We start from the raw sequence: 57339 nt of genomic DNA, 5'->3' as shown, positions 1-57339 counted from the left end.
AGATTTAATTCAATTAACTTTATCAGGAAATAAAGAAGCGTATAGCGAGTTGCATGATGTAACGATTCAAGAAGTATATAAGACAGCACATTTTTTACTAGACGATAAAACAGATGTAGATGATGTCGTTCAAGAAATATACATACAACTATATGAATCGCTTCGTAAGTATGATAGCGAGAAGCCATTTCGTCCTTGGCTAATTGGACTCGCGATTAAACAAATTCACTCTTATAGAAGAAAGAGGTGGATGCGACTACGAATTGTAAAAAAAGCAGAAGAGCAAAGAAAACCAGTACAAATTAATTTTTCTAACGATGTTGTAAGTAAAATATCAAACCAAAAACTAATCGAACTCATTCATAAATTACCGTATAAATTGAAACAAGTTATTATCTTAAGATATTTACACGATTATTCACAAGAAGAAGTAGCACAAATATTACATATTCCAATTGGTACTGTGAAATCTAGAATTCACGCGGCATTAAAAAAACTACGTCAAAAAGAGCAAGTAGAAGAAATATTTTTAGGAGAGGTAGGGAATGTGAAATGAGTTTAGACTGTAGAGTTAGGGAAACTATACAAGAAGAAGCAAAGGGTATTGTTGCCCCGCCGGAGTTAAAAGAAAAAGTAATCGTGCAAATAACAATGAATCGCGGGGGGAGTAAAAGGAAGAAGCACCTTATTGCAGGAGTGCTTGCAGCAGCTCTTTTAATCCCGACGACTGGTTTTGCGTATCAATCTATTATGGCGGATGGTATATACGGATCTTTTGAGAATTTAAAAAAACATGCCGGAGCAATGACGTTAGAAGCGTATATACGTTTTAATGCAAAATTATCAGAAGCGAAAGATGAAATGGGTGCGAAAGAATATGAAGAGTTTACAAAAGAACTAAAGAAATTAACAAATGCAAAGCTTGCGTACGGAGATTCGAACGGTAATATTGATTATGATCAATTATCACCAGCTAAAAAAGAGGAATTGAAAAAGGTAGTAATGGAGCTTCATCCGTATTTTGATAAATTAAATGGCCATAAATCTAGTAAAGAAGTACTAACTCCTGAAGAATATGAACAATATATGGAGGCATTAATGTCACATCAAACTGTGTTAGTAAAAACGAAATCGAGTGGCGGGATAACAGTAGAAGAAGTTCCTGAGGCGTACAAAGAAAGATTTATTAAAGCCGAGCAGTTTATGGAGTATGTAGACGAAAAGGTGAGATAAGTAAAAAAGCTCTGAGCTCTGAGCTTTTCTTATTGAAACGTAAATATATTAACCACCTATGCCTTTTGCTAGCAATAGGAAGTATACAACTAATAATATTACGCCATTTAATGCAGTACCAACTATTACGAATAACCAATTTTTTGATGCGATTGCAAAAATAATACCGAGTAATGAAAGTATACTTAGAGTCACAATAATTAACGTTAAATTCGCATTAGGTCCTCTAAGGATAAAGAAAGAAAATATACTTGCGATAACCGTTAGAAAAGAGAAAGCCCCTAATTTATACATAATAAATCTCCTTGGTTAAAATGCATTTTGACATAATATACGACCAACTTTATTTTAACAGAATTCCCCTTTTCATTTATGGCGATTTTTACAAATAATAGCGCACTTATAAACAAAATGTCCTAATCAGCAACACTTAAAAATTGGTCATCAATTATATTTTTTCATATTTGCAGTATCTTTTTGTATAAAACAATCTAATAGTGAATAACCAGCTATTAAACTAATAATCGTAACAAAAGTTGTATTTATAAGAATTATATTAGCTAAATAAGGTAAGTATTCGCCAAGTGGTGAAAAGAGTAATGCAGGGGAAAAGGAAATGAATAGTGTAGGCACTGTAATAGCAATAAATTTATCCGGCTGAAAGCTCCAGTTTTGTTTACTCGTTGCGTAATTAATAGATTGAAGGAACCGTAATAAAATACCAACTATAAGAGGGAAGAGTGTAAAGTAGAATAATCTTGGATAAACGTTAAAGTTCACCTGCGCGTCTGTGTCTAAATAAAATTGAATTTTTACTCCAACAAATAATAATAAGACGATAAATAATGTAAAGCAGAGGTATAGCATTACTTTTTGCATTCCATTCCACCATCCTTTACTAAAAATATATTCAAAGAAGAGATATACAATAACTACTGTTGTATATCTCTTCTTTTACTGTTATTAAATAGTGGAATTTGTTTTTTCTTGCTTCGTGAAATAATCAATAATACCCATCGCACTAATTTCTATATCTAGATGTAAAATGTTATAAACGGAATGATCGGATGGGACGTTTAATTTTGTAAGGTGAGAAGAGATTTTATCCATTAATAAAGTTTGTAATGCTTTAGTAGCCTCATCGAAATCATTATACTTTTCAAAGACCTCTTTACCAGTATGAACGAAAATAGGTAACCAATGTTCTAGTTGGTTATATACTTCTGTAACATTGGATGAAGCGCCGTAATGACCGAAATAAATAGTATCTACATTCATACTTTGAATATGATTTTTAGAAGCAATCATCGCATCGGGCTGAAATTGCGAAGGGGACGTTGATGGTAAATATAACTCTACATCAAGGTCTGCAAGCTCTCTATAATAAATTCCAATTGTATCACCAGTAAAAATGCCGTTTGTTAATGAATCATGAATGCTAATATGGTGCTTTGCATGTCCAGGTGTATCATAAAATGTAAGGATGCGGTCTTTTGCAATTTTTAACGTATCATCATGTTGTACAATATGAACGCGTTCTTCTTCTATAGGAAGAATTGGATCGAAAAGTTTATCGAAATCATTCTTGTATACAGCTTTTGCGCTTAAAATTAGTTTTGTTGGATCAATCATATGACGAGCACCGCGAGAATGCACATATAAAGTAGCATTTGGGCACTTTTCCATCATTAAACCAGCTGCCCCAGCGTGATCTAAATGGACATGTGTAACGATAATGTTTTTTACATCGTTTAAATCAATATGTAATTGTTGTAAGCCATCTAAAATATAGGGAAGAGAAGGGGCCGCGCAAGTTTCAATTAAAGTAATATCGTCACCTAATAAAACATACGTACCTGTTCGTTCATTATGTTGTAAGTCGTAATCATCAATAAGATATAGGTGAGAAGATAATTGTTCTACTTTTTTCATACTTATCACTCCTTATATACGGTATGTATCTATTATACGCTAAAAAGAAAAATGACAGAAAACGAAAGCTCGTCTTCTGCCTTTTTAAAGTGTTTTTATTTCGTTTGTTCTTTATTGATAGACATAACGAACAGTCCAACAATGCCACCAACGATCGGAAGCGTAATCTCTCCTGCTAAATTAAAGTAGGAGCTTAAGAATAAACCATTTACATCGATTACCCAACCAGTAACATACAATAACATCATATATAGTACGAAATAAAACTCGCGATTTGAAATCGTTTCAGGTTGTGCAGTTTTCATAATGAACACCATCCTTTTCTATTATAATAGAATATAAACTGTCACATTTTGTTCACAATTCAATTGTAAAACTTTCCATTCTAAAAGTCTAGTAGTTTGTGTCGAATTTTCGAACATAAATAAAGCGCTATCATTTCGGTGTGTAAGTATGTAATAGAAGCTGTATATTCACGAATGTAGTATAGTATAAACATAGAATAATAGTATAGAGAGGGGTAGGAACAATGACAGTTTATGATTTTTCAGCTAAAACAATAACAGGTGAAGATAAATCGTTAAAAGATTACGAAGGAAAAGCACTTCTTATTGTAAATGTAGCTAGTAAATGTGGATTTACACCACAGTATAAAGGATTACAAGAAGTATATGATAAATATAAAGACCAAGGACTAGAAATACTCGGTTTCCCTTGTAACCAATTTGGAGGACAAGAACCAGGTACAGAAGCGGACATTACTAGTTTTTGTGAATTAAACTACGGTGTAAACTTCCCGATGTTTGCAAAGGTTGATGTGAAAGGTGATAAGGCTCATCCTCTGTATACATACATGACAGAACAAGCGCCAGGTTTACTCGGTATGAAAGCAGTGAAATGGAATTTTACGAAGTTTTTAATTGGAAAAGATGGGAAAGTAGTAGGGCGTTTTGCGCCGCAAACGAAGCCAGTTGATTTAGAGGTTGAGATTGAGAAGGTACTTGGGGAATAATTAGGAGTTTGTTATCTTTTATTATAGTTATTAAAAAATACCTCAAAGAACAAAGTTGCTCTTTGAGGTATTTTCTTTAAACTCACATGATCAAGATTAAATCATTGTATCGAATTCATTTGATTTAGGAAGAGAAGCTGCTTTTTTCATAAGCACTTCCCATAAGTGTACAGATTTTTTCCATTCGGCTGCGGATTGTCCTTTTTGATACATAGCGTTTTCATAACTGAAAGTAAGTTGTTGCATATGAGCCGAGTTGTAAAGTTTATCGATATGAAGAGCGTATTCTCGGAATGTTTGACTTTCACCCCGTGGTATGCCGATTCTCGCAAATTGTTTTAAAAGTGCGCCGTAAGCTTTTTGATAAACAACATCATCTTTTCGGTATTTATAGAAAAGAATAATAAAAAATGTAATCCATTTCATTCTAGTAGTGAAGAGAATGTATCCGATGATACTAATTGGTATCGTAGAGAGGAATACGTACCACCAAGAAAAACTAGTTTTAGAATTTGTGACCTTTTTAGTAGAAGTTTCTTCTGTATTTTCTATTAAACTTTTAAGTTTTGCTTCATTATTTCGTTGATGTATTTGCTGGTTATTAGAATTATTTGCTTCGCTATTTTGTGAAATAGGAGCAGGAGTATTATTTGTAAAAGTATAGGGATTAGTAAATCCTTTTGTTGGTTCGAATGGAATCCAGCCGTATCCTGGGAAATATACTTCGACCCAAGAGTGTGCGTTATTGTTCGTGATTTTATAAATATCCTGACCTTCTGCAGAGGCAAGTGTATTGTCAAGAGTTCCTTCTGTATAACCTTTTACCCAGCGAGCAGGAATCCCAGCAGAACGAAGTAACACGATCATAGACGTCGAAAAATTATTACAGTAGCCGCTTTTTGTATCGAAAAGGAATTGATCTACATAATCTTGACTTTTGGCAGGGTACAAGACATTCGTTGATTCGTATGTAAAAGAGTTGTCTGTGAAGTAATTTTCAATAGCTAATACTTTATCATACCGGTTGTCTTTATCATTTGTAAGATTGACAGCCAAGTCTTTTACTCGCTGTGGTAATGATTCGGGAAGTTGTGTGTACTTTGTCATGAAATAAGGATTTGTTTCTTGACCTTCATTCGTGTTTACAGCTTTCAAGTTTTCTATGGGAAATTCCGGGATCTCATACGTTACTTTATATGAATGTAAAGTAGTAGAGGAGTCTCCGTGCATCGTATAGATTTTTTCGGAAAATGGGTCAACGCTGTATGATACATCTGAGGAAGCCTCAACTGATATTAACCCTGCTGGATAGGTAAGGTGCGGATAACTTTTTTGCATGTTTATTGTTGCCTTTGTTGTCTCCGTTTTTGTATTTTGTTCGTACCAGCTCACGACGTCGTTTTTACTTTTAAAAGAAATCTTTTTTTGATTTTCAGAAACTTCCCAGCCTTTTCCTGTATAAAAATCTTTCGTTTCTACTCTCCAATATTGTTTGTTTTGCGTTTGTGCTGTGAAAACAATTGTAGGATCAGCCTGAAAAGGACCACCTAATCTCGAGTCATCTAAACCATACCCAATTTTAGAAACTTCTTGTTTTTTACTCGCTTCGGATGTGTTGAATTTTAAAAAATTCATTGGGTTTGGCCATTGAGGGCCGAATTTTGGAGCAAAGTATGCGATGGTTGCTGACAATACAATAAATATTGTAAGAGGTCTAAGTAATTTTGAGATTTCTCTAGCATAATTTTGTAAGTGTTCCATCTCTTTTATTCGTTCTATTCGAAGAAGACTAAGCATAAAAAAGCCGATGACAACAATACGAATAATAGCGTAGTTTGCATTGTATAAATGTAAGTTATGAAAAGTTGTGATATAAATAATAGTCAATACAAGAAATAACAATCCACGTTTTTTATGAATCATCCAAAAAGAGATGAAAGAACTCAAAAACCAAAAGGATAGAAAAAATAAAAGTGTTGGAAAAACTGGAGAGATATCTAGTAAATTCCCCTGGAACAACAGGGAGGAATTTTGAGAAATATCAGTAAAAAATTTCGTTAGCCAAGATGGATTTATAAAAGCATTTTTATAATATAGGAAATGAATGATGAATAAAATCGTGATGGTCTTTATAGGAATTTGCCACCTTGTTTGAAAAAAAGAGAGAGTGAAGCAAATCCCTATAAATATTACAAAAATATCTAATCTACCTACGTTTGTAATACCTATAAGGGGTCTTAGCCATTCTAATAAAAGTAGAAATGCGCATGCATGCATGAAAAATTTAGTTATATCCAATTGTTTTTTTGCCTGTAATGTTATCATTTGCTCACCTCAAAAAACACGTTTGTATACTGGTTTCCATAAACCACATTTACAAATATTTTTCGTTTTTGTAGAGTTTCTAGAATACTTAGTTCTCGATGTGAGAGTTGATTTGCTTTTTCTTTCACGACAAACACCATTAATTTTCTATTTTTTATAGCAGCACAGTCAGCCGCCTTTTGAATATCGGGAGAAAGATCGCTTGTCACGAGTATAATCGTTACGGGCTGATACATTTTTCTTAATTCCATTTCTACACTCTGAGAGAGGGGGGATACACTGTCTGCATGTGCTTTCGCTAAATGACAAAAGATTTGTTGCAACTGAGTATCTCCATTGTCTAAAGGGAAAATAGTTCGTTCTTTTCCGACAGACACGAATGACGCTGGTGAATTTTGCTTCAAGACAGCCCTTACAATAGAGGCAGTAAACGTTACGACTGATTCGAATAGAGGGGAATCAGTTCTGTCCATGAATATCATGATATTATGGCTACGCTGTTGTTCAAACTCTTTCGTCATAATATTGTTTGTTCGTGCAGTTGCTTTCCAATCAATCCATGAAAAGCGGTCACCAGGTTTATAGTCTCTGACGCCGACAGATACTGTAGAGTCTTTTGCTGAATTTATATTTGCTGAAAGCGCCCCTTGTTCGAAATGATTTTCCAATTGTCGATACGCTATATCTACATACTGGGGATAGACTAAAAATGTATCTGGAACTGAAAAAGTTACTTTTTTCTCTATCATACCGAATAGATCGCCAGTTTTGACACGTACGCTTGAAAAAGTGTGCTCTCCTCTAGGGATTGTATCAATAACATATTGAAACGAAATATTTCGTTTCAATCCTGGAAAGAGTATGACCTTATTCATCTTTTCTTGTTTACAACTTGTAAATGGTGGTGGCAGTTCATCTTCTATAACTAAATAAAGTAAGGGAAAAGGAAGTTTTCTTTTTATTGTAATCGTGCTTACAAACTGTTCTCCTGCTGCATATTTGTTTTGGTTTGTTATTCGTTTTACTTCAGCGTCCCGTAAAGCGTAGAAGGGGAGTAGAAGTGAATAAAGGCCAATAGGAATCGTACTGTAAAACAAAAACCAACTTACAAATCCTCCTTGAAGCATAGCATACACAAATGTTAAGACTACGCATAAAGGGATTAGTGATAACTTTGTAACGTGATATAGTGCTCGTAGTAGTCGCTTCATCAAAGGTTCTTCGTCCTTTGAGTCGGCACGGTAGTTCGTGCAACGATTTTGGAGATAACTTGTTCTCCTGTTATTCCTTCAAATCTTGCTTCCATTTTTAGAATGAGTCTGTGAGCTAAAACGTAAGGAGCTAAAAATTTAACATCGTCTGGAATAACATAATTTCTGCCATGGATGAATGCATAAGCTTGTGAAGCTTTCATTAAAGCAATTGAGCCACGTGGACTTGCACCTAGCTGTATAGAACTATAAGAACGAGTCTGATTAACAAGCTTTACAATGTAATGCTTAATTGCTTTGTCCATACTTACTTCCCTTACGCTTTGTTGTAAATAAAGTAATTCTTTTATTGTTGTAATAGCTTGTAAATGGGAGAGTGGGTTTGTTTTTTCCATCCGGTTTAAAATTTCAAATTCTTCTTCTGGTGTAGGATATCCCATTGTTAGCTTCAACAAGAAACGATCGAGTTGAGCTTCTGGTAAAGGATATGTTCCTTCATATTCGACCGGGTTTTGTGTAGCCATGACAAAGAAAGGTTTTGGTAACGATCTTGTAATGCCATCTATTGTGATAGTGCCTTCTTCCATACTTTCAAGTAAGGCAGATTGTGTCTTTGGGGATGTACGATTAATTTCATCAGCAAGTACAAAATTCCCCATGATTGGTCCAGGCTTGAACTCAAATTGGAGCTCTTTCGGATTATAAATAGAAACACCTGTTACATCTGACGGCAGTAAATCAGGTGTGAATTGAATCCGCTTGTAATCGGCGTCAATGGATTTAGAAAGAGTGCGTACTAGCATTGTTTTCCCAACGCCAGGAACATCTTCTAATAGTACATGACCTTCAGCTAAAAGAGCTGTCATGGTTAAAATCGTTTCTTTTCGTTTTCCGACCATTAATTTTTCAATATTGTTGATTATTTTTTCTACAATGGGATGTAATGAATCAAGCTGTGGCATAGAAATCCTCCTAATTGTATTATCGTTTTTTAATTTATTTAGTGGAAAATAGAACGTGTCCCTCTATTTGCGAGTAGTAAACTCTTACCTTTAATTCTAAGAATATTCAGATTATTTATTTCAATTACATCTAGTATAATTGTTTCCGTAACTAAGGGCAATATGGTAAATAATGATTTGTAGTTTTATGTAAAATATGTATTGATATAAACTAGTATTGTTGGTAAAACATAGAGGAGGGGAAGGAAAGAGTGACCTCAATGGGAAAAATAAATTGCGTAGGAAACCCTACGCGTAAAGTTTTGAAAATCTATTAATACGCCTTGTGATTAAAATGTATATGAATAAAAAATACAGTCGACTTCATGTGGAGGCTAGCCACTTAAATTATTATAATACTTTATTTTTCTCTTTTATAATTCTTTTCGTTTATCTAACCAAATATGAATTAATTCTACTAATTCCATTGTTTCAATCTCACAATATTCTCCTTTACCGTCTTCGGCTAAATTGTCTAACACAGTAGTTGTATCGTTCCGAATTTCTAAACCGCAAATGTTGCCATTTACTACTACATAATTTTTTTCTCCGTTCAAAACACTATGTATATCTTCTAAAATCCAATCTCCAAAAGCTGAAACTTCAATTCCTAAAAAAGTTTCAACAAGTTTAATTTTTTGAGGAAGTCTCATAACTAAATCTCTACTGTTAAGTACTTCAAAACTATATGGATATTTCATGACTATTTTACTCCTTTATTTCTGGCTTGAGTGACTCTATTTACTTCTCCATTAATCTCATAAGCTCTATTAAGGTAATAAGTTCTTATACTATCATCACTCTTTTCCTACTTAAATTATAGTAAAAGTAGATTGTTATTAAACTTATCTATCCAATATTTCTCTGCTGTAGGAATGAATTTAGTGAAATCTTCATATGTACCAATCCAATCTTTTGGTACATAGTTTTCGTATGATGCCGGTTCTGGAAACATTGAATATAGTATTTTATTATCAAAGTTAATTAATAAGACTGGACTAAAATCTAATAGATCTTCTCCTGCATGTTTACTTTTAATATTTTCAAGTAATAAATAAGTTAATTCCTCTTTAGTTACGTTATATTTATTGATTCTTAGTAAAAATACTTCTACATTTTCATTATTTAATACTTGTATTCCATTTCTTTCTCCCGGTTCCTCATTATCTTCAATACTTACACCTAAATTTTTATATGCATTATCTAATTTAATATAATCTAAAAACCATAGTTCTTTATCTGTTACATACCATTTAAACTCATTTTTATATATGACGGCTACTATAATGTTTTCTGCATAAAGCGGTTCTAATATCATAATATCCTCCTTTTATTATTATCTTAAAATCCTGCCATTCTGGTGTATTCTTCTCTTCATTCCATCCAAGTTGCTGGTAATTTATATGGATTTCCTGGCGTTTTTTGTTCAACTATTTTCAGGATATTTGCCCTTGGTATGGTGGATTTAAAGTATTATATTTTCATTTGTTAATTCATCTAACGATTTAGGCATATCAAATTTAACAACTCCTAAATTACTTCCTCTATCATATGAAAAAATTTTGCATATCTGTACTTCATCTTAAACTTTGCTAGAAGCAAGGAAGTAATTTAACAGTCAGTGAAGGATGTGAACCCTCCGCAATGATTAGATTTTCACTTTTTTATATTTTTTCCGGAATTTTTGACAATCTCTTGAACTGTGCGAAATGTCACATCTGTATTTTACAACCTCTTTTATAGTAAGGGTATGTAAGAGAGACGTATTAAAGGAGTGAACATGATGAAGAAGAAACCTTCAGCACTAATGAGACGTTTAAAATATTTTTCACCAATAGATCGTTATAACGATAATCATACACAAGAAACATATGAAGATCGTGAATGGGAAAATGTGTACAGAAAACGCTGGCAGCATGATAAAGTAATTCGTTCTACACATGGCGTGAACTGCACTGGTTCATGTAGTTGGAACATTTATGTGAAAGATGGAATTGTAACTTGGGAAGGGCAAGAGCTTAACTATCCAACGACAGGACCTGATATGCCGGATTTTGAACCACGAGGATGTCCGCGTGGAGCGAGTTTTTCTTGGTACATTTATAGTCCACTTCGTGTGAAATATCCGTATGTACGTGCTGTTCTTTGGAGTATGTGGCAAAAAGAATTACAAAATAATGATTCACCACTAGATGCTTGGAAAAGTATTGTGGAAAACCCTGAAAAAGCACGTAAGTATAAGCAGGCGCGTGGTAAAGGTGGATTTATTCGTGCGAATTGGGATGAAGTATTACAACTCGTTTCTGCTTCGTTACTTTACACAATCATTAAATACGGCCCAGACCGAAATGTTGGTTTTTCACCAATTCCAGCTATGTCGATGTTAAGTCATGCAGCGGGTAGCCGCTTTATGCAACTTATGGGCGGGCCGATGCTTAGCTTCTATGATTGGTACGCGGATTTACCACCAGCTTCTCCGCAAATTTGGGGTGATCAAACAGATGTACCAGAAAGTAGCGATTGGTATAACTCTGGTTACATTATGACATGGGGTTCAAATGTACCGATGACGAGAACGCCAGATGCACACTTTTTAGCCGAAGTTCGATATAAAGGAACGAAAGTTGTTTCTGTCAGTCCTGACTTCGCTGAGTCTACAAAATTTGCGGATGATTGGATTAGTGTGAAACAAGGTACAGACGGTGCACTTGCGATGGCAATGGGGCATGTGATTTTACAAGAATTTTACGTAGATAATCAAGTGGAATACTTCACAAAGTATGCGAAGCAATATACTGATTTTCCTTTCTTTGTCACATTGAAACAAAAAGGAGATCAATTCGTCGCTGATCGTTTCTTAAATGCTACTGATATTGGACGAGAAACAAAGTTAGGAGAATGGAAGCCTGTTCTTTGGAACGAGAAAACGAAAGATTTTGCAACACCTCACGGCACAATGGGGTCACGTTGGGATAATGAAAAGAAATGGAACTTGCGTTTAGAAGATGAACAAACAGGTGAAAAGATTGATCCACGTCTTTCTTTACTTGGAATGGAAGATGCTGTGGGAACGGTACAAATTCCGTACTTCTCAGATGAGGGAAATAAAGTATTGGAACGTACAATTCCAGTGAAAAAAATTATGACAGAAGAAGGCGAAGTGTTCGTTACAACTGTATACGACTTAACGTTGGCAAATTACGGTGTGAACAGAGGGCTCGGCGGACAAGAGCCGAAAGACTTCAATGATGATGTACCATTTACGCCTGCATGGCAAGAGAAAATGACAGGAGTGAAACGAGAGCTTATTATTCAAATTGCTCGTGAGTTTGCACAAAACGCAGTTGATACGGATGGGCGCTCGATGATTATTGTAGGGGCCGGTATTAACCATTGGTTTAATTCTGATACGATTTATCGCGCAGTTTTAAACCTTGTTCTTCTCGTTGGAGCACAAGGGGTAAACGGTGGCGGTTGGGCGCATTATGTCGGTCAAGAAAAATTACGACCAGCAGAAGGATGGCAAACAATCGCGATGGCAAAAGATTGGCAAGGGCCACCGAAATTACAAAATGGTACATCTTTCTTCTATTTCGTAACAGATCAATGGCGTTATGAAGATACACCGGTTGGACATTTAGCATCACCAATTGAGGGCAACTCTCGTTATCAACATCACGGTGATTACAACGTATTAGCGGCACGACTTGGCTGGTTACCTTCTTATCCAACATTCGAGAAAAATGGAATTGAATTATATAAAGAAGCTGTTGCTGCTGGTGCAACAACGCAAGAAGAAATCGGAAAATACGTTGCACAAAAACTAAAAGAAAAAGAACTAAAATTTGCGATTGAAGATCCAGATAATAAAAACAACTTCCCGCGCAACTTATTCGTATGGCGTGCCAACTTAATTTCAAGTTCTGGTAAAGGCCACGAATATTTCTTAAAACATTTATTAGGTACAACAAATGGATTAATGAATGACGATAGTGATTCGTTACGTCCAGAAGAAATTAAGTGGCATGAGGACGCACCAGAAGGGAAGCTTGATCTACTTATTAATTTAGATTTCCGTATGGCTGGAACAGCACTTTATTCTGATATCGTCTTACCAGCTTCAACTTGGTATGAAAAGCATGATTTAAGCAGTACGGATATGCATCCATTTGTACATCCATTTAATCCAGCAATCGGTTCACCGTGGGAAGCACGCTCTGATTGGGATATTTTCACCGCTCTTTCTAAAGCTGTGTCAGATTTAGCGAAGAAAATCGATCTTGAACCAATGAAAGAAGTCGTTGCAACACCACTTCTTCACGATACACCGCAAGAATTAGCGCAACCACTTGGCAAGATTAAAGACTGGAGTAAAGGTGAGTGTGAACCAATACCGGGTAAAACGATGCCACAAATTCATGTTGTCGAAAGGGATTATAAAACGATTTATGACAAGATGACTGCACTAGGACCAAATGCTGGAAAACAACCAATTGGTACGAAAGGTATTTCTTGGTCAGCAGAAAAAGAGTATGAGCAATTAAAGAGCAAATTAGGAGTTGTTCGAACGGATTCTATTGCGAAAGGTTGCCCAGACATAAAAGAAGCAATCAATGCTGCTGAGGCGGTATTAACGCTTTCCTCGACAACAAACGGTCATATGGCTGTAAAAGCATGGGAAGCACTTGAAAAACAAACGGATTTAAAACTGCGTGATTTAGCAGAAGAACGTGAAGAAGAATGCTTCACATTCGAACAAATTACAGCACAGCCGAAAACAGTAATTACTTCTCCAGCCTTTACAGGTTCTGAAAAAGGTGGACGCCGTTATTCACCATTTACAACAAATGTGGAACGTCTTATTCCTTGGAGAACGATAACGGGTCGACAATCTTTCTACTTAGATCATGACATGATGAAAGAATTCGGTGAAACGATGGCAACATTTAAACCAATTCTGCAACATAAACCGTTCCGAAAATCACGTCCTGAAGTAGAAGGAAAAGAAATTACACTAAACTATTTAACACCGCATAATAAGTGGTCGATTCATAGTATGTACTTCGATTCATTACCGATGTTAACGCTATTTAGAGGTGGTCCAACTGTTTGGATGAATAAAGATGATGCGAATGAAGCTGGCGTCGCAGATAATGATTGGATCGAGTGCTTTAACCGTAACGGTGTTGTTGTAGCACGTGCTGTCGTAACGCACCGTATACCGAGAGGGATGGCATTTATGCACCATGCACAAGATCGCCACATTAACGTGCCTGGTACGAAATTAACAAGCACCCGCGGGGGAACACATAATAGTCCAACCCGTATTCATGTTAAACCAACACATATGATTGGTGGATATGGCCAATTAAGCTATGGATTTAACTACTATGGTCCGACTGGGAATCAGCGTGACTTAAATGTTGTAATCCGTAAACTGAAGGAGGTAGATTGGCTTGAAGATTAAAGCACAAGTCGGAATGGTAATGAACCTAGATAAATGCATCGGCTGCCATACTTGTAGCGTAACATGCAAAAACACCTGGACAAATCGTCCAGGTGCTGAATATATGTACTTCAATAACGTAGAAACGAAACCTGGAATTGGTTATCCGAAACAATGGGAAGATCAAGAGAAATATAAAGGCGGCTGGGAATTGAGAAATGGTGAAATTCAGCTGAAATCAGGTTCGAAAATGAAACGCCTTATGAATATTTTCCACAATCCAGATCAACCAACCATCGACGATTACTTTGAACCTTGGAACTATGATTATGAAACATTAACAAATAGCCCGCAGCGTAAGCATCAACCAGTTGCTCGTCCGAAATCAGCAATTACAGGCGAATTTATCGACAAAATTGAATGGGGTCCAAACTGGGAAGATGATTTAGCTGGTGGACATATAACAGGATTGCAAGATCCGAACGTAAAGAAAATGGAAGAAGAAATTAAAACAGATTTTGAAAATGTCTTTATGATGTATTTACCACGCATATGCGAACATTGTATGAATCCATCTTGCGTATCTTCTTGTCCATCTGGTGCGATGTATAAACGTGAAGAAGATGGGATTGTTCTTGTGGATCAAAATGCATGTCGTGCTTGGAGGTTCTGCGTATCTTCTTGTCCATATAAAAAAGTGTATTTTAACTGGCAAACGAATAAAGCAGAAAAATGTACAATGTGTTTCCCGCGTATTGAAGCTGGTATGCCAACGATTTGTTCGGAAACATGTGTAGGACGTATCAGGTATATTGGGGTAATGCTATATGACGCTGAGAAAGTGAAAGAAGCAGCTTCTGTTGAAGATGAAAAAGATTTATATGAATCTCAGCTTACTGTTTTCCTAGATCCAAATGATCCAGAAGTAGCAGCTGAAGCGAAAAAACAAGGCATTCCTGAAGAATGGATTAAAGCAGCACAAGAGTCACCGATCTATAAAATGATTATCGATTGGAAAATTGCACTGCCTCTTCATCCAGAGTACCGTACAATGCCAATGGTTTGGTATATCCCACCGCTTAGCCCGATTATGAATATGGTGGAAGGGAAAGGAAGTAACTGGCAAGCAGAAGAGATTTTCCCTGCTATCGATAATATGCGTATCCCAATTCAATATTTAGCGAATCTACTCACTGCAGGAGATGAATCCCACATTCGACTTACGTTGAAAAAAATGGCTGTCATGCGGACGCATATGAGAGCATTGCAAATTAATAAAGAACCAAATGAAGCAGTATTAAAAGAAATTGGTTTAACGAAACAGGATGTAGAAGATATGTATCGTCTTCTTGCTATCGCGAAATATAAAGATCGTTTCGTCATTCCGGGCACTCACCGTGAACAAGTTGCTGATTTATATAGTGAACAAGGAAGCTGTGGTTTATCCTTCGCAGGTGGGCCAGGGTCTTGCATGACAATTTCTTAAATAAAGGGGGCGGAAAATGATGAAACAAAGTTTACAAACTGCTTTTTCTTGTTCTTCTTTTCTTCTCTCCTATCCGGAACTTGGGTGGGGAGAAGCTTTAACTGAAGTACAAGAAGAGATTGAAGCAATTGAACAAGAAGACGTTAAGGCAGCACTTACAGCGTTTATAAAACAAGCACTAGATAAAACGAACGATCAATTAATTGATCGTTACGTATATACATTTGATTTTGGTAAAAAGACAAATATGTATTTAACTTATATGAACACAGGTGAACAAAGAGAAAGAGGTATTGAATTATTAGAGTTAAAACAGCATTATAAAAAATCTGGTTTTGAAGTAACAGATAAAGAACTACCGGATTATTTACCGCTTTTGCTTGAGTTTTTTGCAAATGCCAATGAGCAAGATAGTGAGCCAATTATGAGTAAATACAAGGAAAATATACAAGCATTGCACGTTCAATTAAAAGAAGCTGATAGTATGTATGAACCAATCCTTGTAGCTATTCTCCTCGCTATCGATACATGGGGTGTACAGACAAATTAGAAAGGAGAGTTGTCAAAATGATGGATCAATTTCTATGGGTGTTGTTTCCCTATATCATTTTTGCAATCTTTATCGGTGGACATATTTTCAGATACAACTATGATCAATTTGGATGGACATCAAAATCTAGTGAACTATTAGAGAAGAAAATGCTCCGGGCCGGAAGTCTATTATTCCACTTTGGGATCATGTTCGTAATTGGCGGTCATGTTATGGGGATTTTAATTCCAGAGTCCGTATACCGTTCAATAGGTATTTCTGAACATATGTATCATGTAGTAGCAATTAGTTTCGGACTTCCGGCAGGTGTTGCTTCTATCATCGGCTTAATTATATTAACGTATCGCCGTGTAACCGTAAAACGTATCATTGCAACGAGTACAACGGGAGATTATATTGCGCTTATTTTATTACTTATCGTTATGCTGGCAGGACTTTCCTCAACATTTTTAAATATCGACTCAAAAGGGTTTGATTATCGTACAACGATCGGTCCTTGGTTCCGAAGTCTCTTTATTTTCCAACCGAAAGTTGAATATATGATGGAAGTGCCTGTATGGTTTAAAATTCATATTATTGCAGCGATGGGTCTATTCGCAGTATGGCCGTTCACTAGACTTGTACATGTATTTAGTGCTCCAATTAAATATGTAAGCCGTAGTTATGTAATTTACAGAAGACGTATTCCTAATGAATTGAAAAAATAGTTTTGGTATACATGTTTAGTAATTTATAAAGAAAGCCGAGATCTAATTGGAGACCTCGGTTTTCTTTGTAGGTATAAGTATCTAAATAAGATGCTAATCAATGCTACAAACAGAAGCAGAGCAATCTTCACAAGCAATTTCACGTTTTAAAAATTGTAAATCATGGATTGTAATCTTTCCTTTATGAATAGAAATTGTACCTTGCTTTTTTAGTTCATTTAACATGCGATTTACACTTTCCCGTGAAGTTGCACAGAAATTAGCAAGTTCTTGATTCGTTAATGGTAAATCGATGAGAATACCATTTTCTTTTAATACACCGTAACTATTTGTCATTCGTATAAGAGTAGAATATAGGGCGCCTTTTTTGCCGTGTAATACTAAATCTCGGAACTTCGTTTGCATTCTTCTTAAATGTTCACTAATCCATTTCATAAATTCAAATACAAGTGCTGGTTTTTGGAGTAATGCTTTTTCTAACGCTTCACGCTTTATAACGCCTACTTCAACATCTTCAAGGCATTTTGAATTTAATAAATACTTCGCATTGTCCGTGAACAATGTTAATTCTCCAATAATGTCATATTCCGAACAAATACGGAGTGTCAATTCTTGTCCATCAGCACTTAGTTTACTAATTTGTACTTTTCCGGAGTGGATGATATAGAGTTCTGTCGCCTCCATACCTTCTTGGAAAATAAAACTACCTTTTTTTATTTGCATTTTATATTCAACAGATGCAAGTAATTCCTTTAGATCTTGAGATAATTTCATACTGTTTGCCACAGCAATCACCTTTCTTCATATAAGCAATACAATTCCTATTTTGAGTGTAAGTATGCTGAAAATGCAAGAGCTATTTCAAAATTGATGTAAAATTTCACTGACCGTAAGGAGTAGGAACTGAAGATGTGAACAAAATTCGAACGGATTTGTGAAGAATTTTTGAATGGGGAAAGTAATGTGAGAAAAGTCACATTGAATATGTAGCTTCTTTTTTATAATAAAGGCAAATAAAAAATATGAAACCTACTAAGGATTGCAGTAGAAAAGAAGGGATATGGATGCACGAGAAGATGAGGGATTCGTTAGAGCGGCCACTTCAAGATTTACGTATTTCAGTTATTGATCGTTGTAATTTTAGGTGTACATACTGTATGCCAGCCGAAGTGTTCGGATCTGATTATGCTTTTTTACAGGAAGAATTTTTATTAACATTCGATGAAATAGAAAGATTAGCTAGATTATTTATAAGTATGGGAGTCAATAAAATTAGACTTACTGGCGGTGAACCTTTATTGCGTAAAGATTTACCAAAGTTAATTGCAAGGCTTGCAAAGCTAGAAGGCTTAACGGATATTGGACTCACAACAAACGGTATTCATTTAGCAAAACAAGCTAAGGCGTTAAAAGAAGCGGGATTAAAACGTGTAAATATTAGTTTAGATGCGTTAGAGGATCACGTCTTCAAAAAAATTAATGGACGAAATGTAAGTACAAAACCTGTATTGAAAGGAATTGAAGCAGCAAAGGCAGCTGGATTAGAAGTAAAAGTAAATATGGTCGTAAAAAAAGGGATGAATGATAGTCAGATTCTTCCTATGGCTCAGTATTTTAAAGAACAAGAAATTCAGCTACGTTTTATCGAGTTTATGGATGTGGGCAGTACGAACGGCTGGAACTTTGAACAAGTCATTACGAAGGAACAATTAATAAAGAAAATTAATCGTGTATATCCGATTGAGCCCGCCCAGCCTCGTTACTTTGGAGAAGTAGCTAAAGTGTATCGATATGTAGGGAGCAATGCAGAAGTTGGCTTTATTACTTCTGTTTCTGAGTCATTTTGTTCTTCTTGTACGAGAGCTCGTATTTCGGCAGACGGAAAGTTTTTTACATGCCTATTTGGAACGAAAGGAACGGATTTGCGAACGCTTCTTCGAGAAAATATTTCTGATGCATCACTATTAAAAATTCTACAACATACATGGGAGTTTAGAAAAGATCAGTATTCAGATGAAAGAACAGCTGAAAGTGCAAATAAACGTCCAAAAGTAGAAATGTCTTACATTGGTGGATAACGAAAGGAGGGTTCCCTATGCAAGAGCGTTATTCAAGGCAAGTATTGTTTTCTGGAATTGGTGAAATGGGACAAAGAAAAATAAAAGAAAAGCATGTGCTCCTAATCGGTGCGGGTGCACTAGGAGCTGCGAATGCAGAAGCGCTCGTTAGGATGGGAATTGGAAAATTGACAATTGCTGACCGTGACTACGTTGAATGGAGTAATTTACAAAGACAACAGTTATATACAGAAGAAGATGCACAGCAGTGTAAACCGAAAGCAATTGCAGCGGCAGAGCATTTAAGAAAAATTAATTCTGAAGTAGAAATTGTACCTGTTGTAACGGATGTTACAATGCAAGAAATGGAAGAGTTAACAAAAGAAGCAGATCTTATAGTAGATGCGACTGATAATTTCGATACGCGCCTACTTATAAATGATATTTCACAAAAAGAAAATATACCTTGGATATACGGTGGATGCATTGGAAGTTACGGTGTAACGTATACGATTCTTCCTGGAGAAACACCATGTTTTCGCTGTTTAATGGATCATCCTATGGGCGGTGCAACATGCGATACAGCCGGAATCATTCAGCCAGCGGTACAAATGGTTGTTGCTCACCAAGTAACAGAAGCGATGAAAATATTGGTGGATGATTTTGAGGCGTTAAGAGGAACAATGTTATCATTTGATATTTGGAACAATCAATATCTCTCATTAAAAGTAAATAGGCAGAAAAAAAGTACATGTCCATCTTGTGGGAATGTACGCACGTATCCAAGTTTAACATTTGAAGCACAGATGAAAACGGAAGTGCTATGCGGGCGGAATACAGTTCAAATCCGTCCAGGAATAAAGAGAATTCTTAATTTAGAAGAAATTCAAAAACGCTTACAAAAAAGTGTGAATGTCAAAAAAACTCCATATTTACTATCCTTTCTAGTAGATGAATATCGTTTTGTGTTATTTACAGACGGCAGAGCGTTTATTCATGGGACTAATGATATGAAAATGGCAAAACGGTTATACGCAAAATATATAGGATGAACAGAAAGAGAGTTTCTTCTTATCAAAACGAGGTGAAAAAGAATGTTAGAAAAACGTACACCAATCTCAGTGGCAGAAGCAGTTGCACGTGTAATGGAATATGCCTATCAAGGTGAAATGGAAAAGGTTTCTCTTACAGAAAGTTACGGAAGAATCCTCGGAGAAGATGTTGTTGCAGATCATGATGTTCCGCATTTTGATCGCTCTCCGTACGACGGATTTGCGATTCGAGCAGAAGATACAAAAGAAGCAAGTAGCAGTAACCCAATTCAGTTTGAAGTGATAGGTGAAATTGGAGCAGGTTTTGTTTTTAAAGAGGAAGTAAAAGCATTTCAAGCTGTACGTATTATGACAGGAGCCGCAATTCCAGCGGGATGTAATGCTGTTGTTATGTTAGAACTAACGGAAGGGTTTGAAGAAAACAAAAAGACTTATATGAAATTAAAACGCTCTTTCACTTCTGGTGATAACATTTCTTTTCAAGGAGAAGATGTAAAACAAAATGCCATACTTGTGAAAAAAGGGATTTCTATTAACCCTGGAGTAGCGGCATTGCTTGCTACGTTTGGTTATAGTTCCGTGCATGTTGTAAGACAACCGGTTATTGGAATTGTAACGACAGGGAGTGAACTACTTGAAGTACATGAACAACTGAAAGAAGGGAAGATTCGAAATAGTAACTCCTATATGATCGCTGCTCAAATTGAACGAGAAGGCGGAGTTGTACAGTATTATGGACAATTCGCTGACGATTTTGAGACGTGTTATAACACTGTAAAAAAAGCGATAAAAGAAGTTGATATATTAATTACAACTGGTGGCGTTTCAGTAGGAGACTATGACTATTTACCTGCTATTTATGAGAGATTACAAGCAAATGTACTTTTCAATAAAATAGCGATGCGACCAGGAAGTGTGACAACTGTCGCTGAGCTAGAAGGAAAATTATTATTTGGTCTATCTGGTAATCCTTCTGCTTGTTATGTCGGATGTGAATTATATGTTCGACCAGTCATTGGAACATACTTGCACAGGAAAGATTCGCACTTATATCGAGCAGAAGCAATTTTACAGAAAGACTTTCCGAAAGCAAATCCGTTTACTCGTTTTGTAAGAGGGAATGTAGAATTTGTAGATGGCCAATTACAAGTTACACCAGTCGGTTTAGATAAATCTAGCGCAATTTCTTCACTTGCAGAAGCGAATGCATGTATCGTTCTGCCGGGAGGAACGAGAGGATTTGAAGCAGGAATAACCGTTTCGGTACTGTTATTAGAATCAAACGCCGGAAGTGAGTGGCCGTGGGAAGAGCCGCTTCGATCATACAAGTAACAGAAAAATAGATTGCTAATTTATACAAAGATAAGAGGTGCAAGATGACACATACGTATTATGAAGTAATTGATACTCCTATTTCAATTGAAGATGTTACAAGTAAAGTAATTCGCCGTGAGTGCGGTGCGGTTACTACTTTTATTGGTACTGTCAGAGAATTTACGAAAGGACGTCGCACGCTTTATTTAGAGTATGTAGCTTATAAGACAATGGCGGAAAAACAGCTTGAGAAAATTGGTGCTGAAGTAGAAGCGAAGTGGCCTGGGACATATATGGCAATTACACATCGCATTGGTACATTACAAATTTCTGATCTTGCTGTTGTTGTTGCTGTTTCTACACCACACCGGAAAGCGGCATATGAGGCGAATGAATATATTATGCAGCGTATAAAACAAATTGTTCCGATTTGGAAGAAAGAGTTTTGGGAAGATGGTGAGTCATGGATAGGGGATCAGTTAGAGAAGATAGCATATGGTAATGGCGAGCCTGAAAAGGAGATGAGAACATGATTGAAGTACTATTATTTGCACATTTGCAAGAAGAAGCAAGTAAGTCGGTCTTGCAAATAGATTGTGAAAATATTTCAGTTTCTGAACTAAAGGAAGTTCTGATTAAGAAATACAATGTAGCAATTTCAAACGAGATAATGGTCGCCGTAAATGAAGAATACGCAAATGAGGATGACATCATTCAAACTGGCGATGTCGTAGCAATGATTCCGCCAGTAAGTGGTGGTTGATTCTTTTCAGCCTAATCATGTTAGGACGTGATTAGGCTCGAGAGAATGAATATAACTATGCATACATAGGAGGGAACAGGATGAAAAGTCCTAATTTTCAATTAAGTTTACAAACTTCTAATCTAGTTATCGGTTTTATGGTATGGGTCATTTTATCATCATTAATGCCCTATATTAAAGCAGATATTCCATTAACTGCGGGACAAATTTCTATGGTAACAGCAGTACCGGTTATTTTAGGTTCTATTCTTCGCATTCCAATTGGTTATTGGACGAATCGTTACGGAGCAAGAAAATTATTCTTTATTAGTTTTATTCTTTTATTATTCCCTGTCTTTTACATTAGTGTTGCCAATTCTATGATGGATTTAATTATTGGTGGCTTATTTGTAGGGATTGGTGGTGCTGTATTCTCTGTAGGAGTAACTTCTTTACCAAAGTACTTTCCAAAAGAGAGCCACGGTTTTGTAAATGGTATTTACGGAGTGGGTAACGCTGGAACAGCAATTACTTCATTTTTAGCACCTGTTATTGCAACTTCAGTTGGCTGGAGAACGACAGTACAGTGTTATTTAATTTTACTTGCAGCATTTGCACTTATGAACTTTTTATTAGGCGATCATAAAGAAAAAAAGGTGAATACACCATTAATGGAACAAATAAAAGGTGTATATAAAAATGAAAAACTTTGGTTTTTATGTATCTTTTACTTTTTAACATTCGGATCATTTGTTGCATTTACAGTATACTTACCAAACTTTTTAGTATCTCACTTCGGATTAGAGAAAGTAGATGCAGGTATGCGGACAGCTGGCTTCATCGTATTAGCAACAATTATGCGCCCGATTGGTGGTTGGCTCGGTGATAAATTTAATCCATTTAAAATATTAATCTTCGTATTTATCGGTTTAACACTTTCAGGTATTATCCTATCATTTATGCCAAGCATGAACGTATACACATTTGGTTGCTTACTAGTCGCATTTTGTGCAGGTATTGGCAATGGTACAATCTTCAAGCTTGTGCCAATGTACTTCTCTGAGCAAGCAGGGATTGTAAATGGTGTTGTGTCAGCTTTAGGCGGACTAGGAGGGTTCTTCCCGCCATTAATTTTAACATTACTATTCCAACTGACAGGTCATTATGCAATCGGATTTATGGCGTTATCAGAAGTAGCGCTTGCTTGTTTAATCATTACAGTGTGGATGTATAGCCAAGAGAAGCTGTTAGTAATGTTAAAGAATAATTAATAGAGAAAAGGGTGCCTAGTAGAGGCATCCTTTTTTCTACTTAAACAAACAAGAATGAATTGTCTTATGTATAACAAGGGCCTTTTCGTAAATAATGTTGTTTTATTACTTAAGAATTTTATCTTTATTGATTTTATAAGAATTTCCCGCATAATTGTAACAAAGGGAGATGATTCCAAGTTAAGTAAACAGAATATCAGCACAACAGTTTCAGGAGATTTGATTGTTACCCATCTAATTGGTCAGATTAAAACAGAGGATGTGTATGAATGGTTTAATGATTTTGAGCAGGTTTGTCAGCAATTTATTTCTGAGGGGCGGAAATACAAATTATTGGTAGATAGAAAAGGATACACGCCAAATCATTTTTCTGTTCAAAAAGTATGGAAGGATAAGTTCTTCAATGAAACCATTTTGAATCATAGTAAGGCAATTGCATTTCTTCTTGAAGAAGGGGAGATACTGAAGTATTTGCAACAATCCAATACAAAAGAATCCGTGGAGTTTTTTGACGATTATGAACAAGCGCTAATTTGGTTGAATGAATATTCAATGTAAAAAATGAATTGAAAGAGTTGCTCGTAATGTTGCAGTTATCATAACATTTACTTGTTTACAAGTTGCCGAAACCATTCATTTTCTTCGCAGATTGCTTGTGCAGTTTCAAAAAAGAAACCAAAACAAAAAGAACAAACGCTTCTAAAAAACGTTTGTCCAAAGGTAATTACTATTTTAGCTAAGAAATAGATTATAATTTGTGTGTACGAGAAAGTTTTTTTATAAGATTAGGAAGGACAGAGGTTAACTCTAGTTTCAAACGCTTCGTAAACGATGGATCCTTACCTGAAGTTGAAATCGTTATAACATATTCATCATTTCGAATGACGCCAGGTGTGTGAAACGATGATTCTGTACCATCACTTACAACGTTAACCCACTGAAAATCATGGGCGGTCTGTTTGACCATCATATTTATAGCATGATGATTTGTAGCTGCATAAATAAGATGAGCATCTTTAATGTCATCATTACTAAAAGTTTTTTGCTTCCAAGTAATATAAGGAAGTTCTTTCATTTCCTCGCAAATCTCTGGGCTAATAACGGTGACGAAAGCGCCTGTATCTTTTAATCCAGACGCTTTTCGATATGCGATTTTACCTCCACCAATGATAACGACCACTTTATTATGTAGATTAAACATTAGAGGGTACATGCTATACATACACACATTCCTCCATTCGCTCTAATAATGCCAACTTCATATATGTATCAAACTTCAGGCAGTTACAAGTCGTAACGTGATCGTATTTTTTTGTATGCAATTTGATTTTTTGAAGCAATAATCCGGTAAAGAGAAGGTACGGCATGACATATACATGGGATGCGGCCGATGTTATAGTCTTGAGCTCAGCAGTAAAAGAGGGAGTTCCTTTCGTTAAAAAGGAGCACGATACTGGCATACTGAGTTTTCGTTCGACAGCTGCTCCGATTTGTTGTAACTCATGTATCGGCTGGGGGTCACTACTGCCTCTTCCTACGAGTAAAATACTACTACCTTGCATTGGAATAGTTTCACGTATTCTTTTCGCTACAAGTTCAACCATATGTGGATGCGTACTAAAAGGTGGTACAACTGAAAATGTTATATGTGGGTATTTCTTTTGTATTTGTTCTATTTCAAGAGGAATATCACGTTTATAGTGAGCTGCTGCAAATAATAAAACAGGTACAAGCATTATTTCAGTTGCTCCCTCTAGTATTGTTTCTGTAACTGCATCCGAAATGGTAGGTGATGTTAGTTCTAGAAAAGCTATTTTTTGAATTCTTTCGTTACGTTCTTTCATGACAGATTGAATAAAGCGAATAAATTGTTCATTGCCTTCTTGCAGGCGACTACCGTGTCCAACATATACAATTCCTTTCATCGTAGCACCAAATCTTTCTTCATAATAATGTCTTGTAATTGCTCATCTACATTATGTAATCCGACTTTATTCGCATAGTGTAAAGTTGGAACGTCGGTATACGAGAAGGGAATAGTAAGAATATCAATAAAACCAAGTCGTTTTATTTCTGATAAAAAAGTATCAATTGAGGCACGCCCTTCAAACACAATGCTATCCCATGAGAATTCAGAAAGTATACGAGAATGAACTTCATCGAAACGATGATCAATTGTATACTCATGAGTCATCATATAGGAGCCAGCACCAATTTTCTCTTGAATAAAAGCAATTCGGTTAATATTTCTGCCTAAATAAACAGTTGTATCGGAAGAGAACTTTGCTTGTTTACTTAGTAGCCCATATTGCATAAGTTTTTCTTGAGTGGCAACATTCATGTGCTGCAGCTCTGCCTGTAAGGAACGAATATCTTTCTGGTATTTACTACATGATTGCATCAAGATTTCTACACTTTCAGCTGAACAAAAAACAAGGCGATCAGCGTTAAAAATTTCATTGATTTGTTCAAGTGTTAATGTATATTCTTCCTTTTTGAAAGTTGGAATTTGATATATTTCTGCACCGGTTTCTTGTAACCTTTGCTTCATTACACTTGTTTTATTTGTTGCAGATGCAAATAAAACTTTTTTACCATGTAATGGTTTACGTTCTTTCCAAGCGATTTGATTACGTAAGGAAACGACATCACCAACAATCGTCATGGAAGGGTTAGAAATATTTTCGGTTTTGACGTTATGAACAATGGTTGCTAGAGTCCCTGTGACAACGCGCTGTTTCCCAGTTGTACCCCATTCAATGACTGCTACGGGTGTATCTTCTTTTTTTCCTGCTTGTAGTAAGTTTTCACAAATGGTAGGTAAGTTTTTTATACCCATGTAGTAGGCGATTGTGTCGCTATTGTGAGATGAATTATATTTTCCATAATCGGTTAAAGGACCTTTTGTATGTCCAGTTAGTAAAGTGACGCTATTACTGTAGTTACGGTGGGTGAGGGGGATACCTGCATAGCTACTAGCGGCGATGCTAGATGTAATACCTGGTACAATTTCATACGGAATGTTCGCAGATGCTAAAGTTTCTGCTTCTTCACCAACACGACCAAAAATAGAGGGATCTCCACCTTTTAAGCGTACAACGGTTTTTCCTTCTTTCGCAAATTGAAGGAGGTGGGCGTTAATTATTTCTTGTCGCATAATATGATTCTTTGGCATTTTTCCGCAATAAATAAGTTCACAAGTTGGCTTTGTATAGCTAAGGAAGCTAGGATTCAATAGGCGGTCATATAAAACGATATCTGCACGCTTTAAACAATCTATCGCTTTTTTCGTAATAAGCCCTTCATCACCAGGTCCTGCACCAACTAAATATACATATCCGTTCATAATCGCACCTCATCAATTTTTATTTAAAAGGAAGCCAGAGGAGGCTTCCTTTCGAAAATTACATGTATAAATAAATGTCACCATCAATAACTTCTACTTCGTATGTTTGAATACAGCCGTCATCAGGTTTTTGAACTTCACCTGTTATTAGTGAGATTTTCCAATCATGCAGTGGACAAAAGACGAATTCACCAGATACAATTCCTTCGGCTAATGGTCCATTTTTATGGGGACAACGATTTTCTACAGCTCGTATATCACCACTTGCAAGGCGAAATAGAGCGATAGACATATCTTTCATTTGTACCTCTTTACCGATTTGAATAGGAAGATCTTCTGCACCCATAACTTTTATTTTTTCTTTCGTTTGTAACATGTACTGCACGCTCCTTATTTTACAGTTTCTACTTCATACATCGCTTTTAATGAATTCGTTTCTAGTGCTTGTCCCCATGCTTCCGTATATGTGCTACGAGCTGTTTGGAAACGCTCATTTAACTTAGTGACCATATTTGTATCTTGCAGTATTTCTTTTATATGATCGAAGCCTAATCGTTTTGTCCAGTAGGCAGTGCGTTCTCCGTAAATACCAGTTTCACGATAATATTGCATGTAAGCTGTAGCGATGCGAAGAACATCATCTTCAGTAGGGACAATCATTACAAAATCAGCTTCACGCACTTCCGTACCACCATTTCCGCCGATATATAGTTGATATCCATTTTCGACACAAACAACGCCAAAATCTTTCGTAAGTACTTCCGCACAGTTACGTGGGCAGCCCGTTACACCCATTTTCATTTTATGAGGTGTATCTACCATTTCTAATGATTGTTCGAGTAACATACCAAGCCCTAATGAATCTTTCGTACCGAAACGACAGAAACGAGAACCGACACACGATTTTACATTACGAAGTGATTTTAAATACGCATATCCAGAAGTCATATGTAAGTCAGCCCATACGTTAGGTAAATCTTGTTTCTTAACACCATATAAACCGATGCGACTTGCGCCTGTAATTTTCACAAGAGGAACATCATACTTTTTCGCAACTTCAGCAATTTTCATTAAATCATCTGCAGTTGTAACGCCTCCGTACATACGTGGAATAACAGAGAATGTACCATCATGCTGAATGTTACCATTCATTCTTTCATTAACGTAACGGGATGATTTATCATCTTCATATTCTTCTGGAATCGCCATACGTAAATAGTAATTTAAAGCAGGACGACATTTCGAACATCCGTCTTCATGTGCAAAACCGAGTACATTTCGTACTTCTTTTGGCGATTTTAAACCTTTCTCATGAATCGCTTCTACGACTTCATCACGTGATAAAGGTGTACATCCACACATACCGGCAGATTGCGCTGAGGCATTAAAAGCATCTCCAAGTGTATGAGATAAAACTTGTTCTACAAGCGGACGACATTTACCACAAGATCCTGCGGCTTTCGTGCAGCCTTTTACTTCTTCAAAAGTAGTTAATTCATGTTCTAAAATGGCATGTACGATTGTGCCTTTCGTAACACCATTACATCCACAAATCGTGTCATCCGCACTCATTGTAGCAACGTTAAGTTCACTTTCTACACCAGCCTTGTGAAGAAGGGAAGCTGGTGTATATTGTTGTATATCTTCTTCTTTCCTTAACATACTAAAGAGGCGTGTACCATCAGCTGTGTCACCATATAAAACGATACCGACGACTTTATTGTCGCGAATTAATACTTTTTTATAGGAACGTTTACATTCATCAAAGATGAATATTGCTTTCGTTTGATCATCTTCATAGATTTGGCCAGCAGAGAATAAATCACAACCTGCAACTTTTAATTGCGTACCGACGATACTACCCGTATATCCATCAGTTTGTAAATTCGTTATATGTTTTGCTAATATTGCACCTTGTTCATAAAGAGGAGCAATAAGGCCATAGGCGATACCGTCATGCTCTGCACATTCGCCAACGGCATAAATGGATTCATCATTTGTTAGCATATAGTCGTTGACTACAATACCGCGATTTACAATTAAACTAGCATCTTTTGCTAATTGCGTATTCGGGCGTATTCCGACAGCCATTACAATTAAATCACAATCTACAACTTCACCATCTTCAAATTGAATGCCCTCAACATGGTCTGTACCAAGAATTTTTACCGTTTTCTTTTCCATGAGAAATTTCATGCCTTGTGCTTCTAAATCTTCACGAAGGAGAGAGGCTGCTTTGGCATCTAGTTGTTGCTCCATTAAGCTCGGCATTAAATGAACAACATGTACGTCCATTCCTAAGTCAATAAGACCTCTTGCTGCTTCTAAACCAAGTAATCCACCACCGATGACAACGGCTTTTTTCTTATCTTTAGCAGTATCAATCATAAATTGTGTATCTTCAATTGTTCGAAATCCTGTCACACCAGGAAGGGTAGAACCTTCAACAGGTAAAATAAAAGCACTAGAACCTGTTGCGATAATGAGCTTATCGTATGTAAGCGTACGATTCTTTTCTGTGACAATGATTTTTTCTTCTCGGTCAATACTTTGAACCTTTTCATTTGTATATAATGTTATTTCGTTTTTTTCGTACCAACTATATTCATTCATAATGATATCTTGTATATTTGTTTTGCCTTGTAAAACATGAGATAGCATAATACGGTTGTAGTTTGGATGCGGTTCATCTCCAAAAATAGTAATCTCAAATAAATCACTATCATGTTTTAATATTTCTTCCATACAGCGTATTCCAGCCATACCATTTCCGATCATAACTAAACGTTTTTTCATATTCATTTCCCCTTTTATGTGAAATACTGAACAAAGTATATTATGTTTCTATTATAGAAAATAAAAAAAGAGGGAGATGTGATATTTATCACATATTAATAATGATTCACAAATTGTTAAAATTCGGATTTATGTGGAGAGATAAGTGAAAGGGAATTTTTTATATGGGTAGGTGGGGGAGTGAAGAGACCCGCACCTAATTAAATAATAGTAAGCTACCCAATGAAATGATGGGGGAAGTGTGACTATTTCTTACACAATGAAAAAGCAGGACATGAGCATGTATACTCATGTCCTGTGCTTTATCTATGCTTTCGTAATTGCACGTGGAAATAAAATGTTATTTTCTAAATGTATATGCTCAAATAAATCAGATTCTAAAGCTTCAAGACGTTGGTAAACAAGTCGATAAGTGCCGCAAGCTCCTTCTGGAGGAGTAAAGTCATTTGTCACTTTACGAAGTTCTTTAATAATATTGCCAGCGTGGTTATGTTCATTCTCCAACTCATCCACTACTTTACGTAATTTTGCATAGTTTTCATCAGTTGGATGTTGTTCGAATTCTAAAATTAATGGGAAATCTTCTGTTTCTTCTTTAATTAAATGCTGTTCTAGTTCCATTTTAAGTTCATGAAATAGCTTATGAATTTGAGCTAAATGAGGCTGACTTGCTCCATGGACGCGTAATACTTTCGTTACATACGGACTTAATTGTGGCAACTCTTCATTTAAATAGCGATGGTGCTTATTTATAACATAATCAATCAATTCACGATAAGAAGCATTTTTCCAATCAATTTCAGATTCATTTAATCGTTTCGTATTATGATAAAGCGTATTTAACTCTGTAAGTACTTCTGTTGCTGATAAATTTCTTTCATGAATTGCATCAATAAGTGGTTTATTACCACCACAACAAAAATCTATTCTATATGATTTAAAAAGATCACTAGCTTTCGGAAATTGTGTAACAATCTCACCGACAATAGAAGTTTCAGTAAATGTATGTTCCATATGAATGCCTCCATAAAGTTTAATGTGATAACTAAACCAAGAATAGCAATATATTAAAATCAATGTGGTGATATAAATCACTTATTATGTGTCATTTTTGAGAATAATAAAATGAATTTGATTCAAGCAAAAGGGACAGTAATAAAAAAGAAGCTCGTACTGAGCTTCTTTTTTATTACTATTTTTCGCATGCAACTCCATCGCCATCACGATCAAGTTTAGAGCTATAACCTGGTTGCCCTTTATAAAGAGGAGCTTTCCCAGCTGCTCTAACTGCCGCACAATTTGCATAGGATACACTACTAGTATCTCCTGTAGCCTGTTGTACTTGAGCTTGTTGTGCTTTTTGCTGCTCTTCTTGTTGTTTACGAGCTTGTTCATCAGCTAAGCGCTTTTGTTCCTCTTGTTGTTTACGAGCCTGTTCATCAGCTAAGCGCTTTTGTTCCTCTTGTTGTTTACGAGCCTGTTCATCAGCTTGATGTTTTTGCTCCTCTTGTTGTTTACGGGTTTCTTCATCAGCGAGGCGTTTTTGCTCTTCTTGTTGTTTACGAGCTTGTTCTTCGGCTAGACGTTTTTCCTCCTCTTGCTTATGAGCTTGCTCTTCGGCTTGGCGTTTTTCCTCCTCTTGCTTACGAGCTTGTTCTTCCACTTGAAGTTTCTCATCTTCTTGTTTTTTAGTTTTTTCGTCCGCTTCTTTCTTTGCTGCCTCTTCTTTTTTGTCGTTATCTTTTTGTTCTGCATTGTTAGATGCAATTTTTTTACTAGTTGCTGTCGTCTTTTCAGAAGAAGGAGCTGAAATACTTAATAATGCAACAAAAATGACAAATAAAATAGCTGTAATAATAAATTGTTTTTTTGCTACACCAGTCTTTTTAATTACAGATAAGATTGCTAGCACAAGGAAGAAAATAAATAAAACAAAACTTAAAATAGAAAAGAATTCAACAATTGGGTTATTAGAAGTCTCAGCACTAGTTATTATTAATACAATCGAAATCATAAAAAGAATAACGGCAGGACGACCATATTGTTTTGCTTTTCCATTTTTCTTAAAGAATGAAATGATACATAAAATTAAAAGAATAAAAGCAATAAAAAATAAAGCTGCACCAATATTACTCAAAATAGCCATTTTCATACCTCCATTTGTAAGATTTTCTCTATTGATTATATAGGAACTTATTGGATAATACACGTTTTCTATTCATTTCGAAAATTAATATTTTTAATAGACATATAAACGATTAATGTGTATATAAAGAAAAATGGATATATTTCCTATTACTTTTTTAAAGAGATTTCATAAATTATAGTATATCGATTGAAAGGAGGAGATTTGAATGGAATTTCAATTGTTAGTGAATTGTATATTACAAGAAGGTAATGCGTACTTTTTAGTAACGAAGGTAGACGATGTAATTACGTTAAAAGTACCGATTACAGCAGGAGTAGCAGCATTATTTTTAGCTTTTGGTGTACCAAGATGTTCTTAATTTAAATCTCTATAGTAGAAAGAGGAGGATAAGCCTCCTCTTTCTACTATTACATAATTATTTTATGTAAACTATAATGGTGTTTTATATTAGCACGTTTAAAATGGACATGCATATACTATAATGTTTCATTGGCGTTTGTGATGAACGATAGTTTTGATAAGTGATATTCTTTTAAGTTATGAAAATAAAAGAGGTGCTATTATATATGAAAAGAAGAACATTAGATATTCCAGTTTCATTGCGAAGAGAGTGGTTTTTAATAGAGTTAGCTCATTTAACGAAAAAATATGGAATTGAAATTGCAACTAGCAATATGGAAGCCGCACCGTTTTTAAGGGATCAAGTTACGGAATCAAAAATAGGAGCAGGGCTACAATACGATAAATATGATGATGAGTATATAATTGAAATGTAAGTAATACATGGCACAAAAAGAAATGCTTAATAATACTAGTCTTTTAAAAGAGTAACACTGATAAGGAATTACGCTATAAAAAATTATAAAATAAAGCAGATTCTATATATAGAATCTGCTTTATTATGAAATATTTTTAATCAACTAGCCTCTTTCTAATATTTTTCCTACATATTTCTCTTGAGTGATTCCAAAAGATTCACGAAGAATGCGAGCATATTCTTTAGAACCTATTGGTCGTTTATTTTTTGTGCCTTTAAAGGTTTCTGTATAATTTTTTTTCGTTAATGATATGTGACCATAATCAATTAATTTACAAGTGATAGCCCCTTTATTAAAAGGCGATTCGTTATGCTCTACAATTACTTTTTGAATGTTATTCACTTTTTTCTCATCTATTGGATCTATAGTGAAAGTATAGCCTATTTTCCATTTATTTGAAGGTTCAGATTGTAAGAAACTTGTAGATTCGCCGTTTGCCCCTTTTCGCATTTCTAAAATATGTGTACCTTTTCGGGTATTTCGTTTGTAAATTCGATATTCTCCCGTTTGAGAAGATATGACTTCGCCATTAAAAGGGACTGGATGTAAAGGGAGATGAGATGCAAAACCTGCATCCACAATATAATCTGTATGATCATGACTTAAAATGATAATGACATGACCATCATCAGGTTTCCATTTATTATCGTAAAGATCGTATACAGTACCAGCTACTTTGTATACTTGAAACCCACAATCAATTAAAAAGTAATACAATAAGGAATTTAATTCATAACAAAGACCGCCTCGTTTTTGAATAAGTAACTTTTCTACTAAGTTATTTTTTGAAATGTTTTTAATAGTACCAGCCATAATATCAAGATTTTCATAGGGAAAAATCATTCCCATTTTTAAGAGGACTTCATCTAAGTCATCAAATGTTAGTTCTTTTGCGGGAATTTTTAATCGTTTAAAAAACTCCTTTTGTAAATTGGTCATCATAAAGCATTCTCCTTTCTTTTTACAGAATTTTCTTCTGCTCACCGATAGGTTAGTACTTCTAAAAACTTAATTCAAGTCTGCGAAAATTATCAGAATATATGTTTCTGAAAATATGATTGTATATTTTGAAATTTCAGTTAAATACTTAGTCATAGGAAAGTCTTACAATACAAGCTCCTTTTAAATTCGTTTGTATGTAATGAAAAGAAAATACATATCTTCATTATGTTTTTAAATAACTAATTAGTAATAAAATGTTTTTTCACTAAAATTTTTTCAAGATTTGTATACTTTATATAAACAATCATGATTTGAAAAACATCTGGATGTAGTGAAGTTAACAAGTATTGAGAAATTTTTTTGTCGTGTTTACTCAAAAGGAAGAGATGGAAACGAAGAGAATAACGTGAGTTAAGGAAGAGGGTGTACGAGTAATCACCTGAATATAGGGCTAACATCTTTTTCAAGTAAAAAGATTAGCTATTATTAAGGGAGAAAATATAAATTATTACAAAGAGCACCTTCTTTCAAAAAAAGTGGGGGGAGTAACATGCGATTAATGAGAAGATGTGTTGCCTTACTAATTATATTTTTTATCATGGCTCCATCGATTAGTACAAATGTAAGGGCAGAAGTTGTAAAAGAGCTTGGAAAGGGGTTTCCTGATACAGAAGTATTTACACCTGGCGATTGGTTTTTAGGTCAAAAACCAACTAATTATGATGAGAATAAGCCTCCAATTCTCTTTGTACAAGGCAGAAATGGTAATGCGGATAGTTGGTATGGAAAGACTGTATATCACGATATAAATGATATGTATGACTATGCGTTGAAAGCGGGATATCAAACGGTATTTATTCAATTATATGATGCGGCAGGGAAAGGATCGGCTAGTCAGTGGGACAACGGAAAATTGTTAGCACAAAAACTGGAAGAAATATATAATCATTTCGGTAAAAAGGTTACTATTGTAGCGCATAGTAAAGGCGGTATAGATACACAAGCGGCATTAGTTGGATATGGTGCGAATCGATTTGTTGGGAATATTATTACACTTGCGACACCACATCACGGCTCAAATTTAGCGGATTTATCATATAGTTGGTGGGCAGGTTGGCTTGCTTCTATATTAGGTCAAAAAGATGATGGTACGTACGCGTTACAAATAGGGGAAATGGCAAAATTTCGTTCAACGATAGATAATAATCCAGCAGTTAAATTAAACCGTTACTATACGGCTACTGGGACTAGCTGGGGACCAGTATTTTCTGCGTTATCTATGGGCGGATTATATTTGTCATCGTACGGCTCGAATGATGGATTAGTAAATGAATGGAGTGCTAAGCTACCATATGGCACACATTTATTTACAGATTCCAAATTTGATCATGACAATATACGAAAAGGATCAGCTGTTTTCGCACGAATTGAACCATATTTACGTACTGCAAATGTAGGCGTGCCAGCTTTAGTAGCACCAAGTAATAGTTCAGAAGAAAATATAGAGCAATTAAATACAACTTCTAATCAAAATATTTTAGGGGGAGAATTGCCACAAAATCAGTGGATAGAGCAAGCTGTGGCGGTTGATAAAAAGGCAGAAGGAATAGTTTCTGTATTAACAGCTGCTTCTGATGTAGAAATACAACTAATATCTCCAAAAGGAAAAGTGTATACAAATAAAGATAGTACGATAACTACTGGTGAAGGTGAATCTTTCTTTAATGGGGCAACAATTAGTACATTTAAATTTGACAAAATGGACGTAGGAGAATGGAGAGTTAAAATGATGGCGAAGCAGTCGAAAGATGCATACTTAATTGTAAGCGATCACAAAAGTGGCGCGCCATTCGTTCTTCAAATGCCAACAAAAGTCAAAATAAACAAATCAGAGTATAAACTGAAAAAATCACCTGCGGCACCTGAAATGAAAGGAGATCTTTCCATAACAGTAAGAGTTGTTAATAAAGAAGGGAAGCTAGTCTCTGAATTTAATGAATTACAAAATGTTAATACAAATACATTTACAGGTGCTTTGAAGGACATAAAGCAACCAGGGGTATATAACGTTACGATGGATATAAAAGGGATAAATAAAGAAGGAAAACCTTATAATCGTACGATTGTTAAGTCGGTTTATGTGGAGAAGTAAGAGTGAATAGATTTTGATATGAAAATTGCCGAAACCTTGTGTTAGAAGGGGACGGCAATTTTTTATGTTTATTAGGTTAACAGAATAATGAAATAGGGGTTTACGTTCTATAATGGGAAAGAACCACTAAAAGGAACAGTTATAAACTCAGTTTGCCAGAAAGTACCGTAAGCTGGCTTTGATGGTTTATGTGAATCGTGGCAGGAACATCTTTTATACGAGTTTGAAGAATGATAGTATGAACCCAATATATTACCTCCTGATGATTAATAAATGTAAGATGCATAGTAGTATATATAAATGAACTACTATTGGCATGTATGCCTGTCCTGTATAAGGTGGTAGATTTGGAATATAAAGCACTCAAATGGTGAAATGTAGTTTATTAGAATAATATGTATAACGATTTTTGAAGACGAAAAAAATAATAATTTGGTAGAAAAATGAACTGAAGTTCTAAATAAATTGAAGTATTGATGAAACGCTTATTATACGAATTGCACCTGAAAAAGTAGCATTGTTATTTTTTGGTGCGATAATGTTGTCGTTTAGCGAATTGCTCCTATTTAAACGTTTGTATATTAGAGTCTTTATTCGTTACTTTTTATTTGTGCAGTTGGGCAGGAAGAAGACGAAAGGTATCGAATTCATTTACATAGGAAGCATTGTTTGCTTTTGGTGTGAATAATAGTTAAAGATACGTTGAAATATTTAAAACTGTAACGAAAGAGCTATTAAATAATAGAGGGAGCAACTTACATGGAAAATATATTAAAGGTATCTTCAAAATCAAGTCCAAATTCAGTTGCAGGTGCAATAGCAGGTGTACTAAGAGCAAATGGCAATGTGGAAATCCAAGTAATTGGGGCAGGTTCTTTAAATCAAGCAATTAAAGCAATTGCGATTGCAAGAGGATTTGTTGCTCCAAGTGGTGTTGATTTGGCTTTTGTTCCAGCATTTCAAGAGATTTCTATCAATAATCAAGAAAGAACAGCAATTAAATTAATTGTAGGTCCTAGAAAGAGAAGATCCTAATAGAGTGCCTTTATAGGATGTGATTTGAAAAGTGCGATAGAAATCGTCCTTTTCTTTTTTTATTTATATTTTAAAGTTGAATTTTTAGTAATAAGCATTAGTGTAGTTAATAAAAAGTGTCGCAAATGCTTGTATAACAGGCACTTGTGACACTTTTGTAGTTTTATATAATATAAAATGAACAATTCTAAAACTGCTCATTCTTCTCCCAAGATTCAACGATATAGTATGACAAACCTTATTATATCAAGGTTTGTAAGTGGTGATTTACCTCGATGCTCACATTTTGCTCACATTAAATCTTTTCATTTTTTATCAGGTGTTTTCATTAGATTTGATTATGCTCTCAAAGTTTTCTGCTGCTTGTTGCTGCATGTTCTGTGTGATATGACTATATTTGTCTAAAGTCATTTGAATAGAGGAATGCCCTAAGCGATCTTGTACGATTTTAGGGTGTTCTCCAGCCTGAAGCATAAGTGTAGCGTGAGTATGTCGTAAGTCGTGTATACGAATTCGAGGAACACCAGCTTTTTTATAGTGATCATTCAAAAAGCGATGGGGAGCATCTATATGTAAGGGCGAATGTATGGTATTGCCGGTAAAAATAAACGCCTCATCATTCAAGTGTATACCCCAGCGGAAAAATTCTTTCTTTTTATAGGAGTAGTAGGATTGTAACTTCTCTATAACAAAAGAAGAGATACTAATGCTTCTATTTGAAGACTTAGTTTTTGTAGCAGCTTTAAATAGTCCTTTTTCTGTTTTTACAAGTGATTTATTAACCAGGATACGTTTATTATCAAAGTCAATATCTTTCCACGTTAGTGCGAGTAATTCTCCGCGTCTCATACCTGTATAGATTGCAAGTAAGAAGAGCATATGGTATTTAATGTTTTTTTCTTTTAGATACTGGAGGAATCGATTACATTCCTCGCTAGACCATGTTTTCATTTCACCTTGCTCTTCACGTGGTTTTTTAACCTTATTCAATATATTATCATGTATAATTTCCCATTCTACAGCGTGTTTGAAAATGCATCTTAGGCAACGATGGATATTGCTGATTGTACCATTTGAGAGTCCTTTTTCCTTAAGTTCAGCATAGTAGCTTTGAATCATTACGGGCTTAATACTCTTAATTTTTTTATAACCAAACGGTGGAAGGATATAGAGCTTTACTAAGCTCATGTCTTTCTCATAAGATGTAATTTTTAATTCAGCTTTACGAAGAGGCTTTAACTTTTCCCAAACATCTAAAACAGTTAATTGTTTGTCATCAAAATATATTCCTTTCTCTATCTCTGTAATCATCGTTGCAGCAGCATTTTGGGCTTCTTTTTTTGTTCTAAATCCACTCTTACTTTTTTGCTGGCGTTTTCCTGTGGCCGGATCTATACCGATATCTATTATAAAAGACCACGTATTTCCACGTTTACGAAAACTTCCTTTCATATTCAATACCTCCTGAATCGTTATTTTTGTAAATTACAATATTTTAATATTTGATTCTATAATTTACTTGCTAATAATTGATTTTTATAATGTAAAAGCCTTTTTTCAGCAAATTGTGTTGTTACATTGAATTTTTCTGAGATTATATATGCTTTTAACTGTAGGGGAGGAATCTTTCGTAACATAAAAGTAGGTACACAAAATTGTTGTGCGAAGTTTTTAGCCTTTGCTTCTTGATAATCCAGAAACATTTGATGCATTAATAATTGATTACCAGAATGAAATAGGATGTGACAGGTCTCATGACCAAAATCTTCCCATTGTTCTTGCTGAGAAATACGATTATCAATAACTAAGTTAGCTATTTGATTTCTTTTCATTGCATGACTTCCAAACGGAGCAAAGTAAAGCCAAATGTTTAGCTTTTTCGCAATCTCTATCATATCGATTTGTTCAGGAACAATTATAGATAAGGATTGGTACAAGTGCTGGATATAGTCCTCAAGTTGTGTTGTGTAGTAGGGTTGCGATTGAAACATGATTTTCACTCCATTAAATTTATAAAATAAGAACACTTGTTCTTATTTTATAATAAAAGAGAAAGAATTTGAAGTTTTATTTTTTTATATTAATTTATATACATATAATTATGTAGGGTTGTTAATTTATATCTTGCCAGGAATTAAATGTTAAGATACGGTAATAAATGAATAAAATACATGGTAAAGTATGGTGGTAGCAATTGGAATCGAAAAAAATTGTAAAAGCTAAAGAGCTAATGGTGTTTGTGAATTATGTGATCAACCAGCTCCTTTTGAGGATTAGAATAGGAATCCTTATCTAGAATCCCATCATGTAGAATGGCTATCGCGAGGTGGGAAAGGTTCTATTTATAATACAGTTGGTGTATGTGCGAACTGTCACCATCGCTTACCTGTTTTAGATGATAAGTCCGATGTTGAAAAGTTAGAGAGGAAATTGGAACAAAATATGAAGATAGTAAGTTAATTATTAAACAATCTACTTAAGAAAGAGGTTACATATAAATCGTTCATAGATTCAGGTGTGCCGAAAGCTCTTGAGCATAGAGAATTGAAATGGGTTAATGTTATGAATCTATTAAAATTGAACTGGGCACCAGCAGATCTGCCAACGGTATGGCGTTTGAAAAGGGAATTAAAAATATAACAAAAATTGTAACATATATAAATTAATTTTATTGAATAAAGGGAGAGAAATTATAATGGATGAATTAGCTACTCGTACTGCAGTTTCAGTTGCATCGGGCTTAATTTTGGAGCCTGTAAAGCATGTGCTGGATACTTGGTTGAAGCCAAAGTTAGAGGAGAGTAAGAAAACGAGAGAAATAGACAGGAAATTAGAGACATTTGTATTTGAAGTTTTCTCTGATTATCTAAATAGAACTTATGAAGAACAGAATAATATAAATGTTATTGCACTTGGCCTACAGCAAATCAAAGTTAAACAAATCTATGTTCCCTTAACTATATATTCAAAAGAAAAACGTGAAGAAATATGTATCGATGAATATAAAGAGGATTTTTCTGAGCGGTATAAAAAGGTTGTTGTTGTGGATAATGCAGGTATGGGGAAATCTACATTGATGAAAACAATGTTTATATCAGCTATTGAGCAAAATATGGGGATTCCAGTATTTATTGAACTGCGAAACTTAACCAAAGAAAAAGATATTATAGATGTTATTGTAGAAAATATATCAACATTAAAGGAGACTCATAGTAAGGACTTTTTAGTGGAAGTAATTAATAGAGGCGGGTTTATATTTTTTCTAGATGGTTATGATGAAATTCCGTTTCAATATAAACAAGATGTTACAAGACAATTAAAACGATTTATTTCACTAGCAGGTAACAATATCTTTTATCTAACCTCAAGACCAGACGAGTCTTTAGCTAGTTTTGGGGAATTTCAACAGTATGAGATTAAAGATTTAAAAATAGAAGAAGCTTACAAGCTAATTAAGAAATATGATGATGTAGTTCAGTTAAATTTATATACATCAATTACAAAACAAATTGATGAAAATATAACACAGCAACGTTTTTCAGAATTGAAATCCTTTTTAGGGAATCCTTTGTTAGTATCTTTTTTATATTTGACTTTTAAACATAAAAAGGATATTCCAGCTCTAAAAATAGAGTTTTATAGAAAAGTTTATGATGCACTTTTTGAAAGTCATGATTTATCCAAGGATAGTTATAAAAGGGATAAATATAGTGGATTATCAAGTGGAAGTATGCAAAAAATTTTAATAAAGTTGGGATTCCTATGTCTAAGAGAGAATGTAAACGATTATGATAAAAATAAAATGTTAAAGTTAATTGGTCAAGCAAAGAATAGTCCATATTTTAAGGATATTCAAGAAGAACTTATATTTAAGGATTTACTTGAAACAGTACCCCTATTTACAAGTGAAGGATTAAGTTTTAAGTGGGCACATAAATCATTTATGGAGTATTTTGCGGCGTATTTTATTGATAACCAGGAAAATAGGGAAGAGATTTTAAATAATATATATAAAAGTTCTAATTTCCCCATCTATTTCAATATGCTTGATTTTTATTATGATATTGACAGAAAATTATTTGATAAAGTATTTGTATATCCAATAATAAAAAAATTTCTTAAATATATATCGACTCATACTACTAATCCGACAGAAAATAATTTGAAACTACAGTATTTAGAAACCTGGTTTAATAGAGGGATGATTTCTTATTCTAGAGTAGACACAAAAGCATCGCCATTCCGAGCCCATATGGGTAATTGGGATAAACTGAAAGAAATTATCGGAGATATGTTTTCTGATCAAATACCATCAATCAATGATTATAAAATAAGAACAACGGTTTTGGGTGGTAGAGGTCAGCAAATAATTTTTGAAAGGGATATTAAGATAGAGTACATTTTGAGACTATTGAAAAATAAAAGAAGTAGTTTGATAAAAGAACTTCATTGGAATTATTTTTCTTATTCTGAGAAAAATAATTTTGTTGTTTTCGATGAAAACTTAAGTTTAGATGAGATGGATGAGCATGTATTGAAATTGCAAGTAGAAGCTTATGCAGAAGAGACTAATGGATTTGCTATAGATTATCTGGAGGCATTAAAATATAAAGAATTAATTGAAGAAGAAATACAGCTTCAAGAAGAGGATCTATTTAAAAATTTATAAAAAGTTAACTAAGTATATTTAACAAGTGTAAATGAATGAATCGGACTGTCTTGCTGGAAAATAGAAATATTGACTTGTAATAAATGATAAATATAGATTGCCCGAATTATAGTAAAAAGAAAAAATTGGAACAATTATTTTGTCATTTATAAGTAGTGTTGGACCTCTTGTCATAACTAAGAGCAATCTTGAAAGATTGTCTATTAAAAACCAACCTCTATTCTGAATTGCATTCAAAGTATAGAACTAACACTTTTTATTTAATAAAGATAATATAACAATAAAATGTATATGTAACAAAAAACACGCATGAAGCGTGTTTTTTGTTAATAAATTTTCTATTTTATTTATCTTCACTTTTTCTATTTTTTTCATTCAGCATTATGAAATCCCAAAAACGCTTTAATTCCTCACGTTTTTCAGGAGAGGCATCTTTAATATTTTTGAACCAGAGTCCTAATTCAGGGTCATTTATTATAGTGTCCATTTCAGGGGACTTTGTTTGTTTACAATTAGACACTCTACCAAGTAAAAAATCAGTAGAAACAGAAAAGAGATTGGCTATCTTTAAGATAGTTTCCATAGGTGGTTGTTTAGTATCATTTTCATATGCAGTATATGTAGTACGAGCAACACCTAGTTGATTAGCTACATATGTTTGTGTCCATTCAGCGTTGTCTTTCTTTTTTTCTTCTCGTAAAAACTTCAATTTTTCACCAAAGGTATTCAAAGTAGTCACCACCATTATATTTAAAAATTACTTTTAATTATAAACGAATTTTTGTGTTACTAATAGTAACTCGATCGATTGTTCTTTAAAGGAACTTTTTTGTTGAATTGTTCCTTAAAGTAACTTATAATCTTGTTAAGATGTTCTTTTAAGAAACAAGGAGGTAATAATATTGAGGGATTGGTTAAAAGAATTTAGATATGTAAAAGGATATACACATGAAGGTATTGTAAATAAATGCAATATATCTAGAAGTTATTACACTCATATTGAAAATGGAACAAAAACACCTTCCGTAGAAATAGCTAAAAAAATAGGGGGAAGTTTGAATTTTGATTGGACAATATTTTTTGGGAATCGATGTTCCTTAAAGGAACAAAATCGGGTGGAGAGAGGTATTTATGATTAACTTCGATATCGAATCATTTCGTCAAATTATCCGGGAAGAAGTGCAAAAAGCAACTGAGCACCTTCAACCAATGAAAGAATTACCACCATTTTTAACTATTACAGAATTAATGGACCTGTTACATATTAAACGCACCAAAGCATCTGAGCTATTAAACCGTTCTGATTTTCCAGTATGTCGCGAAGCAGGGGTTCTTATTCCTACACACCTTCTTTTTAAGTGGATGGAAAATCACACTGAATGGATAGAAAACAATACAGAGTATTACAATCCATTTAAAGAATCCGTCTAATAATAAATTACCATAGTAAGTTGTCACAAATAAATATTGCTTTAGGTACGAATGGGGGAAGTAAACGATGTCCATAGGAAAAGAAGTTGCTATGGCACGAAAACGAAAGGGAATCACCCAAGAACAACTCTCCTTAGAAATCCCTGTGAGTCGTGAGTCACTAGCAAAATATGAAACTGAAAAACGAAAGTTACCAGAGGATTTAAGAAAATGTATTACAGAAGGCATTGATGATCCACAACTGTTTTTCAAAATGTGGAGTGAAGCTACTGGTTATGTTAGTATCCCATTTTTTAATGGAGAGCTTATAGATCTACATCCTGCAAGTATGAGGTACATGGTCCAACAAGAGACCAATGAAGCGTTGGAACAACTTGATACAGTATGTTGGTCTAAGCCTTCACAAACTTGGTCCGAAAGAGAGAAAGAGGATTTGAAAAAGGTAATGCATGAAGTCCTGGATGCTACAGGTTCAATGATGAGCCTCGTAGCGGTCCTATGTGATCAATATGGTTTTTCAATGAAAGAAATCTTTAAGTACTGGAAAGTATCATTACGAGCTAGGAAGTATATAAAAGCTTAATTTAATTATTTTATTGGGGAGGTTTAAGTGATGACAATTGATTATGCAAGTCCAACTTTAAATCAATATAAAACGCTAATTCGTAAGGAAGCAAATTTATATGGTGATATTCGAATTGCAGCAGTTTGTGGAGACTATATGAAAGCTAGGGATTTAAAACAAGAGAAGAAATTAATGGAGATAAGGATTCGAATTATAGAAGCAGCATTTGTTTTGAAAAACAAAAAGAAAAAAGGAAAGGCCACCGCATAGCTTGCGATAGCCAATCATGACAATAGATAAATTATAGCATATAACAATTTAGTGCGACAAGCAATTGTGCTTGTCGTTATGATCAGAAAGGCTGAGACCCCATTTTTTAATAGAGTCTGCTTTTTCTTTCTGGTCATAACGATGCGTACAGTATCAAATCATTAAAAATGGGGAGCAAATTATGAAAGTAGAATGTAATCGTCTGTTCGACTTAGTTCTACCAGGTGATTTTGTTTTTGCAAATGAATTACATAACTGTATGGTGACATGTATTCATAACATGTTCAATGCTAGTTCATTAGATGAAGCAGATCATTGGGAGAAGGAATTAAATAGATGCGCAAAAGAATTTAAGAGCCTTCGTAATGAAAAAGAGGATCACGATGTATCGAAGAGTTATCGTGTAGTTGTTAAAAGCCTTCAAGGGCAGGGAATCAATGCATCAGTAGTTAGTCGTAAAAAATAAAAAATCTATCACTTGGCAGAGTGATAGATTTTAGACTCTTATAGAGAGTCTTTCTAAAAATTGAATTGGATTAAGTATATCAAAGCAAATCAAGTAAAACAATGGAGGATGAATAATATGGCAGTTTATAGACCTGTTCAAGTTTCATATTGGCAAGATGCTTTCGTTTTAGATCTTACACCGGAGGAAAAATACTTCTACTTATACTTAATGACTAATAGTAAAACTTCTCAGAGTGGTATCTATGAGCTTCCATTACGAGTGATAGAAATGGATACAGGGTATAACCGTGAAACGGTTGAGAAGTTGCTAGAGCGTTTTGCTGATTATGGGAAAATTTATTACAACAAAAAGACGAAAGAAATTATGTTGCTTAATTGGCTTAAATTCAATGCTATTACAAATATGAATATTGAAAAGTGTGTGTTAAAAGAAATCCAGAATATTAAGTGTGAAGATTTTTTAATTGATTTTTATGAGACATGTTTAGATTTAGAACAGCAGCAAGATTTTAAAATTCCTCGTATTAAGGAATACTTCCAAGCTCGTTTTGAGTGGCTTATAAGGGGCTTCGAAGACCCTATGAAGGAAAAAGAAGAAACAAAAACAGAAACAAAAGAAAAAGAAGAAACAAAAACAAAAGAAGAAGCAGCAAGCTGCTCAAGAGATAAAAAAGTTGCAGAAGAAAATCCAATAGCATTCTATGAGCAAAATTTTGGAGTTCTTAAACCATTTGTAGCTGAGGGTATTAATGCATGGATTGAAGATTTGAATGCACAGCTTGTTATTAAAGCAATGAAAATAGCTCTAGAAAAGAATGCACCTAATATGTCTTATGTACAAGGTATTTTAAGAGATTGGCATGCTAAGGGGTATAAGAGTACTACTGATGTTGAAGCTGCACAAACTCAATTCCGCAAGAAATACCAATCTCGTGGTGGCAGAAGTAATGCTCGAAAAGAAATTGTTCCTGATTGGTTACATACACAAGAAACAGAAGTGCAATCTCAGCCTGTAAAGCACGATGAAACGGATTTAGAGGGTGAACGTAAACGTTTAGAACAAGTATTAGCTAAATATAAAAAAGAGGCTTAGGAGGATTGTAATGCCAAAGCAGTTAACAATATTTGATGTTGAGCCTGTAGTAGCATTCGATACTGAGAAAGCACACATTCATCGATTAAATTCTAAAGTTCGTTTTACGGATGTAGTTGTTCAAGTACCAAAGCAAGTAAGAGCTACTGATGAATTAAAACCAACAACAGCGCCAAATGATCAGTATGAATTATTTGAGGAATATACAATTGGAATTTGGAGATTTAAGCGAGTGGAAGATAAGCAGTTCGATTGGGAAGAAGCGGAGGAGCTTTGCAAGTCTGCGAGAGATAATAAGGAGCCGATTCCAATACGGCTTTATTTATCACTTGAGCAATTATTTGTTCCAGAAAATGTTGTGCGATATTTGTAGACAAACAAAAAAGCCGAGATTGCTCCCGACTTGCTTCGACAAAATAATCATAACATACGGGAGTGGTCTTAGTGGGAATTATTAAAGAAAAACTTGAAGAAATGACAGCTGAAATAGATTTGAAAATAAACGGAATATATGTTGTTAAAAATGGTCAGGTCCAACTAATAGAACCACCCCAAGGTGGATTTGGTGAACAATCATTTGTATATCAAAGTGGAAAAGTAATTCGTATGGAAGAACGAAAAACACAGTTACTTTAATCAAATTTGAATTTTGTAGAGAAATGAGGAATAAGAAATGGATCCAAATACAAAGGTGTGTTTTACATTGGGTATCGGTTACGTAGGTGCAACACATGATGAAACATTCACGTTATATGATCCGAAAGTAGATAAGGATGTAGAGCAATTTCTTGAAGAACAATGGCGAGAGTGGTCAAACAATTATATTGATGGTGCATGAAGTTTTGCAGAGGAAAACTAAACAAAAAGCGTTAATTGAATAGATAAATCCAATCCACTCTAAATGTGTTTCTTTGGAACGGATTGGAGTAGTGAAGCTATTTATCACTGGTCTAAGGAAGAACGAATGTTTTTTGCTTAGTGATATCCGCTGTGAAGACAGCTGTTACATTTGAGTTTTTTAAATGTATAGCTATGTCTTTACCAAGCGAATCTGTTACTTTCTTAAATTGTTTATCAGTAATAGGTGTTCTCCTGATGCAATGATAATAAATTGCTTCATTCGGTAGCACAGAATTACTGTTGGCATCTCGGATTTTTTGTATGCCTTCACGACTATCAAGAAAAGAGATTTTAAAATCATCATTTGAGTTGACTACACTTTGAATTGACTCTTTAAGTTTTTTCTGAAACTCGGTAAATCCTGGGTTTGTTGTGTTGCTTAATCCAATGGCGTATGTATAGTAACGACCCCAGTGCATACCAATATTAGCAACACCATTTTTGAAAATGACTGGGTAATTTTTAACAAAAGAGATTTTACTATTTTCGCACACAAGAACCAAAAATTGATTTTCTTCTTTGTTAGAAAAGAATATTTTAATTCTATGCTTTTTAAAGTCAAACGAAATTTCTAGTATTTTATCAGGATTTATAGAGTGCAATATTTCATATTCTTTTTGAAATTTCATTAAAAATACACCTCCTAAATCTGTCAATATTCGACATTTAGGAGTGTAAGTCCTGCATGATTTGTAGAGATGGGCTGGAAATTGAACAAAAGCGTTATTTGAATACAAAACAAAAATAAGGGAGCGATAATAATGAATTTAGAAAACAGCATTAAAGACGTGATTGGCAAGAAGTTAGCAGAGGGAATGGTTGAGAAGTTAATTGAGGAACAGTTAGAAAAAGGCATTAACAATGCATTAGGAAGTTTATTTGGATCATATGGCGATTTAACAAAAGTGATTGAAGAAAAAGTGAAGTCGGTTATGGTTCCATATCTAGAAAACTATGATTACTCGAATTATATAACTAAATTAGACAGCGTAATGGTCGCTGTTCTAAAGAATTCAGCATTAGAAAACAAAAAGTTATTAAGTAATTTCCAAGAATTAATGATACCGGCAGCAGAAAAAGAAATTAAGGTAACAGACTTATTTGATAAATGGAAAGAACATGTTGAACAAAATGTAGAAACAGATGGATTAGAAGTTGATTACGATGATGAACCAACGTATGAATATGTGGATGTTAGATTTGAAGTAGTTGAGGATGATGATAGGGATTGGAGTTCCTTTAAATATGCAACATTAGTATTTGAATGTGATCATGATGAGAAAATGAACTTTGCCATTCGATTATCTAAATGGAAATCAGGAAAAGGTGAAGGATGGGACATGCAATTTGATAATGTTCCTGATTTAAAATCTTTAAGAAATTTAAACTCATTTGAACTGCTATTAATGAAAATGAATCAAGATCGTACGCAAATAATTCTTGATGAAATAGATGACAGTGATTCCATCGTACCAGAAGAAAGACCAGAGTTATCTTATTAATAATAGGCAATTGGTACTGTACTTACCTAGCGATATTAAAGAGGGGTTTAAAAAAAGTACAGTACCAATTTAATAGGGTTCTAAAACCAAACAAAATAGTTATTTTATGACGAAAAAATAAAAGAACCCGTTTGTTATAAACGGATTCTTTCCACAAGGTGTGCAAGAAATTCAAGGTAACTGGACCAGAGCCACCTGTGGAATTCCTTGTGATAATACTGTATGCAAAGGAATCAATAAGGTTAATGAAATTTAAACAAAATCCTTATTTTAAAGCTAAAGAGCGACTTGTAGTGCGCTACTAATTTTGATCTTAGATTTCTTACTTGGAGGAATAAAATGCTCTTAAACAAAGTTTAGATAGACAATCGAGCCCATAATTACAATATAAAATACCGCACAAAAGAAGATTAAAATGTATTTTAATGTCTTGTTCATATTAGTACCGTCCTAAAAGAGGAATATTTGGATTTTAATAGGGTGTGTAAAAAAGGTGCATTTATACAAGGGAAGGGTAGCTAGCAAAAGTAAAACAAAATCTCTATTTGAAAAAACGAACAAAAAGCACTACCAGATCCAGTGAAAGTTCGTGATTTAATACAAAATCGTTATTTTAATTAAAAGAGCAGCTAGCAAAAGCTAACTGCTTGTTGAAAAAAGAAATCTACACCAGGTTATTTACTGCCAGAGTTTCAAGAAATAAATGATTAATTTAATTTTTCAATTACAATCGAAGCATTTATATTTGTTTGTGTTCCACCTGCCAAAGTCTGTAAAGTAACTGCAGCAGCGGAAGTATGATTATTAAGGGTAATAATATCACCTGCGGCTAAAGAGAGAATTGTTTGCCCATTGTTTTGCTGAGTTCCTGCACCTGATCCATAAACTGCGCTGGTAACCGGAGCACCATTTAAAAAAAGTGTGAATTGATTAGGCTCAACTCCTGATACAGAAAAAGAAATTTTATAATCTCCTGCATTAAGAACCATTAATTGAGAAGTTCCCAGTGTATGAGTAAAACCAGATGTCATTCTACCATGTGAATTAAAAAGAATAGGTGCTTCTAAGGCAACAACTTGAGCTGCTGTATTGAAAACATAAGCATAATGAGATAACCCAGATACTGTAAGACCGGTAGGCCCAGTAGGTCCGGTAGCTCCAGCGGTTCCTGGTAATCCAGTAGGCCCAGGAATGCCTTGGATGCCTTGGATACCTTGAAGCCCAGTTGGGCCAGTCGGGCCGATAGGTCCAATAAGTCCCGGATCACCTTGAATACCTTGGATACCCTGAATTCCAGTCGCCCCAGTTATTCCAGTGGGTCCAATAGGACCAATAGGCCCCGGATTACCTTGAATCCCCTGAATCCCTTGACTTCCTTGAGGTCCAGTGGGGCCAGGAATGCCTTGGATCCCTTGGATACCTTGAAGTCCGGTTGGTCCTGGTGACCCAGAAGGTCCAGTGGGGCCAGTCACTCCGGTTGGTCCTGGTGGTCCCCCAGAAGGTCCAGTCGGGCCCGTTGGTCCTGGCGGTCCCCCGGAAGGGCCGGTAGGTCCAACAGCTCCAGAAGGTCCAGTTGGACCTACAGAACCAGGAATGCCAGGAATCCCTTGAGGGCCGGTCGGCCCAGGAATCCCTTGAATCCCTTGAATGCCAGGAATCCCTTGAATGCCAGGAATCCCTTGAATTCCAGTGACCCCTGTTATTCCAGTGGGTCCAATAGGACCTTGAATGCCAGGAATGCCTTGGATGCCTTGGATACCTTGAATTCCAGAAGGTCCAGTTGGACCAATAGATCCAGAAATCCCAGGAATCCCTTGAGGTCCAGAAATACCTTGAGGCCCAGTAGGTCCCAGGCTACCTTGAATTCCAGTAGGCCCGGTAGGTCCCCGAGGTCCACCTGAAGGTCCGGTAGCTCCAGTAGGTCCCGAAGGTCCAGTAGCACCGGTTAATCCAGTAGACCCGATTTGAGGTAAAGGAAAGGCACATGGAAAGGGTATGTGACAATTCTTTTTAAATTTACTCATTTTTACACCTCCCTTATAAATTAACTAACAATTTATATTTATACTTTAACAACTTATGAGTAAACAGACACACGGGTGTAAGGAAAAACCCTACAATAATTACATAAAAGGTTTTAAGAGCAAGCCTTTATTTCACATTCCATACCAAAAAGAGCACTATATAAGTGCTCTTCGGATCAAAGCTCTTAGTGTAAAAGAGTACATGATACCAAATGTAATTTTTTTATGGACGTGAAGTATTTGAACAAAAAAGCTATTTAATTACTAAGTTATCGAGATGAAAAATGGTACACAAAGTTTTTTGTGCACCACTATATATAAACTATGTCTTGTCTTGTTAATAATATGTCTACCTCATAAAATTGTGAACAGATTAAATAGAAGATTAAATTTAAAAGAGCAACCTTTGAGGATGCTCTTATGACCAGTACCATTACTGTAAAAGAATATGTAATATCGTATGTGTATTTTTAAAAAGGTGTGAATTATTTGAACCCAAAATTAATTTGGCACAACAAAGCAGCTAGCTGGATTAGCTAACTACTTGTTGTACAAAAAAATTAGGCCCTACAAGTAATGCTATGTAACTTTAAGTTACAGCTATAGTATAAGCGGAATCGGAAAGGTTATACAGGAGTGAAAGTGAACTTAATAAAAATTTCATTTTGTAGAAAAGAAGAAGCTAAAAAAGAGCACTATATATAAGTGCTCTTTTCGAGAGTGAGTATAAATACCTATCATTCTATACTAGTATATGCACTGTATTATGTAGTTGATACTAAAGTTAATGTCAGTTTTTAAAATTAGAGGTTTCTACTAAAGAAACCTCTAAAAAGACAACTAAAGTTACGTTATAGTAAATTCAATTGCAATAGGAGTACCTCCATCTAGGACGGCTCCTCCTACAATAGTAGCAGCTGTAGTAGTCACACCAGTAATAGTATCACCAGTTTGAATAACGCCATTAATATAAAGCGTAAAATAAGCGTAAGAAGCAGGGAATGTTGTTACAGCACCAGTGTCATTAGTGAAGTCTGTGTTAGCAAAAGTTAAATCCGCTCCAGCGGCAGTTCCTGTTGCTGCTGTACTTACAAATCGTCTTCCAGCTATAAAAGGCTTAACGATAGGCATTTATGTTCACCTCTTTTTAAGAACTAACTCGGACAAGTTTTTAGAAAGCTTGGTCCTGTATTTTATACTATGTTGTATTTCTATGAAAAGAAACGGCTTGTAAACTAGTATACAAACGTTATTTTAGTAAGGAACATTTAAAAGGACCCGATTAGGGGGGACGGGTCCTTTTAATGAAACGATAAACTTTTATAGAATTACCGATATATCGCCATAAAAGGAAATTGATTTCCATTTTGTGAATGTTGAGAAAGCTTTTTATAGCTACTTGAGCTAGCTACTTCATTCAGCACAACAAAGCAGCTAGCTGAAGTAGCTAACTGCTCTATTGTACAATTTTAGAAGTTTCACTGGATACAGATATAAGTTGTAACGAAAAGTTACAACTATAGTATAAACAGAATTCGAAAAAATATGCAGGAAAGAAAACTAAATTAAAACTTCATTCAGCACAACAAAGCAATCAGCCTAATGAGCTAACTGCTTGTTGTACAAAAGAAAATTAGGCCCTACAAGTTAAGATGTGTAACTTAGAGTTACAGTTATAGTGTTAGCAGGATTGGAAATGTTATACGGGGATTATTACAACAAAAATTTCATTTTGTAGAAATAAGACAATAAAAAAAGAGCACCATGCATAAGTGCTCTTTAAGATAGGAGGTAACACTTTGAGCTGGGGCTAGGTTAGAAATATTTGTTGTAAAACAGAAATAAGAACAAAGTTTTATTATTAGTTTAATATAAAAAAAGCAGTTAGCAAAAAGCTAACTGCCCTCACAAGCACTGCTAAAAGAAAGTACTTTGGGGAAAAAGTAGCTTGTATTTAGTGTCGCCAGAATATTTGATTTTATTCGAGGAGATGAAATATGGAATTACTAAATAAAATCCATATAAATAGCAGTTAGCGAAAGCTAACTGCTAAGCCCTCAGAGAAAGGGGAAAAGAACATTACAGAGGTCACTGTGAATTCAAGCTGTATCAGCCCATTTATAGTATTGGACAGAATTTAGAATTTTATTCGAATAAATTAAAAAGAGCAGCTAGCAAAAGCTAACTGCTCACCTCTCGACCAAGAGAACTAGAGTGGGAAGAATTTAAAATAACCTTTTAAATTCTTCCATAGTATCGGAAAAAATTAGAATTTTATTCACTTAAAACTTAAATTAGGAAGTTCAATAATTGAATGTATCTATAGCATAGACAAGGTTTAAAAATTTATTCAAGGAAAATAAGGAATGGGTACTTATTGGAAAAAGGCAGTCAAGGAGCATTTCAAGAAGCAAGAGTTGGAGCGCAATAAAAAGCAGTTAGCAAAAGCTAACTGCTCGAATCATGGAATGTGGTTAAGAAATGGGTTGTCTACAGTATTGACGGAATCTGGAGACTTATTCGGTCAAATAAAAAAGGTATTGTATATAAGTGCACTTCGGACCAAGTTTTTTATGGTAACAGTTATTGGTATTATGTGTAAGAACTAACGTGTATCTTGAAAATAATGATTATTTATTTAAATGTAAATTCATAATTAGAGTAGAATCGCATCAATACGCTCGCAGTTAACTACAGTGATATTTCCGTTTTCATCTATAAATGTAGCAAGGCGGGATCTATTATGGAATCCTACAAATATAGAAGCTTTTAATATTGTGCCGTTAACTAACAGCTGTTTTATTTTTTTTCCTAAGTAAAATGTTTCTAAAAGATAGCAAATATTTTTAGAACTCTCTTTTGGGGTTGGGATAAAAGAACGTCGGTTATTTGGAAGAGATGTTAGATTAGGATTGAATACTTTGGGAGTAATAGCAAAGTTGATGAAAACTGACATTTTTCCGGCTCCTCTATTTTATAATTTATATTGAAATATGCTGTATGAAATAGGGCTTTTTTCAAAGCCCCATCTTTACTCTATTCAGCTTCAATTCTAAGCGCTTGAATATCACGACAGTCCAAAACAATTATAGAGCCAGGTTCTGTTGTGTTATCCACAAATGTTACACAAAAATTATCTGGATTAAAGTTAGTAAAAATAAGATCCTCTAGTGTTGTTCCTGTAAGGAAAACATCTACTTCTGTACCTAACTGTAATCTTTCTAATTGTTCGCAAACACATTTTGTATGCTCAGCCATATAAAAACACCTCCTTTTCTCAAATTACTATTAATATATGTATAAATTAAATAGAACGATTGGAGTAATAGCTTAGTAATATTAATTATTTTGCTAGTTAATATTTTTATAAAATAATCCTTTGAAATGAATATCGTCCGGCTAGAAAACTAGAGGACACCAATTTTTAGAACAGTAATTAAGCTGTTTTAAGAAATGGTGTCCTCTTTATTTTTAAAAGGGAGATGGGGAAATGAAGGCACTAAAAGATCAATTACATGAATGGAAAAAGCAATCCAAGCAAGGAAAGAAGAAAAAATAAAAAGAGAAATTAAGTACTCGTGAAATTGAGGATTTAATGGGGATGCATAGACCTTGTTATGAACGAAGACGCGGAGCATTAAAACAAAAGTAATTTGAAAATAAAAAGGAGTGGTCTTACATGACTAAACAATTATCTTTCTTACCAAAAATCGATAGAGTAGCAACGCAGAAAAAATTAGAGGGTGTTCTCGAAAATGTACGTTTATATAGACAGTTTGGAATGATGCGTGAAGAAATGAAAGTCACTCCTTCTTATGAAATTAGATATCACGGACCTACAAATGATGTAGGAAAGCCATTAGAAGATGTAGCGATGGCTAATATTCAGCAAAGTGAAAGAGAAGAGTGGATTAAGCAAACATCATTTCGTATTGATCAGTTTCTTAGTCGTTTGGGTAATGGGCGTGCAGGAAAGAATCAAAGAGACATCATCATTAAGCGTTATTTAGAAGATGAGGATGTATGTGATTATATGGTATATAACGAAATCGGCATGAGCGAGCGTACTTATCGACGTGTTAAGGCTAGAGTATTTTATAAACTTGCTTTTGCTCTTAGATTAGAAGTTTATGAGACTGAAGAAACTGGAGGTAATGAATAATGAATTTTGTTCAGCCGATACGTGATCCAGAGCAAATACAACAGCTAAAAGAGTATTTTAAGGAAAAGAGCTTACGTAATTACATTCTCTTCATTATGGGTATTAATACAGGGCTCAGAATCTCAGATATTTTGAAATTGAAAGTAGGGGATGTTAAAGGCAGTCATATATCTATGCGGGAAAAGAAAACAGGGAAACAGAAACGAATACAAATTACTGCAGCACTGAAAAGAGAACTTAAATGGTTTATTGAAGAAAGAGAAGATAATGAGTACTTATTGCAAAGTAGACAAGGTAGGAATTGTCCAATTGGTCGTAGTATGGCATATAAGATATTAAGTGGAGCAGCGGCAGAATTCGGATTAGATGAAATAGGCACACATACCTTGAGGAAGACCTACGGGTATCATATGTACATGCAAACAAAAAACATAGCATTACTCATGGAAATATTCAATCACTCCTCAGAGAAGGTCACTTTACGTTATATAGGTGTAAATCAAGATGCAATGGATAAGGCAATGACAAGGTTTAAAATCTAATCATTGCTTATTTCTTTTTAAATCTAGGGTATTGCAGCATTTTGGAAAAAAATAAAAAAGACTCGACCGTTTTTTGGTCAAGTCCTGTATTAAATTACAAACTATTTCCCTTTAAGCACCAGGAATATTTGGAACTAAATTCTGAACGATTTTGATAAGATTATTTGTGATATCTTGTTGTTGAGATGTAAGTGTATCGGATCCATCAGTAAATACTGTAACGCAGATTGGACAAGCTTCGATATGAATTCCCAATAAATTAATAGCTAGACCACCTGGTATATCCACAGTAAGAATCGATGTGGAACCTTCAGGAGGAGTACAAGTCTCACAGTTAGTTTCAAGAGCCATAGAGTCACCTTCTTTCTTGTTAGAGTTAATATATAAATATGTTCGAAGATACTCAAAGGACAAAGGTATTTGTACAAGCTTCGAAAATTGTGTTAGTGACTCAGATTTCCCCCCAATGAACTCAAGTCCTTCAGAAGATGTTACAATTCTTGGATTAGTATCGGTATCGTGTACAATGAAAATCCCACCGAGCTTGGTGAATTCATCAATGATTCCTCCTGGTTTCATCATTGCCATGACGTCCAGATCAGTAATATTCCCTTGAATTCCGATCCAAACACACCAGTAATCCGCTGCCAGTTGTTCACCTGTAGTGTATTGATCTTTGATAATTGATGGAGATATCTGCAAAACAGTATATTTAGTGAGTGACCAAAGTTGTTTGGCAAAATCATAAGAAGCAACATCATTCTCAAGCAATAAGACGTCCTTACCAAAGTCGAAAGTTCTGCTAGGACAATTCATACTGGTTGTCTCAGTCCTAGGAATTGTTCTATTTATATCCAACGTACAATTATTGGATTCCTTTAAATTTGTAGTTTGAACCACTGGTTCAATAACGGTGAGACAACTATCCGAACTCATGATTCCGTCTAATCTTGCAAAAATTTGAGCTTCCCCAGTATTAATTGCTGTAGTCAAACCTTTTGTTTCTTCCTCATTTGAAACTATTGCACTTGAAAGATTGCTAGAGTACCACTCTACAAGTTTTGTAATGTCCCTAGTTGATTTGTCAGAATACGTACCTGTCGCAGTAAACTGATGGCTCGAACTTGAACAAAGAGATAAAGTCTTAGGATCTATCTTGATGGAAACCAAGACAGATATTCTTTTTTCGTAACATTCTTTCTCTTTTGGGATGAACAGAATAGGAGGGTTAAATTGATTGGAAGTGTTCATTTGTGTTAGCCTCACTTTCTTTATCATACATTTAATCAATATATGTTACATACAGAACTCGGTTTGGACTTGACCGCTCCCCTGATTATTTAGTTCATTTTAATCTGAAACTATTCACTTCCAGCAACGATAATTATGTAAATAAGCTGTCCATATGGGCAGCTTATTTTATTTTTCCGCATAGCGTAGGTTATTTTGCAAAATGTTGGTGGTATCTCTATACAGTTACTCATAATTTTTGTACTGTGTAACTCAAAAGAGAAAGTAAAATGAAATCAATGATACCAAGGGATTCAGCAAAAGGGGCAGTTACACACAATATAAGATATGGGTAAGTGAAGAAACGGCATAAAAAGAAGCGTAGTTCGTCAAATGGAAGTAATGCTCCATTACCATCAAGTTAAGAAATTCATTGTATCCGATTAATAGTATCCGTTTTTATGTGATTGTTGTGATTTGAACCATAATATTGCCATAAATCTTTTTTTACTCATAAACTTGCCAGAAGTTTTAATATAAAGCATACAGTTGCCGTATTTTTTATTAATGTAGCTTGATGGGCAGGTGGTGCAACTCTAATAGATTTAGGACCTCTCTTTGTATCACTATCCTTTAATTATCATATGCATATAAAGTATTAAAATTAAATTTTAAAGGAGAAATATGTTATATGACAAAATTGGAGGAACTAGAAAAAGATTTTAATCAAATGAAACTAGATTTAAAAGCTATGCAACATGATATGAAAAATTTAGAAACAAGAATACTAGTAGCTGAAAAGGATGTTTTAACTATTAATAAACAATTAGATAAAATTAGTGCAAATACTACATGGATTTTACGATTAATCATAAGCGGATTGTTAACAGGAGTACTTGGTGTAGTAGCAAGAGCCCTGTTATAGGAAAAAGGATGTTGGTCAATCAAAACAGATTTAGCGAAGCAAAGAGATTATTTGATTTGATTAACTAGCGTGGGAGCCCTTCAAGGATTGAAGGGCTCAAAGGGGACGCTCTTTACCGTTGATGTGGTTTACATATATTTTGACAGTCGTAGAAATTACCTCCTGCGCTTAATAAGCAATAGATGAAACACTCTGGGACAGCATAGGCAAAAATTGAAGTTATATGAGGATCGCCACAAACCGAAAGAACCATAAGCCTGCCCAAGGGGCAAAATTATGGTTCTTTCGGTTTGTTATTGACTTTAAAAAATAAATATCTTTTAAAATTAAATACAATGTTTTACATTAACGTCTTTCTGGATCATTGTCTTTTTTTCTAAGGCCAAATAATCCAACTAGTCCCAATAAACCAAGCCAAGCCCAATTATTGTTTTTATTACGATTATCATTTAAATCATTTGTCGTATTTACATTTCGAGTTCTCACATCATTATTAACTCTATTCGTGTTATGGTCATTAACTCTATTCATATTATAGTCATTAACTCGAGTTGTACTATTGCTGTTGTTAACTCTATTCGTATTATATCCATCGTATTCAGCATGGACGCTTGTACCAAAAACCATAATAGTTAGTAATAGGGCACTTAAAATAGATGAAAGTTCTTTCTTCATGGTTTTCCCTCCTTTCGCATTTAGTAATGTCTCCAGTTCCTTTAGACAATATTCGGTTGAAAATATATAAAGCTATTTGAAATGAAATAATGATAAACATCTTTAGTTTTTATTATTAAAAGCACTTAATAATAATGGATTAAATTAATTAAAATGCATTTATTCTTTATAAGCATAAATTTTTTGTAACGGTACATTCTATGAGAGGTAATTACTATATTTGGGTAAGGTGTTCTTTATGAGTTATAAGAACTTATTTTCTTTAATCAAGAACATGATTGGGAAAATTTTTTCTATAGTAAGTAT

At 34.7% G+C, this 57339-nt stretch carries 61 protein-coding genes and 3 pseudogenes (1 of these 64 only partly in view); 35 read left to right on the top strand and 29 right to left on the bottom strand.

What is annotated here, in order from left to right:
* Positions 1-556: the 3' portion of a sigma-70 family RNA polymerase sigma factor gene (locus tag JDS81_RS18315; RefSeq protein WP_097954745.1), read on the top strand. 23 nt of this gene lie to the left of the window's left edge; only the last 556 of its 579 coding nucleotides appear in the window; the start codon falls outside the window, past its left edge; the stop codon is at positions 554-556.
* A complete protein-coding gene (locus tag JDS81_RS18310; protein ID WP_000050708.1) occupies positions 553-1233 on the top strand; it encodes a DUF3600 domain-containing protein in 681 nt (226 codons plus the stop codon). Before JDS81_RS18315 ends, JDS81_RS18310 begins: the two co-directional genes overlap by 4 nt.
* 48 nt (positions 1234-1281) lie before the next feature.
* On the opposite strand, the gene JDS81_RS18305 is transcribed toward JDS81_RS18310, so the two are convergent.
* The 4 genes from JDS81_RS18305 to JDS81_RS18290 form a co-directional block, all read right to left on the bottom strand.
* The gene (locus tag JDS81_RS18305) at positions 1282-1527 is read right to left on the bottom strand and encodes a hypothetical protein (protein WP_097954744.1); all 246 of its coding nucleotides are present in this window, start codon (positions 1525-1527) and stop codon (positions 1282-1284) included.
* A 150-nt stretch (positions 1528-1677) separates the two neighbouring features.
* Entirely contained in the window at positions 1678-2112 is a 435-nt protein-coding gene (locus JDS81_RS18300; protein WP_001174537.1) for a hypothetical protein, read from the bottom strand.
* Between the two features lie 84 nt (positions 2113-2196).
* Positions 2197-3165 (bottom strand): MBL fold metallo-hydrolase, encoded by a 969-nt coding sequence (locus JDS81_RS18295; RefSeq protein ID WP_097954743.1) that lies wholly within the window; start codon positions 3163-3165, stop codon positions 2197-2199.
* Positions 3166-3260: 95 nt separating this feature from the next.
* On the bottom strand, positions 3261-3470 hold the full coding sequence (locus JDS81_RS18290; protein WP_000844989.1) for a DUF3925 family protein: 210 nt from the start codon (positions 3468-3470) through the stop codon (positions 3261-3263).
* A 224-nt stretch (positions 3471-3694) separates the two neighbouring features.
* On the opposite strand from JDS81_RS18290, the gene bsaA reads away from it, so the two are divergent.
* Entirely contained in the window at positions 3695-4177 is a 483-nt protein-coding gene (bsaA, locus tag JDS81_RS18285; protein ID WP_000219426.1) for a glutathione peroxidase, read from the top strand.
* A gap of 96 nt (positions 4178-4273) precedes the next feature.
* Here the strand turns inward: bsaA and JDS81_RS18280 are convergent, their stop codons facing one another.
* The 5 genes from JDS81_RS18280 to JDS81_RS18260 form a co-directional block, all read right to left on the bottom strand.
* Positions 4274-6502, bottom strand: a complete 2229-nt coding sequence (locus tag JDS81_RS18280) for a transglutaminase TgpA family protein (RefSeq protein ID WP_097954742.1) — start codon at positions 6500-6502, stop codon at positions 4274-4276.
* The gene (locus tag JDS81_RS18275; RefSeq protein WP_097954741.1) at positions 6499-7713 is read right to left on the bottom strand and encodes a DUF58 domain-containing protein; all 1215 of its coding nucleotides are present in this window, start codon (positions 7711-7713) and stop codon (positions 6499-6501) included. Before JDS81_RS18275 ends, JDS81_RS18280 begins: the two co-directional genes overlap by 4 nt.
* Positions 7713-8675, bottom strand: coding sequence for an AAA family ATPase (locus JDS81_RS18270; RefSeq protein WP_097954740.1), 963 nt, complete (start codon positions 8673-8675; stop codon positions 7713-7715). Before JDS81_RS18270 ends, JDS81_RS18275 begins: the two co-directional genes overlap by 1 nt.
* A gap of 413 nt (positions 8676-9088) precedes the next feature.
* Entirely contained in the window at positions 9089-9415 is a 327-nt protein-coding gene (locus tag JDS81_RS18265) for a hypothetical protein (protein WP_000877036.1), read from the bottom strand.
* A gap of 116 nt (positions 9416-9531) precedes the next feature.
* Positions 9532-10032 (bottom strand): hypothetical protein, encoded by a 501-nt coding sequence (locus JDS81_RS18260; RefSeq protein ID WP_097954739.1) that lies wholly within the window; start codon positions 10030-10032, stop codon positions 9532-9534.
* A gap of 462 nt (positions 10033-10494) precedes the next feature.
* Between JDS81_RS18260 and JDS81_RS18255 the strand changes: the two genes are divergently transcribed.
* The 4 genes from JDS81_RS18255 to narI are packed head-to-tail and all read left to right on the top strand — an operon-like array spanning position 10495 to position 16903.
* Entirely contained in the window at positions 10495-14181 is a 3687-nt protein-coding gene (locus tag JDS81_RS18255) for a nitrate reductase subunit alpha (RefSeq protein WP_176521138.1), read from the top strand.
* Positions 14171-15646: a nitrate reductase subunit beta gene (gene narH / locus JDS81_RS18250; protein ID WP_097954737.1), complete on the top strand. Its 1476-nt coding sequence runs from the start codon at positions 14171-14173 to the stop codon at positions 15644-15646. Before JDS81_RS18255 ends, narH begins: the two co-directional genes overlap by 11 nt.
* A 19-nt stretch (positions 15647-15665) precedes the next feature.
* Positions 15666-16196, top strand: coding sequence for a nitrate reductase molybdenum cofactor assembly chaperone (gene narJ / locus JDS81_RS18245; RefSeq protein WP_097879376.1), 531 nt, complete (start codon positions 15666-15668; stop codon positions 16194-16196).
* A gap of 17 nt (positions 16197-16213) precedes the next feature.
* Entirely contained in the window at positions 16214-16903 is a 690-nt protein-coding gene (gene narI / locus JDS81_RS18240) for a respiratory nitrate reductase subunit gamma (protein WP_097954736.1), read from the top strand.
* A 93-nt stretch (positions 16904-16996) separates the two neighbouring features.
* Here the strand turns inward: narI and JDS81_RS18235 are convergent, their stop codons facing one another.
* On the bottom strand, positions 16997-17689 hold the full coding sequence (locus JDS81_RS18235; RefSeq protein WP_000013854.1) for a Crp/Fnr family transcriptional regulator: 693 nt from the start codon (positions 17687-17689) through the stop codon (positions 16997-16999).
* Between the two features lie 278 nt (positions 17690-17967).
* Here JDS81_RS18235 and moaA point away from each other — a divergent pair, with 278 nt between their 5' ends.
* The 7 genes from moaA (at position 17968) to JDS81_RS18200 (ending at position 23897) form a co-directional block, all read left to right on the top strand.
* On the top strand, positions 17968-18981 hold the full coding sequence (moaA, locus tag JDS81_RS18230; protein WP_097954735.1) for a GTP 3',8-cyclase MoaA: 1014 nt from the start codon (positions 17968-17970) through the stop codon (positions 18979-18981).
* 17 nt (positions 18982-18998) lie between these two features.
* A complete protein-coding gene (locus tag JDS81_RS18225) occupies positions 18999-20012 on the top strand; it encodes a molybdopterin-synthase adenylyltransferase MoeB (RefSeq protein WP_097954734.1) in 1014 nt (337 codons plus the stop codon).
* Between the two features lie 42 nt (positions 20013-20054).
* Positions 20055-21344, top strand: a complete 1290-nt coding sequence (locus tag JDS81_RS18220; protein WP_097954733.1) for a molybdopterin molybdotransferase MoeA — start codon at positions 20055-20057, stop codon at positions 21342-21344.
* A gap of 44 nt (positions 21345-21388) precedes the next feature.
* On the top strand, positions 21389-21859 hold the full coding sequence (locus JDS81_RS18215) for a molybdenum cofactor biosynthesis protein MoaE (protein ID WP_097954732.1): 471 nt from the start codon (positions 21389-21391) through the stop codon (positions 21857-21859).
* Positions 21856-22089: a molybdopterin converting factor subunit 1 gene (moaD, locus tag JDS81_RS18210; protein ID WP_000573668.1), complete on the top strand. Its 234-nt coding sequence runs from the start codon at positions 21856-21858 to the stop codon at positions 22087-22089. Before JDS81_RS18215 ends, moaD begins: the two co-directional genes overlap by 4 nt.
* Positions 22090-22169: 80 nt before the next feature.
* A complete protein-coding gene (gene narK, locus JDS81_RS18205) occupies positions 22170-23339 on the top strand; it encodes a nitrate transporter NarK (protein WP_097954731.1) in 1170 nt (389 codons plus the stop codon).
* 66 nt (positions 23340-23405) lie between these two features.
* Positions 23406-23897 carry an STAS/SEC14 domain-containing protein gene (locus JDS81_RS18200; RefSeq protein ID WP_242481373.1) on the top strand — a complete coding sequence of 164 codons (492 nt, stop codon included), beginning with the start codon at positions 23406-23408 and terminating at the stop codon, positions 23895-23897.
* Between the two features lie 190 nt (positions 23898-24087).
* Here the strand turns inward: JDS81_RS18200 and JDS81_RS18195 are convergent, their stop codons facing one another.
* From JDS81_RS18195 to JDS81_RS18165, 7 genes are all read right to left on the bottom strand, one after another.
* On the bottom strand, positions 24088-24561 hold the full coding sequence (locus JDS81_RS18195; RefSeq protein WP_097954729.1) for a precorrin-2 dehydrogenase: 474 nt from the start codon (positions 24559-24561) through the stop codon (positions 24088-24090).
* The gene (locus JDS81_RS18190; protein ID WP_097954728.1) at positions 24554-25264 is read right to left on the bottom strand and encodes a sirohydrochlorin chelatase; all 711 of its coding nucleotides are present in this window, start codon (positions 25262-25264) and stop codon (positions 24554-24556) included. Before JDS81_RS18190 ends, JDS81_RS18195 begins: the two co-directional genes overlap by 8 nt.
* Positions 25261-26685, bottom strand: a complete 1425-nt coding sequence (locus tag JDS81_RS18185; RefSeq protein WP_097954727.1) for a uroporphyrin-III C-methyltransferase — start codon at positions 26683-26685, stop codon at positions 25261-25263. The genes JDS81_RS18190 and JDS81_RS18185 overlap by 4 nt, the downstream gene beginning before the upstream one ends.
* Before the next feature lie 58 nt (positions 26686-26743).
* Positions 26744-27061, bottom strand: coding sequence for a nitrite reductase small subunit NirD (nirD, locus tag JDS81_RS18180; RefSeq protein WP_097954726.1), 318 nt, complete (start codon positions 27059-27061; stop codon positions 26744-26746).
* Between the two features lie 14 nt (positions 27062-27075).
* On the bottom strand, positions 27076-29481 hold the full coding sequence (nirB, locus tag JDS81_RS18175) for an NADPH-nitrite reductase large subunit (RefSeq protein WP_097954725.1): 2406 nt from the start codon (positions 29479-29481) through the stop codon (positions 27076-27078).
* 306 nt (positions 29482-29787) lie between these two features.
* A complete protein-coding gene (gene ric, locus JDS81_RS18170; protein WP_000401362.1) occupies positions 29788-30495 on the bottom strand; it encodes an iron-sulfur cluster repair di-iron protein in 708 nt (235 codons plus the stop codon).
* Positions 30496-30673: 178 nt separating this feature from the next.
* Entirely contained in the window at positions 30674-31627 is a 954-nt protein-coding gene (locus JDS81_RS18165; protein WP_099004125.1) for an excalibur calcium-binding domain-containing protein, read from the bottom strand.
* A gap of 208 nt (positions 31628-31835) precedes the next feature.
* On the opposite strand from JDS81_RS18165, the gene exsG reads away from it, so the two are divergent.
* Together exsG and JDS81_RS18155 are read left to right on the top strand one after the other, a co-directional pair.
* Positions 31836-31988, top strand: coding sequence for an exosporium protein ExsG (gene exsG / locus JDS81_RS18160; protein ID WP_000395673.1), 153 nt, complete (start codon positions 31836-31838; stop codon positions 31986-31988).
* A gap of 208 nt (positions 31989-32196) precedes the next feature.
* Positions 32197-32406, top strand: a complete 210-nt coding sequence (locus JDS81_RS18155; RefSeq protein WP_141499547.1) for a hypothetical protein — start codon at positions 32197-32199, stop codon at positions 32404-32406.
* A 144-nt stretch (positions 32407-32550) separates the two neighbouring features.
* Here the strand turns inward: JDS81_RS18155 and JDS81_RS18150 are convergent, their stop codons facing one another.
* A complete protein-coding gene (locus JDS81_RS18150; RefSeq protein ID WP_097954722.1) occupies positions 32551-33390 on the bottom strand; it encodes an arylamine N-acetyltransferase family protein in 840 nt (279 codons plus the stop codon).
* Between the two features lie 550 nt (positions 33391-33940).
* Here JDS81_RS18150 and JDS81_RS18145 point away from each other — a divergent pair.
* Positions 33941-35542, top strand: coding sequence for an esterase/lipase family protein (locus tag JDS81_RS18145; protein WP_097954721.1), 1602 nt, complete (start codon positions 33941-33943; stop codon positions 35540-35542).
* 113 nt (positions 35543-35655) lie between these two features.
* Here JDS81_RS18145 and JDS81_RS31100 read toward each other — a convergent pair.
* Positions 35656-35790 (bottom strand): annotated as a pseudogene (locus JDS81_RS31100) (preprotein translocase); the annotation flags it as partial.
* A 511-nt stretch (positions 35791-36301) separates the two neighbouring features.
* Between JDS81_RS31100 and JDS81_RS18140 the strand changes: the two are divergent.
* On the top strand, positions 36302-36577 hold the full coding sequence (locus tag JDS81_RS18140; protein WP_000427795.1) for a stage V sporulation protein S: 276 nt from the start codon (positions 36302-36304) through the stop codon (positions 36575-36577).
* 315 nt (positions 36578-36892) lie between these two features.
* On the opposite strand, the gene JDS81_RS18135 is transcribed toward JDS81_RS18140, so the two are convergent.
* Both JDS81_RS18135 and JDS81_RS18130 read right to left on the bottom strand, forming a co-directional pair.
* Entirely contained in the window at positions 36893-38029 is a 1137-nt protein-coding gene (locus tag JDS81_RS18135; RefSeq protein ID WP_098145738.1) for a site-specific integrase, read from the bottom strand.
* A gap of 56 nt (positions 38030-38085) precedes the next feature.
* The gene (locus JDS81_RS18130) at positions 38086-38568 is read right to left on the bottom strand and encodes an ImmA/IrrE family metallo-endopeptidase (RefSeq protein WP_098145737.1); all 483 of its coding nucleotides are present in this window, start codon (positions 38566-38568) and stop codon (positions 38086-38088) included.
* Between the two features lie 307 nt (positions 38569-38875).
* Between JDS81_RS18130 and JDS81_RS30460 the strand changes: the two are divergent.
* From JDS81_RS30460 to JDS81_RS18120, 3 genes and pseudogenes are all read left to right on the top strand, one after another.
* Positions 38876-39037: pseudogene (locus JDS81_RS30460) on the top strand (HNH endonuclease); the annotation flags it as partial.
* A 27-nt stretch (positions 39038-39064) separates the two neighbouring features.
* A pseudogene (locus JDS81_RS31095) lies at positions 39065-39217 on the top strand (NUDIX hydrolase); the annotation flags it as partial.
* 55 nt (positions 39218-39272) lie between these two features.
* Positions 39273-41246 carry an NACHT domain-containing protein gene (locus JDS81_RS18120; protein ID WP_098145735.1) on the top strand — a complete coding sequence of 658 codons (1974 nt, stop codon included), beginning with the start codon at positions 39273-39275 and terminating at the stop codon, positions 41244-41246.
* A gap of 343 nt (positions 41247-41589) precedes the next feature.
* Here JDS81_RS18120 and JDS81_RS18115 read toward each other — a convergent pair whose 3' ends face one another.
* The gene (locus JDS81_RS18115) at positions 41590-41976 is read right to left on the bottom strand and encodes a helix-turn-helix domain-containing protein (protein WP_098145734.1); all 387 of its coding nucleotides are present in this window, start codon (positions 41974-41976) and stop codon (positions 41590-41592) included.
* 172 nt (positions 41977-42148) lie between these two features.
* Between JDS81_RS18115 and JDS81_RS18110 the strand changes: the two genes are divergently transcribed.
* The 9 genes from JDS81_RS18110 to JDS81_RS18070 all read left to right on the top strand — a co-directional run bounded on the left by JDS81_RS18110 (position 42149) and on the right by JDS81_RS18070 (position 45911).
* Positions 42149-42385, top strand: coding sequence for a helix-turn-helix transcriptional regulator (locus JDS81_RS18110; protein ID WP_199688605.1), 237 nt, complete (start codon positions 42149-42151; stop codon positions 42383-42385).
* A complete protein-coding gene (locus JDS81_RS18105; RefSeq protein WP_098145732.1) occupies positions 42378-42677 on the top strand; it encodes a helix-turn-helix domain-containing protein in 300 nt (99 codons plus the stop codon). The genes JDS81_RS18110 and JDS81_RS18105 overlap by 8 nt, the downstream gene beginning before the upstream one ends.
* A 67-nt stretch (positions 42678-42744) precedes the next feature.
* Entirely contained in the window at positions 42745-43260 is a 516-nt protein-coding gene (locus JDS81_RS18100) for a helix-turn-helix transcriptional regulator (RefSeq protein WP_098145731.1), read from the top strand.
* Between the two features lie 30 nt (positions 43261-43290).
* Positions 43291-43512: a hypothetical protein gene (locus tag JDS81_RS18095; RefSeq protein ID WP_000151152.1), complete on the top strand. Its 222-nt coding sequence runs from the start codon at positions 43291-43293 to the stop codon at positions 43510-43512.
* 181 nt (positions 43513-43693) lie between these two features.
* The gene (locus JDS81_RS18090) at positions 43694-43978 is read left to right on the top strand and encodes a hypothetical protein (protein ID WP_098145729.1); all 285 of its coding nucleotides are present in this window, start codon (positions 43694-43696) and stop codon (positions 43976-43978) included.
* Positions 43979-44095: 117 nt separating this feature from the next.
* Entirely contained in the window at positions 44096-45073 is a 978-nt protein-coding gene (locus tag JDS81_RS18085) for a DnaD domain-containing protein (RefSeq protein WP_098145728.1), read from the top strand.
* A gap of 10 nt (positions 45074-45083) precedes the next feature.
* Positions 45084-45446: a cell division protein SepF gene (locus JDS81_RS18080; protein ID WP_097996695.1), complete on the top strand. Its 363-nt coding sequence runs from the start codon at positions 45084-45086 to the stop codon at positions 45444-45446.
* A gap of 71 nt (positions 45447-45517) precedes the next feature.
* On the top strand, positions 45518-45709 hold the full coding sequence (locus tag JDS81_RS18075) for a DUF3954 domain-containing protein (RefSeq protein ID WP_050821784.1): 192 nt from the start codon (positions 45518-45520) through the stop codon (positions 45707-45709).
* A gap of 37 nt (positions 45710-45746) precedes the next feature.
* A complete protein-coding gene (locus tag JDS81_RS18070) occupies positions 45747-45911 on the top strand; it encodes a DUF7167 family protein (protein WP_179864574.1) in 165 nt (54 codons plus the stop codon).
* A 112-nt stretch (positions 45912-46023) separates the two neighbouring features.
* Here the strand turns inward: JDS81_RS18070 and JDS81_RS18065 are convergent, their stop codons facing one another.
* Positions 46024-46602, bottom strand: a complete 579-nt coding sequence (locus JDS81_RS18065) for a hypothetical protein (protein WP_242481372.1) — start codon at positions 46600-46602, stop codon at positions 46024-46026.
* Between the two features lie 132 nt (positions 46603-46734).
* On the opposite strand from JDS81_RS18065, the gene JDS81_RS18060 reads away from it, so the two are divergent.
* On the top strand, positions 46735-47475 hold the full coding sequence (locus JDS81_RS18060) for a hypothetical protein (RefSeq protein WP_098145723.1): 741 nt from the start codon (positions 46735-46737) through the stop codon (positions 47473-47475).
* A gap of 707 nt (positions 47476-48182) precedes the next feature.
* On the opposite strand, the gene JDS81_RS18055 is transcribed toward JDS81_RS18060, so the two are convergent.
* Together JDS81_RS18055 and JDS81_RS18050 are read right to left on the bottom strand one after the other, a co-directional pair.
* Entirely contained in the window at positions 48183-49499 is a 1317-nt protein-coding gene (locus JDS81_RS18055; protein WP_097837873.1) for a BclA C-terminal domain-containing protein, read from the bottom strand.
* Between the two features lie 846 nt (positions 49500-50345).
* Positions 50346-50630: a DUF4183 domain-containing protein gene (locus tag JDS81_RS18050; protein ID WP_098145722.1), complete on the bottom strand. Its 285-nt coding sequence runs from the start codon at positions 50628-50630 to the stop codon at positions 50346-50348.
* 1235 nt (positions 50631-51865) lie between these two features.
* Between JDS81_RS18050 and JDS81_RS18045 the strand changes: the two genes are divergently transcribed.
* Complete coding sequence (locus JDS81_RS18045) at positions 51866-52108, top strand: hypothetical protein (protein ID WP_097996699.1); 243 nt, start codon at positions 51866-51868, stop codon at positions 52106-52108.
* A 47-nt stretch (positions 52109-52155) separates the two neighbouring features.
* Here the strand turns inward: JDS81_RS18045 and JDS81_RS18040 are convergent, their stop codons facing one another.
* A complete protein-coding gene (locus JDS81_RS18040) occupies positions 52156-52455 on the bottom strand; it encodes a hypothetical protein (protein ID WP_097996700.1) in 300 nt (99 codons plus the stop codon).
* 80 nt (positions 52456-52535) lie between these two features.
* A complete protein-coding gene (locus JDS81_RS18035; protein WP_000807684.1) occupies positions 52536-52757 on the bottom strand; it encodes a hypothetical protein in 222 nt (73 codons plus the stop codon).
* A gap of 421 nt (positions 52758-53178) precedes the next feature.
* On the opposite strand from JDS81_RS18035, the gene JDS81_RS18030 reads away from it, so the two are divergent.
* A complete protein-coding gene (locus JDS81_RS18030) occupies positions 53179-53661 on the top strand; it encodes an ArpU family phage packaging/lysis transcriptional regulator (RefSeq protein ID WP_098145718.1) in 483 nt (160 codons plus the stop codon).
* On the top strand, positions 53661-54203 hold the full coding sequence (locus tag JDS81_RS18025; RefSeq protein ID WP_098145717.1) for a site-specific integrase: 543 nt from the start codon (positions 53661-53663) through the stop codon (positions 54201-54203). Before JDS81_RS18030 ends, JDS81_RS18025 begins: the two co-directional genes overlap by 1 nt.
* A gap of 111 nt (positions 54204-54314) precedes the next feature.
* Here the strand turns inward: JDS81_RS18025 and JDS81_RS18020 are convergent, their stop codons facing one another.
* Positions 54315-55454: an Ig-like domain-containing protein gene (locus JDS81_RS18020; protein ID WP_070168747.1), complete on the bottom strand. Its 1140-nt coding sequence runs from the start codon at positions 55452-55454 to the stop codon at positions 54315-54317.
* Positions 55455-56124: 670 nt separating this feature from the next.
* On the opposite strand from JDS81_RS18020, the gene JDS81_RS18015 reads away from it, so the two are divergent.
* Positions 56125-56358 (top strand): hemolysin XhlA family protein, encoded by a 234-nt coding sequence (locus tag JDS81_RS18015; RefSeq protein ID WP_002135982.1) that lies wholly within the window; start codon positions 56125-56127, stop codon positions 56356-56358.
* Between the two features lie 345 nt (positions 56359-56703).
* On the opposite strand, the gene JDS81_RS18010 is transcribed toward JDS81_RS18015, so the two are convergent.
* Entirely contained in the window at positions 56704-57033 is a 330-nt protein-coding gene (locus JDS81_RS18010; protein WP_098145715.1) for a WGxxGxxG family protein, read from the bottom strand.
* Between the last annotated feature and the right edge of the window lie 306 nt (positions 57034-57339).

Source organism: Bacillus cereus group sp. N31, assembly GCF_016483245.1.
Classification (GTDB): Bacteria; Bacillota; Bacilli; order Bacillales; family Bacillaceae_G; genus Bacillus_A; species Bacillus_A toyonensis.
The sequence above is the reverse complement of the archived record's forward strand: the minus strand, read 5'-3'. Positions and strand labels throughout refer to the sequence as shown.

Coding starts and splice junctions, on each gene's coding strand:
- JDS81_RS18275 (WP_097954741.1), bottom strand. CDS start 7,713: ATGAAGCGACTACTACGAGCACTATATCACGTTACAAAGTTATCACTA.
- JDS81_RS18305 (WP_097954744.1), bottom strand. CDS start 1,527: ATGTATAAATTAGGGGCTTTCTCTTTTCTAACGGTTATCGCAAGTATA.
- JDS81_RS18025 (WP_098145717.1), top strand. CDS start 53,661: ATGAATTTTGTTCAGCCGATACGTGATCCAGAGCAAATACAACAGCTA.
- nirB (WP_097954725.1), bottom strand. CDS start 29,481: ATGAAAAAACGTTTAGTTATGATCGGAAATGGTATGGCTGGAATACGC.
- JDS81_RS18310 (WP_000050708.1), top strand. CDS start 553: ATGAGTTTAGACTGTAGAGTTAGGGAAACTATACAAGAAGAAGCAAAG.
- JDS81_RS18090 (WP_098145729.1), top strand. CDS start 43,694: ATGAAAGTAGAATGTAATCGTCTGTTCGACTTAGTTCTACCAGGTGAT.
- JDS81_RS18100 (WP_098145731.1), top strand. CDS start 42,745: ATGTCCATAGGAAAAGAAGTTGCTATGGCACGAAAACGAAAGGGAATC.
- JDS81_RS18070 (WP_179864574.1), top strand. CDS start 45,747: ATGGATCCAAATACAAAGGTGTGTTTTACATTGGGTATCGGTTACGTA.
- JDS81_RS18010 (WP_098145715.1), bottom strand. CDS start 57,033: ATGAAGAAAGAACTTTCATCTATTTTAAGTGCCCTATTACTAACTATT.
- JDS81_RS18140 (WP_000427795.1), top strand. CDS start 36,302: ATGGAAAATATATTAAAGGTATCTTCAAAATCAAGTCCAAATTCAGTT.
- nirD (WP_097954726.1), bottom strand. CDS start 27,061: ATGTTACAAACGAAAGAAAAAATAAAAGTTATGGGTGCAGAAGATCTT.
- narI (WP_097954736.1), top strand. CDS start 16,214: ATGATGGATCAATTTCTATGGGTGTTGTTTCCCTATATCATTTTTGCA.
- JDS81_RS18060 (WP_098145723.1), top strand. CDS start 46,735: ATGAATTTAGAAAACAGCATTAAAGACGTGATTGGCAAGAAGTTAGCA.
- JDS81_RS18300 (WP_001174537.1), bottom strand. CDS start 2,112: ATGCAAAAAGTAATGCTATACCTCTGCTTTACATTATTTATCGTCTTA.
- JDS81_RS18295 (WP_097954743.1), bottom strand. CDS start 3,165: ATGAAAAAAGTAGAACAATTATCTTCTCACCTATATCTTATTGATGAT.
- JDS81_RS18015 (WP_002135982.1), top strand. CDS start 56,125: ATGACAAAATTGGAGGAACTAGAAAAAGATTTTAATCAAATGAAACTA.
- JDS81_RS18030 (WP_098145718.1), top strand. CDS start 53,179: ATGACTAAACAATTATCTTTCTTACCAAAAATCGATAGAGTAGCAACG.
- JDS81_RS18035 (WP_000807684.1), bottom strand. CDS start 52,757: ATGGCTGAGCATACAAAATGTGTTTGCGAACAATTAGAAAGATTACAG.
- narJ (WP_097879376.1), top strand. CDS start 15,666: ATGAAACAAAGTTTACAAACTGCTTTTTCTTGTTCTTCTTTTCTTCTC.
- JDS81_RS18130 (WP_098145737.1), bottom strand. CDS start 38,568: ATGTTTCAATCGCAACCCTACTACACAACACAACTTGAGGACTATATC.
- JDS81_RS18155 (WP_141499547.1), top strand. CDS start 32,197: ATGAAAAGAAGAACATTAGATATTCCAGTTTCATTGCGAAGAGAGTGG.
- JDS81_RS18185 (WP_097954727.1), bottom strand. CDS start 26,685: ATGAACGGATATGTATATTTAGTTGGTGCAGGACCTGGTGATGAAGGG.
- JDS81_RS18095 (WP_000151152.1), top strand. CDS start 43,291: ATGACAATTGATTATGCAAGTCCAACTTTAAATCAATATAAAACGCTA.
- JDS81_RS18270 (WP_097954740.1), bottom strand. CDS start 8,675: ATGCCACAGCTTGATTCATTACATCCCATTGTAGAAAAAATAATCAAC.
- moaD (WP_000573668.1), top strand. CDS start 21,856: ATGATTGAAGTACTATTATTTGCACATTTGCAAGAAGAAGCAAGTAAG.
- moaA (WP_097954735.1), top strand. CDS start 17,968: ATGCACGAGAAGATGAGGGATTCGTTAGAGCGGCCACTTCAAGATTTA.
- JDS81_RS18050 (WP_098145722.1), bottom strand. CDS start 50,630: ATGCCTATCGTTAAGCCTTTTATAGCTGGAAGACGATTTGTAAGTACA.
- JDS81_RS18265 (WP_000877036.1), bottom strand. CDS start 9,415: ATGAAATATCCATATAGTTTTGAAGTACTTAACAGTAGAGATTTAGTT.
- exsG (WP_000395673.1), top strand. CDS start 31,836: ATGGAATTTCAATTGTTAGTGAATTGTATATTACAAGAAGGTAATGCG.
- JDS81_RS18150 (WP_097954722.1), bottom strand. CDS start 33,390: ATGATGACCAATTTACAAAAGGAGTTTTTTAAACGATTAAAAATTCCC.
- JDS81_RS18135 (WP_098145738.1), bottom strand. CDS start 38,029: ATGAAAGGAAGTTTTCGTAAACGTGGAAATACGTGGTCTTTTATAATA.
- JDS81_RS18020 (WP_070168747.1), bottom strand. CDS start 55,454: ATGAACACTTCCAATCAATTTAACCCTCCTATTCTGTTCATCCCAAAA.
- JDS81_RS18220 (WP_097954733.1), top strand. CDS start 20,055: ATGTTAGAAAAACGTACACCAATCTCAGTGGCAGAAGCAGTTGCACGT.
- JDS81_RS18040 (WP_097996700.1), bottom strand. CDS start 52,455: ATGTCAGTTTTCATCAACTTTGCTATTACTCCCAAAGTATTCAATCCT.
- bsaA (WP_000219426.1), top strand. CDS start 3,695: ATGACAGTTTATGATTTTTCAGCTAAAACAATAACAGGTGAAGATAAA.
- narK (WP_097954731.1), top strand. CDS start 22,170: ATGAAAAGTCCTAATTTTCAATTAAGTTTACAAACTTCTAATCTAGTT.
- JDS81_RS18145 (WP_097954721.1), top strand. CDS start 33,941: ATGCGATTAATGAGAAGATGTGTTGCCTTACTAATTATATTTTTTATC.
- JDS81_RS18085 (WP_098145728.1), top strand. CDS start 44,096: ATGGCAGTTTATAGACCTGTTCAAGTTTCATATTGGCAAGATGCTTTC.
- JDS81_RS18080 (WP_097996695.1), top strand. CDS start 45,084: ATGCCAAAGCAGTTAACAATATTTGATGTTGAGCCTGTAGTAGCATTC.
- JDS81_RS18280 (WP_097954742.1), bottom strand. CDS start 6,502: ATGATAACATTACAGGCAAAAAAACAATTGGATATAACTAAATTTTTC.
- JDS81_RS18255 (WP_176521138.1), top strand. CDS start 10,495: ATGATGAAGAAGAAACCTTCAGCACTAATGAGACGTTTAAAATATTTT.
- JDS81_RS18065 (WP_242481372.1), bottom strand. CDS start 46,602: ATGAAATTTCAAAAAGAATATGAAATATTGCACTCTATAAATCCTGAT.
- JDS81_RS18290 (WP_000844989.1), bottom strand. CDS start 3,470: ATGAAAACTGCACAACCTGAAACGATTTCAAATCGCGAGTTTTATTTC.
- JDS81_RS18215 (WP_097954732.1), top strand. CDS start 21,389: ATGACACATACGTATTATGAAGTAATTGATACTCCTATTTCAATTGAA.
- JDS81_RS18225 (WP_097954734.1), top strand. CDS start 18,999: ATGCAAGAGCGTTATTCAAGGCAAGTATTGTTTTCTGGAATTGGTGAA.
- JDS81_RS18120 (WP_098145735.1), top strand. CDS start 39,273: ATGGATGAATTAGCTACTCGTACTGCAGTTTCAGTTGCATCGGGCTTA.
- JDS81_RS18195 (WP_097954729.1), bottom strand. CDS start 24,561: ATGTATAGCATGTACCCTCTAATGTTTAATCTACATAATAAAGTGGTC.
- JDS81_RS18045 (WP_097996699.1), top strand. CDS start 51,866: ATGGGTACTTATTGGAAAAAGGCAGTCAAGGAGCATTTCAAGAAGCAA.
- JDS81_RS18165 (WP_099004125.1), bottom strand. CDS start 31,627: ATGGCTATTTTGAGTAATATTGGTGCAGCTTTATTTTTTATTGCTTTT.
- JDS81_RS18105 (WP_098145732.1), top strand. CDS start 42,378: ATGATTAACTTCGATATCGAATCATTTCGTCAAATTATCCGGGAAGAA.
- JDS81_RS18190 (WP_097954728.1), bottom strand. CDS start 25,264: ATGAAAGGAATTGTATATGTTGGACACGGTAGTCGCCTGCAAGAAGGC.
- JDS81_RS18200 (WP_242481373.1), top strand. CDS start 23,406: ATGTATAACAAGGGCCTTTTCGTAAATAATGTTGTTTTATTACTTAAG.
- JDS81_RS18055 (WP_097837873.1), bottom strand. CDS start 49,499: ATGAGTAAATTTAAAAAGAATTGTCACATACCCTTTCCATGTGCCTTT.
- ric (WP_000401362.1), bottom strand. CDS start 30,495: ATGGAACATACATTTACTGAAACTTCTATTGTCGGTGAGATTGTTACA.
- JDS81_RS18260 (WP_097954739.1), bottom strand. CDS start 10,032: ATGATATTAGAACCGCTTTATGCAGAAAACATTATAGTAGCCGTCATA.